Annotated in this window: 60 protein-coding genes (2 of these 60 running past the window's edge); 31 read left to right on the top strand and 29 right to left on the bottom strand. The window is 68.5% G+C overall.

What is annotated here, in order from left to right; translation table 11 throughout:
- From TMO_RS17355 to TMO_RS17345, 3 genes are all read left to right on the top strand, one after another.
- A protein-coding gene (locus TMO_RS17355; RefSeq protein ID WP_014746961.1) for a YifB family Mg chelatase-like AAA ATPase crosses the window boundary here: on the top strand, positions 1–574 show its end. It extends 1,040 nt beyond the left edge of the window; 574 of the gene's 1,614 nt are visible here — the last part of the coding sequence; its start codon lies off the left edge, out of view; the stop codon is at positions 572–574.
- An 18-nt stretch (positions 575–592) separates the two neighbouring features.
- On the top strand, positions 593–1,300 hold the full coding sequence (locus tag TMO_RS31290; RefSeq protein WP_014746960.1) for a helix-turn-helix domain-containing protein: 708 nt from the start codon (positions 593–595) through the stop codon (positions 1,298–1,300).
- 115 nt (positions 1,301–1,415) lie between these two features.
- Positions 1,416–2,177: an enoyl-CoA hydratase/isomerase family protein gene (locus TMO_RS17345; RefSeq protein WP_014746959.1), complete on the top strand. Its 762-nt coding sequence runs from the start codon at positions 1,416–1,418 to the stop codon at positions 2,175–2,177.
- A 47-nt stretch (positions 2,178–2,224) separates the two neighbouring features.
- On the opposite strand, the gene TMO_RS17340 is transcribed toward TMO_RS17345, so the two are convergent.
- Complete coding sequence (locus TMO_RS17340; protein ID WP_014746958.1) at positions 2,225–2,881, bottom strand: type 1 glutamine amidotransferase domain-containing protein; 657 nt, start codon at positions 2,879–2,881, stop codon at positions 2,225–2,227.
- Positions 2,882–3,004: 123 nt separating this feature from the next.
- Between TMO_RS17340 and TMO_RS17335 the strand changes: the two genes are divergently transcribed.
- On the top strand, positions 3,005–3,913 hold the full coding sequence (locus TMO_RS17335; protein WP_014746956.1) for a LysR family transcriptional regulator: 909 nt from the start codon (positions 3,005–3,007) through the stop codon (positions 3,911–3,913).
- Between the two features lie 6 nt (positions 3,914–3,919).
- On the opposite strand, the gene TMO_RS17330 is transcribed toward TMO_RS17335, so the two are convergent.
- The 6 genes from TMO_RS17330 to TMO_RS17305 all read right to left on the bottom strand — a co-directional run bounded on the left by TMO_RS17330 (position 3,920) and on the right by TMO_RS17305 (position 9,095).
- Positions 3,920–4,621: a response regulator transcription factor gene (locus TMO_RS17330; RefSeq protein ID WP_014746955.1), complete on the bottom strand. Its 702-nt coding sequence runs from the start codon at positions 4,619–4,621 to the stop codon at positions 3,920–3,922.
- A gap of 73 nt (positions 4,622–4,694) precedes the next feature.
- Positions 4,695–5,522, bottom strand: coding sequence for a class I SAM-dependent methyltransferase (locus TMO_RS17325; RefSeq protein WP_014746954.1), 828 nt, complete (start codon positions 5,520–5,522; stop codon positions 4,695–4,697).
- Positions 5,522–6,589: a glycosyltransferase family 4 protein gene (locus TMO_RS17320; RefSeq protein ID WP_014746953.1), complete on the bottom strand. Its 1,068-nt coding sequence runs from the start codon at positions 6,587–6,589 to the stop codon at positions 5,522–5,524. The genes TMO_RS17325 and TMO_RS17320 overlap by 1 nt, the downstream gene beginning before the upstream one ends.
- Before the next feature lie 14 nt (positions 6,590–6,603).
- Positions 6,604–7,023 (bottom strand): 6-pyruvoyl trahydropterin synthase family protein, encoded by a 420-nt coding sequence (locus TMO_RS17315; protein ID WP_014746952.1) that lies wholly within the window; start codon positions 7,021–7,023, stop codon positions 6,604–6,606.
- Positions 7,024–7,071: 48 nt separating this feature from the next.
- Positions 7,072–8,028, bottom strand: coding sequence for a zinc-dependent alcohol dehydrogenase (locus TMO_RS17310; RefSeq protein ID WP_014746951.1), 957 nt, complete (start codon positions 8,026–8,028; stop codon positions 7,072–7,074).
- Complete coding sequence (locus TMO_RS17305) at positions 8,025–9,095, bottom strand: RibD family protein (protein ID WP_014746950.1); 1,071 nt, start codon at positions 9,093–9,095, stop codon at positions 8,025–8,027. The genes TMO_RS17310 and TMO_RS17305 overlap by 4 nt, the downstream gene beginning before the upstream one ends.
- Positions 9,096–9,329: 234 nt before the next feature.
- Here TMO_RS17305 and TMO_RS32615 point away from each other — a divergent pair, with 234 nt between their 5' ends.
- The 5 genes from TMO_RS32615 to TMO_RS17280 all read left to right on the top strand — a co-directional run bounded on the left by TMO_RS32615 (position 9,330) and on the right by TMO_RS17280 (position 14,048).
- Complete coding sequence (locus TMO_RS32615; RefSeq protein WP_014746949.1) at positions 9,330–10,118, top strand: CDP-alcohol phosphatidyltransferase family protein; 789 nt, start codon at positions 9,330–9,332, stop codon at positions 10,116–10,118.
- A gap of 53 nt (positions 10,119–10,171) precedes the next feature.
- A complete protein-coding gene (locus tag TMO_RS17295) occupies positions 10,172–10,765 on the top strand; it encodes a YceI family protein (RefSeq protein ID WP_041606818.1) in 594 nt (197 codons plus the stop codon).
- Positions 10,766–10,827: 62 nt separating this feature from the next.
- The gene (gene ribA / locus TMO_RS17290; RefSeq protein ID WP_014746947.1) at positions 10,828–11,943 is read left to right on the top strand and encodes a GTP cyclohydrolase II; all 1,116 of its coding nucleotides are present in this window, start codon (positions 10,828–10,830) and stop codon (positions 11,941–11,943) included.
- Between the two features lie 250 nt (positions 11,944–12,193).
- Complete coding sequence (locus tag TMO_RS29665) at positions 12,194–13,441, top strand: hypothetical protein (RefSeq protein ID WP_014746946.1); 1,248 nt, start codon at positions 12,194–12,196, stop codon at positions 13,439–13,441.
- A gap of 94 nt (positions 13,442–13,535) precedes the next feature.
- Entirely contained in the window at positions 13,536–14,048 is a 513-nt protein-coding gene (locus TMO_RS17280) for a L,D-transpeptidase family protein (protein ID WP_051045411.1), read from the top strand.
- Between the two features lie 4 nt (positions 14,049–14,052).
- Here the strand turns inward: TMO_RS17280 and TMO_RS17275 are convergent, their stop codons facing one another.
- Entirely contained in the window at positions 14,053–14,739 is a 687-nt protein-coding gene (locus tag TMO_RS17275; RefSeq protein WP_014746944.1) for a YggS family pyridoxal phosphate-dependent enzyme, read from the bottom strand.
- 146 nt (positions 14,740–14,885) lie between these two features.
- Here TMO_RS17275 and TMO_RS17270 point away from each other — a divergent pair, with 146 nt between their 5' ends.
- Positions 14,886–15,485 (top strand): thiamine phosphate synthase, encoded by a 600-nt coding sequence (locus tag TMO_RS17270; protein WP_228382242.1) that lies wholly within the window; start codon positions 14,886–14,888, stop codon positions 15,483–15,485.
- Here TMO_RS17270 and TMO_RS17265 read toward each other — a convergent pair.
- The 5 genes from TMO_RS17265 to TMO_RS29655 all read right to left on the bottom strand — a co-directional run bounded on the left by TMO_RS17265 (position 15,425) and on the right by TMO_RS29655 (position 21,418).
- A complete protein-coding gene (locus TMO_RS17265) occupies positions 15,425–16,291 on the bottom strand; it encodes a class I SAM-dependent methyltransferase (RefSeq protein WP_014746943.1) in 867 nt (288 codons plus the stop codon). The genes TMO_RS17270 and TMO_RS17265 overlap by 61 nt on opposite strands.
- Positions 16,288–17,187, bottom strand: a complete 900-nt coding sequence (locus TMO_RS17260) for a sulfotransferase domain-containing protein (RefSeq protein WP_014746942.1) — start codon at positions 17,185–17,187, stop codon at positions 16,288–16,290. Before TMO_RS17260 ends, TMO_RS17265 begins: the two co-directional genes overlap by 4 nt.
- A gap of 190 nt (positions 17,188–17,377) precedes the next feature.
- A complete protein-coding gene (locus TMO_RS29660; RefSeq protein ID WP_014746941.1) occupies positions 17,378–18,475 on the bottom strand; it encodes a porin in 1,098 nt (365 codons plus the stop codon).
- Positions 18,476–18,915: 440 nt separating this feature from the next.
- A complete protein-coding gene (locus tag TMO_RS17250; protein WP_014746940.1) occupies positions 18,916–20,010 on the bottom strand; it encodes a porin in 1,095 nt (364 codons plus the stop codon).
- A 328-nt stretch (positions 20,011–20,338) separates the two neighbouring features.
- Positions 20,339–21,418, bottom strand: a complete 1,080-nt coding sequence (locus tag TMO_RS29655; RefSeq protein ID WP_014746939.1) for a porin — start codon at positions 21,416–21,418, stop codon at positions 20,339–20,341.
- 535 nt (positions 21,419–21,953) lie between these two features.
- Between TMO_RS29655 and TMO_RS17240 the strand changes: the two genes are divergently transcribed.
- The 4 genes from TMO_RS17240 (at position 21,954) to holA (ending at position 26,832) form a co-directional block, all read left to right on the top strand.
- Positions 21,954–22,502 carry a DUF3576 domain-containing protein gene (locus tag TMO_RS17240; RefSeq protein ID WP_014746938.1) on the top strand — a complete coding sequence of 183 codons (549 nt, stop codon included), beginning with the start codon at positions 21,954–21,956 and terminating at the stop codon, positions 22,500–22,502.
- Between the two features lie 129 nt (positions 22,503–22,631).
- The gene (gene leuS / locus TMO_RS17235; RefSeq protein ID WP_014746937.1) at positions 22,632–25,217 is read left to right on the top strand and encodes a leucine--tRNA ligase; all 2,586 of its coding nucleotides are present in this window, start codon (positions 22,632–22,634) and stop codon (positions 25,215–25,217) included.
- A complete protein-coding gene (lptE, locus tag TMO_RS17230; RefSeq protein WP_041605077.1) occupies positions 25,183–25,782 on the top strand; it encodes an LPS assembly lipoprotein LptE in 600 nt (199 codons plus the stop codon). The genes leuS and lptE overlap by 35 nt, the downstream gene beginning before the upstream one ends.
- Before the next feature lie 15 nt (positions 25,783–25,797).
- Positions 25,798–26,832, top strand: a complete 1,035-nt coding sequence (gene holA / locus TMO_RS17225; RefSeq protein ID WP_014746935.1) for a DNA polymerase III subunit delta — start codon at positions 25,798–25,800, stop codon at positions 26,830–26,832.
- 63 nt (positions 26,833–26,895) lie between these two features.
- Here the strand turns inward: holA and TMO_RS17220 are convergent, their stop codons facing one another.
- From TMO_RS17220 to TMO_RS17190, 7 genes are all read right to left on the bottom strand, one after another.
- Positions 26,896–27,828 (bottom strand): ParB/RepB/Spo0J family partition protein, encoded by a 933-nt coding sequence (locus TMO_RS17220; RefSeq protein ID WP_014746934.1) that lies wholly within the window; start codon positions 27,826–27,828, stop codon positions 26,896–26,898.
- Positions 27,825–28,649: a ParA family protein gene (locus TMO_RS17215; protein WP_014746933.1), complete on the bottom strand. Its 825-nt coding sequence runs from the start codon at positions 28,647–28,649 to the stop codon at positions 27,825–27,827. Before TMO_RS17215 ends, TMO_RS17220 begins: the two co-directional genes overlap by 4 nt.
- The gene (gene rsmG, locus TMO_RS17210; protein WP_014746932.1) at positions 28,621–29,349 is read right to left on the bottom strand and encodes a 16S rRNA (guanine(527)-N(7))-methyltransferase RsmG; all 729 of its coding nucleotides are present in this window, start codon (positions 29,347–29,349) and stop codon (positions 28,621–28,623) included. Before rsmG ends, TMO_RS17215 begins: the two co-directional genes overlap by 29 nt.
- A 5-nt stretch (positions 29,350–29,354) precedes the next feature.
- Positions 29,355–31,304 (bottom strand): tRNA uridine-5-carboxymethylaminomethyl(34) synthesis enzyme MnmG, encoded by a 1,950-nt coding sequence (mnmG, locus tag TMO_RS17205; RefSeq protein WP_014746931.1) that lies wholly within the window; start codon positions 31,302–31,304, stop codon positions 29,355–29,357.
- Positions 31,305–31,507: 203 nt separating this feature from the next.
- Positions 31,508–32,893 carry a tRNA uridine-5-carboxymethylaminomethyl(34) synthesis GTPase MnmE gene (mnmE, locus tag TMO_RS17200; RefSeq protein WP_014746930.1) on the bottom strand — a complete coding sequence of 462 codons (1,386 nt, stop codon included), beginning with the start codon at positions 32,891–32,893 and terminating at the stop codon, positions 31,508–31,510.
- A 156-nt stretch (positions 32,894–33,049) separates the two neighbouring features.
- On the bottom strand, positions 33,050–33,460 hold the full coding sequence (locus tag TMO_RS17195; RefSeq protein ID WP_014746929.1) for a (2Fe-2S) ferredoxin domain-containing protein: 411 nt from the start codon (positions 33,458–33,460) through the stop codon (positions 33,050–33,052).
- A 7-nt stretch (positions 33,461–33,467) separates the two neighbouring features.
- A complete protein-coding gene (locus TMO_RS17190) occupies positions 33,468–33,722 on the bottom strand; it encodes a DUF6489 family protein (RefSeq protein ID WP_014746928.1) in 255 nt (84 codons plus the stop codon).
- A gap of 130 nt (positions 33,723–33,852) precedes the next feature.
- Here TMO_RS17190 and TMO_RS17185 point away from each other — a divergent pair, with 130 nt between their 5' ends.
- The 4 genes from TMO_RS17185 (at position 33,853) to TMO_RS17170 (ending at position 38,457) form a co-directional block, all read left to right on the top strand.
- Positions 33,853–35,919, top strand: coding sequence for a thioredoxin domain-containing protein (locus tag TMO_RS17185; RefSeq protein WP_014746927.1), 2,067 nt, complete (start codon positions 33,853–33,855; stop codon positions 35,917–35,919).
- Positions 35,916–36,491, top strand: coding sequence for a methylated-DNA--[protein]-cysteine S-methyltransferase (locus TMO_RS17180; protein WP_014746926.1), 576 nt, complete (start codon positions 35,916–35,918; stop codon positions 36,489–36,491). The genes TMO_RS17185 and TMO_RS17180 overlap by 4 nt, the downstream gene beginning before the upstream one ends.
- Before the next feature lie 111 nt (positions 36,492–36,602).
- Positions 36,603–37,289 (top strand): dienelactone hydrolase family protein, encoded by a 687-nt coding sequence (locus tag TMO_RS17175; RefSeq protein ID WP_041605075.1) that lies wholly within the window; start codon positions 36,603–36,605, stop codon positions 37,287–37,289.
- Between the two features lie 193 nt (positions 37,290–37,482).
- Positions 37,483–38,457, top strand: a complete 975-nt coding sequence (locus TMO_RS17170; RefSeq protein ID WP_014746924.1) for a quinone oxidoreductase family protein — start codon at positions 37,483–37,485, stop codon at positions 38,455–38,457.
- A gap of 119 nt (positions 38,458–38,576) precedes the next feature.
- On the opposite strand, the gene rho is transcribed toward TMO_RS17170, so the two are convergent.
- A complete protein-coding gene (rho, locus tag TMO_RS17165; protein WP_014746923.1) occupies positions 38,577–39,836 on the bottom strand; it encodes a transcription termination factor Rho in 1,260 nt (419 codons plus the stop codon).
- Positions 39,837–40,066: 230 nt separating this feature from the next.
- On the opposite strand from rho, the gene TMO_RS31720 reads away from it, so the two are divergent.
- Positions 40,067–40,225 (top strand): hypothetical protein, encoded by a 159-nt coding sequence (locus TMO_RS31720; protein ID WP_187297794.1) that lies wholly within the window; start codon positions 40,067–40,069, stop codon positions 40,223–40,225.
- 295 nt (positions 40,226–40,520) lie between these two features.
- Here TMO_RS31720 and hemJ read toward each other — a convergent pair whose 3' ends face one another.
- The 3 genes from hemJ to hemE are packed head-to-tail and all read right to left on the bottom strand — an operon-like array spanning position 40,521 to position 43,160.
- On the bottom strand, positions 40,521–40,967 hold the full coding sequence (gene hemJ / locus TMO_RS17160) for a protoporphyrinogen oxidase HemJ (protein WP_014746922.1): 447 nt from the start codon (positions 40,965–40,967) through the stop codon (positions 40,521–40,523).
- A gap of 40 nt (positions 40,968–41,007) precedes the next feature.
- Positions 41,008–42,078: a ferrochelatase gene (hemH, locus tag TMO_RS17155; protein ID WP_145978166.1), complete on the bottom strand. Its 1,071-nt coding sequence runs from the start codon at positions 42,076–42,078 to the stop codon at positions 41,008–41,010.
- A gap of 29 nt (positions 42,079–42,107) precedes the next feature.
- Entirely contained in the window at positions 42,108–43,160 is a 1,053-nt protein-coding gene (hemE, locus tag TMO_RS17150) for a uroporphyrinogen decarboxylase (protein ID WP_014746920.1), read from the bottom strand.
- A 752-nt stretch (positions 43,161–43,912) separates the two neighbouring features.
- Here hemE and TMO_RS17145 point away from each other — a divergent pair.
- The 5 genes from TMO_RS17145 to dnaQ are packed head-to-tail and all read left to right on the top strand — an operon-like array spanning position 43,913 to position 47,811.
- On the top strand, positions 43,913–44,866 hold the full coding sequence (locus TMO_RS17145; protein ID WP_014746919.1) for a pyruvate, water dikinase regulatory protein: 954 nt from the start codon (positions 43,913–43,915) through the stop codon (positions 44,864–44,866).
- A 4-nt stretch (positions 44,867–44,870) separates the two neighbouring features.
- Positions 44,871–45,509 carry a Maf family protein gene (locus tag TMO_RS17140; RefSeq protein WP_014746918.1) on the top strand — a complete coding sequence of 213 codons (639 nt, stop codon included), beginning with the start codon at positions 44,871–44,873 and terminating at the stop codon, positions 45,507–45,509.
- A gap of 14 nt (positions 45,510–45,523) precedes the next feature.
- A complete protein-coding gene (locus tag TMO_RS17135; RefSeq protein WP_041606807.1) occupies positions 45,524–46,420 on the top strand; it encodes a shikimate dehydrogenase in 897 nt (298 codons plus the stop codon).
- Positions 46,414–47,082, top strand: a complete 669-nt coding sequence (gene coaE / locus TMO_RS17130; RefSeq protein WP_014746916.1) for a dephospho-CoA kinase — start codon at positions 46,414–46,416, stop codon at positions 47,080–47,082. The genes TMO_RS17135 and coaE overlap by 7 nt, the downstream gene beginning before the upstream one ends.
- Before the next feature lie 42 nt (positions 47,083–47,124).
- Positions 47,125–47,811: a DNA polymerase III subunit epsilon gene (gene dnaQ / locus TMO_RS17125; protein WP_014746915.1), complete on the top strand. Its 687-nt coding sequence runs from the start codon at positions 47,125–47,127 to the stop codon at positions 47,809–47,811.
- Between the two features lie 4 nt (positions 47,812–47,815).
- On the opposite strand, the gene blaOXA is transcribed toward dnaQ, so the two are convergent.
- The gene (blaOXA, locus tag TMO_RS17120; protein ID WP_041605074.1) at positions 47,816–48,670 is read right to left on the bottom strand and encodes a class D beta-lactamase; all 855 of its coding nucleotides are present in this window, start codon (positions 48,668–48,670) and stop codon (positions 47,816–47,818) included.
- Positions 48,671–48,756: 86 nt separating this feature from the next.
- A complete protein-coding gene (locus TMO_RS17115; RefSeq protein WP_014746913.1) occupies positions 48,757–49,641 on the bottom strand; it encodes an SDR family oxidoreductase in 885 nt (294 codons plus the stop codon).
- 106 nt (positions 49,642–49,747) lie between these two features.
- Here TMO_RS17115 and TMO_RS17110 point away from each other — a divergent pair, with 106 nt between their 5' ends.
- Entirely contained in the window at positions 49,748–50,647 is a 900-nt protein-coding gene (locus tag TMO_RS17110) for a LysR family transcriptional regulator (protein WP_041606805.1), read from the top strand.
- An 85-nt stretch (positions 50,648–50,732) separates the two neighbouring features.
- Here TMO_RS17110 and secB read toward each other — a convergent pair whose 3' ends face one another.
- Positions 50,733–51,215: a protein-export chaperone SecB gene (gene secB / locus TMO_RS17105; protein WP_014746911.1), complete on the bottom strand. Its 483-nt coding sequence runs from the start codon at positions 51,213–51,215 to the stop codon at positions 50,733–50,735.
- A 140-nt stretch (positions 51,216–51,355) separates the two neighbouring features.
- Positions 51,356–51,880 carry an FxsA family protein gene (locus tag TMO_RS17100; protein WP_014746910.1) on the bottom strand — a complete coding sequence of 175 codons (525 nt, stop codon included), beginning with the start codon at positions 51,878–51,880 and terminating at the stop codon, positions 51,356–51,358.
- A gap of 201 nt (positions 51,881–52,081) precedes the next feature.
- On the opposite strand from TMO_RS17100, the gene TMO_RS17095 reads away from it, so the two are divergent.
- The 3 genes from TMO_RS17095 to TMO_RS29650 all read left to right on the top strand — a co-directional run bounded on the left by TMO_RS17095 (position 52,082) and on the right by TMO_RS29650 (position 53,831).
- Complete coding sequence (locus tag TMO_RS17095; RefSeq protein WP_041605072.1) at positions 52,082–52,771, top strand: Tim44/TimA family putative adaptor protein; 690 nt, start codon at positions 52,082–52,084, stop codon at positions 52,769–52,771.
- Positions 52,768–53,079: a hypothetical protein gene (locus TMO_RS17090; RefSeq protein WP_014746908.1), complete on the top strand. Its 312-nt coding sequence runs from the start codon at positions 52,768–52,770 to the stop codon at positions 53,077–53,079. Before TMO_RS17095 ends, TMO_RS17090 begins: the two co-directional genes overlap by 4 nt.
- A gap of 86 nt (positions 53,080–53,165) precedes the next feature.
- On the top strand, positions 53,166–53,831 hold the full coding sequence (locus TMO_RS29650) for a cytochrome P450 (protein ID WP_145978165.1): 666 nt from the start codon (positions 53,166–53,168) through the stop codon (positions 53,829–53,831).
- On the opposite strand, the gene TMO_RS31280 is transcribed toward TMO_RS29650, so the two are convergent.
- Complete coding sequence (locus tag TMO_RS31280) at positions 53,818–54,060, bottom strand: hypothetical protein (protein ID WP_145978164.1); 243 nt, start codon at positions 54,058–54,060, stop codon at positions 53,818–53,820. The two genes, TMO_RS29650 and TMO_RS31280, sit on opposite strands and share 14 nt — an antisense overlap.
- Positions 54,061–54,171: 111 nt before the next feature.
- Here TMO_RS31280 and TMO_RS31275 point away from each other — a divergent pair, with 111 nt between their 5' ends.
- The 3 genes in view from TMO_RS31275 to TMO_RS17075 are tightly spaced (at most 37 nt apart) and all read left to right on the top strand, a layout consistent with a single transcriptional unit that may run on beyond the window.
- Positions 54,172–54,315: a lasso RiPP family leader peptide-containing protein gene (locus TMO_RS31275; protein WP_014746906.1), complete on the top strand. Its 144-nt coding sequence runs from the start codon at positions 54,172–54,174 to the stop codon at positions 54,313–54,315.
- Positions 54,316–54,352: 37 nt separating this feature from the next.
- A complete protein-coding gene (locus tag TMO_RS17080) occupies positions 54,353–54,628 on the top strand; it encodes a PqqD family peptide modification chaperone (RefSeq protein ID WP_014746905.1) in 276 nt (91 codons plus the stop codon).
- Positions 54,628–54,716, top strand: partial view of an asparagine synthase-related protein gene (locus TMO_RS17075; RefSeq protein WP_014746904.1) — the 5' end (the start) only. It continues 1,813 nt past the right edge of the window; the window shows 89 of its 1,902 coding nt (coding positions 1–89); it begins with the start codon at positions 54,628–54,630; its stop codon lies beyond the right edge, outside the window. Before TMO_RS17080 ends, TMO_RS17075 begins: the two co-directional genes overlap by 1 nt.

Raw genomic sequence — 54,716 nt, 5'->3', positions numbered from 1 at the left:
CTGCGGCCATGTCGCCGACCCGATGCTGGCCTGCAACCGCGCGCCGCGCTGCGCGGCCGACTATCAAAACCGCCTCTCGGGCCCGTTGCTCGACCGCTTCGACATGACGATCGAACTGGCACCGACGCCGCCGGCTGCAATCCTGGCTCATGGCCCGGGAGAGGCGAGCGCGCCGATACGAGCACGGGTACTGGCGGCACGCGCCCGTGCCGACGCACGTAACCGCGGGTTCGCCGGGCTGGACGAGGCTCCTGCCCATCTGCGCCGCCCGATGACCAATGCCGAGCTGGAGGGCACGGCCCTTGATCGGGCAGCGGCCCTCGACGGGCCGGCCCGGGAACTGATGTTGCGCGCATCGGAGCGGCTTCGCCTGTCGGCAAGGGGCGTGACCCGGGTTCTTCGGGTTGCGCTGACCATTGCCGATCTCGCCGGCCGCGAGCGGATCGGCCGCGCACAGTTGAGCGAGGCGCTGGCCTATCGCCGCCCGCCCGGCCCGGCAGCGGGCCTGCGCGCCGCAGGGCCGCCCCATGATCGTGGTGGTCCGCACGCCCGGCCCTCCCATCCCCCACAGTGACCGACGGACCCCTTGGCCATGACCGACGACAATCAGCATGACGCCCCCAAGCGCCAGACCAAGCCTGTGCAGAAGGGCACCGAACCCCAGAAGGGTACCGAGCCCCGGAAGGGCCTGACGGCACAGAAGGGCCCGGGCGGACCGGGGAGCCAGTTGATCGCAGAGGGCGGCGTGCCTGACTGGCCGCCAGCCGAATCCACTCCGATCGATCCGGAGACCCGCTCGGCCAGCGCCCAGGTGATCGACGCCCATGTGGGTGCGCGTCTGCTGGCCTTGCGCCAGATGCGTGAGATCAGCCAGCACCAGCTGGGCGAGGCTCTGGGTCTGACCTTCCAGCAGGTCCAGAAATACGAGCGCGGCCTGAACCGCATCAGCGCAGGCCGATTGTATATTGCCGCGACCTTTCTGGGGGTTCCCGTCGCCTACTTCTTCGATGGTCTGCCCACCGGTACCGATCTGGATGCCTGGTTAAGTGGTGATCAACTGGCCGAAGCGCCCGCAATGCTCTCGGCCAATACACCGGTCACCACCGAAGATCGTCAGCTTCAGGATCTGCTGGTCGCCTATGCCCGGATCGAAGACCCGATGCGGCGCCAGGCACTGGCTGCGGCGGTACAGAACATCGCCGATGCCTATGAGGGCATCACCCCCCGCGCCGAAGGCGACGCGCCGCTGCGGACGCCGCCTCGCCGCCGCCGCGGCCGGCCGCCCAAGAAGCGGGACTAAGGGCCTGACACGGGCGAGGATGGAAGCATTATCCTGAAAGCTTGATCCGGGGCGGGCTTCGATCAACCATGCGTCGATAAGCCCCATACCGTTCCAGCCCGAAAGGACCTGCCGGATGATCGAGACCGCCCGCCTGGAGATTGCGGGGCCGCGTGCCACCCTGACGCTGACCCGGCCGGCCAAGCGCAATGCGCTGCTGATGCGCGAGATCCCGGCGGTGATCGGGCTGATCGATCAGGCCGAGGCCACGCGCGGCGTGCGGGTGATGGTGGTGACGGGGGAGGGCGGGACCTTCTGTTCCGGCGTCGCCTTTGACGATCTGGCCGGGGTGGACTGGACCGACAACCCGCTGGAAAAGCTGTGCGAACGGGTGGCCCGGGTGGCGGTGCCGACGATCTGCGCGCTGAACGGCGGGGTCCATGGCGGCGGGGTGGATCTGGCGCTGGCCTGCGACATCCGCATCGGCACCCCCGCCAGCCGGGCGGTGGCGCCGCCGGCCCGGATCGGGGTGATGTATCACGTGACGGGGCTTGAGCGTTTCGTCGCCAGGCTGGGCATCACCGCCGCCAAACGCCTGCTGGCCCTGGCCGAGCCGATGGATGCCGACGAGCTGCTGCGCATCGGCTTTCTGGACCAGCTGACCGGCGGGGAAGAGGGGGCGCTGGCCGCCGCGGTCGATGCCCATGCCGCTCGCATCGCCGGGCTGGCCCCGCAGACGGTGCGCAATTTCAAGCGCCTGCTGGACGACATCGCCGCCGGCCGGCTGGACCGGGCGGCGGCGGTGGCGGAGATCGGCGCCAGCTTCACCTCTGCCGAAGCGCGGGAAGGCTATGCCGCGCTGACGGAGAAGCGGGCACCGGTCTATGACGATGTCTGACGGAAGCCGTATCTGACGGAAGCCGTATCTAAGGGACCGTCGGCGTCTTAAAGCGCGGCCAGCACCAGCCGCGCCACCTCGCCCGAGCTTTGCGGGTTCTGGCCGGTGATCAGCCGGCCGTCCTGCACGGCTTTCACCCCCCAGTCGGCGGTACCTTCATGCAGCGCGCCCAGCTGCTTCAGCCGGGTTTCGAGCAGGAAGGGCACGTTGTGGGTGCCGCCCACCGCCGCTTCCTCGCTGTCGGTGAAGGCGGCGAGCCGGCGGCCCTTGACGAAGGGCGTGCCGTCGGGACGGCGCATGTCGCCGAACACCGCCGGTGCATGGCAGACCGCGGCGACCAGCCGGCCGGCATCGGCAAAGGCGAAGAGCAGATCGTGCAGGCGGCGATTGAACGGCATGTCGAACATGGTGCCATGGCCGCCGGGCAGATAGACGGCATCGAAGCCGGTGGTATCGATGCGGTCATAGGCCGGCGTGTCCTTCAGCGCCGCAATCGCCGGCGCCCAGGCTGCCGCCTGATCGGGGGAGGGGGTGCTGTTCGGATCGACCGGCACGTCGCCGCCGGCGACCGAGGTGACCGTGACCTCGTGCCCGGCTTCGGTGAAGGCCATGAAAGGCACGGCATGTTCTTCCAGCCAGAGGCCGGTGGGCTTGCCGTCGAGCAGGCAGTCGTGGCTGGTGAGGATAAACAGGATGCGGCTCATGAGAAATCGGCCCTTCATCGATGGGGGTGATGATGTGTCCTGGTCGATCCTTCAGGTGGCGAGGCGGCCGGGCGGATTCAAATTCGCGGCACCGATGCCAGATATCAGCTAAAATGATATCTGATGATGTATGACCTGAACCTGATGCGGATCTTCGCCGCGCTGATCGACGAAGGCAGCGTGACCCGCGCCGCCCATCGCCTGGGCATGACCCAGCCGGCGGTGAGCGGGGCGCTGACCCGGCTGCGGGCGCTGATCGGCGACCCGCTGTTCGTGCGTGAGCGCTATGGCATGCGGCCGACCGAAAAGGCCCTGGCGCTGGCCCCGGCGATCACCAGGGCGCTGGCCGGGATCGACGATGCCGTGCTGGCGGCACAGGGCTTCGACCCCGCAACCGCGCGGCGCAGCTTCGTGATCTCGGCCAACAGCTATGCCGAATTCGTGCTGCTGCCGGCGCTGGTGGCGCGGGTTCAGGCAGAGGCGCCGGGGGTGCGGCTCCGCGTGCTGCCCTTCGGCGCGGATCTGGCCGAAACCGGGCTGCTGACGGGCGATACCGCCCTGGCGCTGGGCCGGATCGTCGATCCGCCGGACACGCTGGTGGTGCAGGAAATCCTGACCGACGGACTTTCCTGCGTGCTGCGCGCCGACCACCCCGATGCGGCAGGGGACAGGCTGGACCGCGCCGCCTTTGAACGGCTGCGCCATGTGAACCTGCTGCCGCCCGGCCGGCTGAAAGTGGGGCTGTTTCAGGTGCTGGAACGGCTGGGGCTGGAGCGCGAGGTCGCGGTCTCGGTGACCCATTTCCTCGCCATCCCGGAACTGGTCGCCGCCACCGATCTTTGCGCGACCCTGCCGACCGCGATCTGCCGCAGGCTGGCCGGCGACCCGCGGCTGAAGGTGCTGGAGCCGCCCGCGGATCTGGGCCGTTTCCCCGGCCACATGGCCTGGCATATCCGCCACCGCGAGGATGACGGCCATCGATGGCTGCGTCGGCTGGTGCGCGAGGTCGCGGCCGCGGCGGTCAGGACCTGAAGGATATCAGAGATTGAGCCGGTAGCCGCCGGCCTCGGTGATCAGCAGCCGGGCATTGGCCGGGTCGGGCTCTATCTTCTGGCGCAGGCGGTAGATATGGGTTTCCAGCGTATGGGTGGCGACCCCGGCATTATAGCCCCAGACCTCGTCGAGCAGCCGGTCGCGCGGCACCGGCTTGTCGCCCGCGCGGTAGAGATATTTCAGGATCTGGGCTTCCTTGTCGGTGAGCCTGATCTTGCGCTTGCCGTCTTCGGTGACCAGCATCTTCACCGCCGGGCGGAACTGATAGGGCCCGATCGCGAAGACCGCATCGTCGGATTGTTCGTGCTGACGCAGATGGGCACGCACCCGGGCCAGCAGCACCGCGAAGCGGAACGGCTTGGTGACATAGTCGTTCGCCCCGGCATCCAGGCCCAGGATGGTGTCGGCCTCGGTATCGGCACCGGTCAGCATCACGACCGGCGCCTTCAGCCCGGCGCGGCGCATCAGCCGGCAGACCTCGCGCCCGTCCAGATCGGGCAGGCCGATATCCAGAATGACCAGGTCATGGGGGGTGGATTTCAGCCCCGCCTTCACCTTCTCCAGCGCCTGGGCACCGCTCGCCGCCTCTTCGATGGCGAATTCCTCGTAGAGCGCCAGCTGCTCGGCAAGCGTCTGGCGCAGCAGGGGATCGTCGTCGATCAGCAGGATGCGCTTCTGGGCGGTCATGTGGGCGGCGCTTTCCGTGGATGGCGTCCCCCAAGGTTTTACGGGGGCCCTGCCGGGTCAGGCAAGTATTGGATCAGGCAAGCGAGGGCGGAATGCCCAGCAGATCCAGATGCCCGACCACCAGCCGCCCGGGGCCGGCGGCAGCGCGGCCGGCACGGAAATCGGCAACCAGCCCGGCCGGCGCCTCGCCGCCATCGACCAGATCGACCAGGGCCCCGGCGACGCCGTCGACCATCGCCTGATGCATCGCCGGATGGTCGGGGCCGATCACCCAGTCGGAGCGGGCGAGTGTCACCTCGAAACCATGACGCCGCAGCGCCTCGGCAAAATATGGCGCCGCGTCGGGCCCGAGCGCCGGGCCGCCCAGCCCCTTGTCGCGGCGCTGATGGCGCGCAAAACCCGCCACCGCATCGGCATCGGTTGCGGCGGCCGGATCCCAGCCCATCCGCCCGTCCCAGGTGAGGGCACCCAGAACCGGCACGCCGGCCCGGGCCAGGGCACCGGCCAGATCTTCCAGCCAGGCGCGCCCGGCCAGATCGATGAGGGCGGTGAAATGGACGAGATTTGCACCTTCCAGAACCGGGGCCAGATCGGCGGTGGCAAGATCCGCCTTCAGCCAGTTGACCGCGACACCCGCGGCTTCGGGCTGGACCGACAGCCGGGCGCGGCCGGCGGCGATCAGCACCGGGTCACGCTCTACCAGACACCAGGACTGGCGGAGCCGGGCCCCCAGCCTTGGCGCCAGATGCACCAGCCCGGCACCGGTGCCGGCCCCCAGATCGACCACCCTGATGTCGTGCCGGCCGGCGACATGGCGGGCGAGCCGTGCCTCAAGCGCCGTCGCCCGGGCGGCGGTGTCGAAACCGGCGCGCAGCGCCAGCCAGTCGGGATCGAACCCCATCAGACCTCCGATATCAGGGTGGCCAGCCGCCGGGCCTGATCGGGCCAGCGGGGCAGGCGGGCGCCGGCCTCTGCCGCGGCCCGGGCAAGCCGCCCGCGAAGCCCGGCATCCGCCATCAGCCGCCGCAGGGCTTCGGCCAGCGCATCGACATCGCCCGGCGGCACCAGAATCCCGGCGCTGTCGGGCACCAGCTCCGGCACCGCGCCGGCCCGGGCGGCCACAACCGGCAGGCCGGCGGCCAGGGCCTCGGCGAAGGCCATGCCATAGCCTTCAAAGCGCGAGGGCAGCACGAAAACATCGGCCGCGGCATAGCGCCGGGCAAGATCGGTGCCCGAGAGCACGCCATGCAGATGGATCCGGTCGCCCAGCCCGGCGGCCCGGATCGCCGCACGCACCCGAGCGGCATGGGGCAGGTCCAGTGTGTCGGGACCGACGAGATCCAGCCGCCACTCGTGATCGCGGCCGATCTTTCCGAGCGCCGCCACCAGATCCTCATGCGCCTTGCGGGGCGTGAGGCTCGCGACCGTCAGCAGGCGCAGCGCGCCGTCGGGGGCGGCCTGATGGGGAAGGGGTTCGATCGAGAGGCCGGGTTCGATCACCGTCACCGGCAGATCGGTCCAGCGCTCGTCGCGCAGCAGGGCCGCCGTGGCGGGACTGGTGGCGACCACCGCATCGACCCGGGCAAGTGCCGCGCGTTCCAGCCCGGCCAGATCGGCCGCGACCTGGGGTGCAAGACCGGTTTCGAGCGCACAGGGGTGATGGACCAGCGCGATCCGCCGCGGGCCGCCGCTGCCCGCGGGCGTGATCTCGCCGAGCAGCGGCGCCAGCCCCGGCAGGGCCAGGCCGTCGATCAGCAGCGCCCGCACCGGACCGGCGGCCAGCCGGTCGCGGAGCATGGCGAGCGCCGGGGGCCCGACTGGCGGCGGCCCGCCGGGCAGGGCCAGGGTTTCGACGACCACCCCAAGCCCGGCGGCCGCCGCCATGATCCGGCGGTCATAGACATAGCCCCCGGTGGCGAGGTCGACCGGCCCCGGCACCGCAAGCAGAAGATCGACAGGGTCCAGCATCCCGGCGGCAGCCTTCAGCCGGCGCGAGCAGCATCGCCGACCGGGCCCTCGAAGGCGGCCCAGGCGACATGGCTTTCATGCAGCACGATCCGGATCGCATCGATCCCGGAGGCAGAAGCCCCAAGATCGCCGGCATCGATCGCCGCCGCCATCCGGCCATGGATGTGGCGGGCCAGGAATTCGGTGGTGGTGTTCCGCCCGGCGAATTCCGGCAGATCGTCGAGATTGCGATAGGCCAGCGGCTCCAGCGCCGCCTTCAGCGCCTGATGGGCCAGGCCGATATCGACCACCAGCCCGTCATCGTCGAGCGCCCGCCGCTTGAATTCGACATCGACCACATAGGTCGCGCCATGCAGACGCTGGGCCGGGCCGAAGATCTCGCCACGGAAACTGTGGGCGATCATCACATGGTCGCGGACGCCGAGGGTGAACATCGGGTGCAGATCCTCAGATAAGGGGGCGGAGAGGGGAGAGAGCGTGGATCAATAGACGATACGCAGCACCGTGCCGCGCAGATCGGGATCCGGCCCGGAGAGATGGGTGGCGAGCCGGGCGGGGGCGGCGGCGAAGGCGACCTCGTCGACCACCAGCGCATCCAATGCGGCATCGTCGAGCAGGCGGAGCGCCAGGTCCAGCCGGTTGGCATGGCTCCAGCGTGCGCGCCGGCCGGCCGAGACCTGGCCGACCTGGGACGAGATCAGCTTCAGGCGCCGGGCGTGGAAGGCGCGGCCCAGATTGATCGGGGTCTCGCGGTCGCCATGCCAGCTGGCCTCCACCACCCGCGCCTCCATGCCGGCGAGATCGAGCGCCAGATCGAGCCCGGCGGCCGAGGCGCTGACATTGATCACCAGATCGCGATCCGGCGCGGCGGCATCGGGCGCGCGGAAGGGCAGGTCGAGCGCCGCGGCCGCCGCCGCCCGGCCGGGATCGCGGTCGATGATCTCGACCACCGCCCCGGGCAGCCGGTGGGCCAGACGGGCGATCAGCAGGCCGACCAGGCCGGCGCCGACCACCGTGATCCGGTCGCCCGGCCCGGCGCCGGCATCCCAGAGCACGTTGACCGCGGTTTCCATATTGGCGGCCAGCACCGCCCGGGCGGTGGGGACCGCGTCTGGCACCGGGCGGAGCATGGCAGCCGGGGCCAGAAACCGGTCCTGATGGGGGTGGAGCACGAAGACGCGATCGCCCTTCGGGTCCAGCCCGACCATGGCGTAGCCGTATTTCACCGGGAAGGGGAAGTCGCCTTCCTGAAGCGGCGCACGCATCCGCTCGTATTCGCTTTCCGGCACCAGACCGCCGGCGACCAGGCGTTCGGTGCCGCGGCTGACGGCGCTTTGCAGGGCGCGGACTTCGATCATGCCGGTGGTGTCGGTGGCAAGCGTGCCGGTGCGGATCTCGAAACGGCCGGGAGCGACCGTCCAGAGGGCGCGGGTCATCATCCGGGCTGACCTCCGGCACTGCGCGGGAGAAGATCCAGGCAGCATTCGACCAGAATGTCGGCGCCCATGATGAAATGGCGGACCGGCGGGCGGATGGCCTGGTCGAGATGATCGATTTCGGGCAGGCACAGCACCGGCCGGCCCGAGCCGAGCAGCACCGGCGCGATCGCCATCTGCAGCCGGTCGACCGCACCGGCCTGAATGAGCTTCGAGACCGTGACCCCGCCGCCTTCGACGAAGATCCGGCGGATGCCGCGGGCCCGCAGCTGCCGCAGCGCCTGATGCGGATCCAGCGTGCCGCAGGGCCGGCGCGGCACCGCCACCGGCTCGACCTGATCGGTCGCCGGCGGGGGAGGGACATCGGCGGCATGGAGAACCAGGGTACGGGCGGCCCCATCCCCGAACAGTTTGTGGTCAGCTTCGAGCCGCCCGCCGGCATCGATCACCACCCGGACCGGGTTGGGACCGGGCACCAGGCGCACGGTCAGGCGCGGGTCATCAGCCTCGACGGTGCCGGCGCCGACCAGCACCGCGTCGGAAAGCGCACGCATGCGATGGGCGTGCACAAGGTCTTCCTCGCCCGACAGCCATTGCGAACAGCCGCTGGTGGTGGCGATGCGGCCGTCCAGGCTCTGGGCCAGATGGGCCGAGACCCGCGGCCTGTCGGCCGGGGCAGGGCGGAGCACCGGAAGATAGAGATCGAGCAGCCGGGCGGCGGCCGGGTCCAGCTCGATCCGCGTCGCCCAGCGCATGGCGGGCTCGTCCGCATGATCGTCCAGCAGCACCGCATCGGCGGCAAGCGGCGTCGCCGCCGGCACCAGCCGGCCGTCGGGCCCAAGCGCCAGGCCCGCCGGCAGATCGGGCGCGGCGGCAAGGGCCAGCAGCCCGTCCCAGACCACGGCCGCATCCAGACGCACGGGATGGGGCCGGGCCGGCCGGCCGACAGGATGGTGGGGACGCAGCGCAGACAGACGGGTCGCGGCGGAACCAGCCCCGGCGGTGACGGTTCCGTTCTCCGTCACCGGATTTCGGGCGGCGGGGACGGCATCGGCGGGTGGCATGTCCATCCTGGTGGTCCTTCTCCCCTGCCCTGCCCTTCGGTGGGTGCCGGTCGGGACGATCGACAGGCGACAAGCGATCCGAAGGCGTGGCGGTTGCGTAAAGATACTGCAACTTACGCAAATGCCCGGCCGCCGGATCGGTTCCCGGCTCACCTCCCTGGCCCCGGTCGGCACCTTCCGCCGTCTTTCCCGGTGAACGCCCCATACAACCGGGGCGCTTCCGTCTCCATATGGTGATGCATGGCGAGGAAACGAGAGGCCGCCGCCCTGGCGCGGCTCAGACTTGATGCAGGGCTGCATGCGATCGGTGCGACCGGGCTGGTCGCGGCCGCAGGCGTCGTCGCCGCCGCGCGGGCGGGCGATGCGCTGGGCCCGGCCTATCCGCTGAAGGCGGTGGCCTGGCTCGCCTTCGCACTGGCCATCGCGGGCCCCGCGCTGGCCCAGCATCTGCCGCAGGCCCGAGTGGGCCCGGCCAACCGGGTGACCCTGCTGCGCGCAGGCCTGGTGGCGCTGGTCGCCGCCACGATCGGCGAGCCGCTGATGGCGGTGGATCATGGCGCAGCCGCCGGGCCGGTCGCCTGGATGCTGTTCCTGACCGCGGCGATCTGCCTGGCGCTGGACGGCGTCGACGGCTGGATCGCCCGCAGGCGCGGCGTAGCCAGCCCCTTCGGCGCCCGGTTCGACATGGAACTGGATGCGCTGTTCGTGGCGGTGCTGTCCTGGGCGACGCTGGATGCGGGACGGGCGGGCCCCTGGGTGCTGGCGGCGGGGGCGCTGCGCTATCTGTGGGTGGCGGCGGCCTGGGCCTGGCCACCCCTGAAAGCCCCCCTGCCCCCCAGCAACCGCCGCCGGGCCGCCTGCGCCTTCGGTGTTGCGGCGCTGGTCGGCGCGCTGAACCCGATCTCCGCCACCGCCGGCACGGTCTCGGCCGCGATCGCGGTCGCCGTGCTGGGCTGGTCCTTCGCCGTCGACCTTCTGGCCGTGATCAGGCTGCACCGCAGCCGCACCCCTCGCGAGGAGACCCCCTGATGACGATGCGCAGAGCCTGGGCCGCCGCAGGGCTGCTCGCCCTCCCCGCCCTGATGGCACCCCCCGCCCTGATGGCGACCTCGGTCGTGACGGCGCAGCCGGCGCTGGCAGCACCCGAGACCTACACCCTGGATCCCGAACATGCGGTGGTGGGCTTCCTGGTCATGCATGCAGGCTATGCCAACGTGCTGGGCCGGTTTCGCGAAGTCGAGGGCGAAATCAGCTTCGACGAGGCGGCGAAACGGCTCGACGGCGGCGAGATCCGGGTGAAGACCGCCAGCGTCTTCACCGATCACGACAAGCGGGACGAGCACTTGCGCGGGCCCGATTTCCTGAATGCCGAGGAATTCCCCGACATGGTCTTCCGCCTGGACGGCGCCGAGCCTGCGGGCGAGCGGACCGGGCGCATCACCGGCACACTGGAGTTGCTGGGTGTGCGAAAACCCATGACTCTGGACGTGACGTGGAACAAGAGTGCCGAATATCCGTTCGGGACTGGCGTATTCGGTACGCGCCCCTATGTTATCGGGGTTTCTGCGCGTGGTACCATTCGCCGCAGCGACTTCGGCATGACCTATGGCCTGGACGGCGACCTCGTCGGTGACGAGATCTCCCTGATCCTTGAAATGGAGGCACGCCGGCAGTGAACGCGACATCCGGCTCCGACGGTGTCCCCCCCGCGGACAGGTCCAATGACGAGGACGATCAGATGAGTGAGGCGACGGAGCGGCGACTGCAGCGTGCCCAGGCCGAATTGCGCGCCGGCGGCGCCGTGCTGCTGCGCGACGATCAGGCCGATGTGCTGGCGCTCTCTCCCGAACGCGCCTCGCCCGATCGCCTCGCCGCCCTCGCCATCCTGACCGGCGCCCCCGCCGACCTGCTGATTTCCCGCCGCCGCGCGGCGCTGGCCGGGCTGGTCGCGCCGATCGAGGCGGATGATCCGCGCGGCGTGGAGCCGGTGGCGGCACCCATCCGCGACATCAGCGACCCGGCCTGGCGGCTGGCGGCCGACCCGACCCGCAGCGACGACGGCACGGCCGCACGCGAACGTGCTCTTGGCCGGCTGCGCCCGGCCGGACGGGCCTCGGCCGCGGCCATCGCGCTTGCCAAACGGGCCGGCCTGCTGCCGGCGCTGGTGTCCGTTGAACTGCCCTCAGGCCGGCTACCCGGCGGGGCCTCGGCGCTCGATCCCGTCATCATCGAGGCGAAGCTGCTGAAGGAAGGCCAGATCGCGGCCGGCCGGCTGAAGCGTGTGGCCGAGGCCCGGGTGCCGCTGGCCGATGCCGAGAATTGCCGGATCATCGCCTTCCGCCCATCCGACGGCGGGCCGGAACATCTGGCGATCGTGGTGGGCGAGCCTGCGGCGGATGCGCCGATCCTGGCCCGGCTGCATTCCGAATGCTTCACCGGCGACCTGCTCGGCTCTCTGCGCTGCGATTGCGGCGAACAGCTGAAGGGGGCAATCCGGACCATGGCCGCCGCCGGCGGCGGCGTGGTGCTGTACATGGCCCAGGAGGGCCGCGGCATCGGGCTGATCAACAAGCTGCGGGCCTATGACCTGCAGGATCGCGGCCTGGATACGGTGGATGCCAATCTGGCGCTGGGCTTTGAGGCCGACGAGCGCGATTTCCGCCCGGCGGCCGAAATGCTGCGGGCGCTTGGCCATCAGCGCATCCGGCTGCTGACCAACAACCCGGCCAAGGTGCAGGCGCTGGGCGCCCATGGCATCGAGGTGGTGGAGCGGGTGCCCCATGCCTTCCCCGCCAACGGCCACAATGCCGGCTATCTGTCGACCAAGGCTCGCCGGGCCGGGCACATGCTGTAGCCGCGCGGCAAGGGCTGCCGCCCGGCAAATGCTGCCGGGCCGGCCGGCACCGCCGACACAACCGGACCGCGCCGCGATCGCCCCCAGCCGGGCGTCGCGGCGTTTTTTCGTCGACAGCGCCGTGATTTGCACCGGATCACGGTTGGCACGATGCTTGAATATTAAGACCCCGACGGCGCCGGTCCGCGCGCCATGACTGCCCGCCCAGACCGTCTGCCCGGCAGACGGGGGCGCCCCCGGGGTTTCTGCCATGTTCGTCGACGCTTCCCGCGGTTACCGCTACGACACGCCCGCCTGGGCCGGCGGGGAACCTGCGCGCACGTCTTCGACCGACACCACGCAGACCGACAGCGCGCGGGCCGACCGCAGCACCACTGCCGACAAGACCGCCCAGGCGGAACCGGTGGGGTTCTGGGGCGAGGACGGCTTCAGCTTCGGCGACCTGCTCGACATCGTGAACCCGCTGCAGCAGCTGCCGGTGGTGGGGACGGTCTATCGGGCCCTGACCGGCGATACAATCTCGCCCGGTGCACGGATGATCGGCGGCATCGCCTTCGGCGGCCCGATCGGTGCCATCGGCGCGATGATGGAAAACGCCACCATGGACGCCTCGGGCCATACCGCCGGCGATCGGGCGCTGGCCGCTCTGATCGGCGAGGACGAGGACACCGGCGGCACGGCGCTGGCCGCGGCCGATGCCGCATCGGGCCGGGTGGAAAGCGCCGCCGATGACGGGGCGCGGATCGCCGCCTCGCAGACCGCCTCGCTCGCCGCCCCGGCGGGCCGGCCGGTGGGGGCGAAGGATGTCCCGGCCGAAGACGGCGATCAGGGGATGAGCGAGGCCCAGTTCGCCGCCCTGCTGGGGGCTTTCGGGGCCGCCGCCCCGGCGGCCGCGAACGGCAACCGGCCGGCCGGCGGCGCGACCCCGGATGCGCAGACCACGGGGGCGCAGGCCTCGATCGCCGCCACCGCCGACCGGGCGCCGCGGACCCGCAGCACCACCCCGGCCGAGGAACGCCTGGCGGCGAACGACCTCTCCATCGCCCGCGGCCGCAATGGCCGGCCGAGCGAGCGCGAGATCGAGGCCATGCTGCGCCAGAGCGTACCGGCGGGCAGTGCCGGCAGCACGCCGCTCGCCGATCTGCCGGCCGGAAGCGCCGGCGGCAATACCGAGATGGGCCGGATCATCCCGGCCGCCGCCTTCATGGGCGTTGACGGCCCGACCGCCCGCAAGCCGGCCCCGCCGGTATCGGCCCCGGGTGCCGCAGCCTATGCCGCACGCACCGCGCCGCCCCGCCCGCGGGAGCCGCAGGACGAGCCCATGGCGACCGATGCCGCCCGGGCCGCCCAGCTGCAGGACATGAACGCGGCGGCGCCTGAGACCGGCCCTATCCCGCTCGACGATTTCGCCGCCCGGATGAACCAGGCGCTGGATCGCTACCAGGCCCAGATGCGCGCCGGCCAGTCCAAGGCCGCAACGGTCTCGCGGAATCTGTAGCCAACCCCTCGCCGGGCGATCAGCGCCGTGACAAATCCGCGTCGGCAGCCGGCTGGTCTTCACGGGTCCGACAGGGCCGTGGCAGACTGAGACCATGTTGGTTCGATACGATCCCCTACTCGCCCGGTTCCGCTTCTGGTGGCGGGACGAGCGCCTGCCGGTGGCCATCGGCCGCAACGGCATCACCGTCGCCAAACGCGAAGGCGACGGGGCAACCCCGATCGGCACCCTGCCGATCCGGCGGGTGCTCTATCGTGCCGACCGGGTCGAGGCGCCGCGCACCCGCCTGCCCGTCCAGGCGATCCGCCCCGAAGACGGCTGGTGCGACGACCCGGAAAACCCCTGGTACAACAAGCCCGTCGACCTGCCCTTCCCCGCCCGCCATGAACGGCTGTGGCGCGACGACCATGTCTACGACCTGATCGCGGTGCTGGGCTGGAACGACGCCCCGGTGGTGCCGGGGCGTGGCAGCGCCATCTTTCTGCATGTCGCTCGTCCGGATTTCTCCGGCACCGAAGGCTGCGTGGCCCTGGCGATGGAAGATCTGGTGCGGGTGCTGGCGGATGCCGGCCCCGGCGACACCCTGACCATCAGCGCGAGATTCTAGAGGATCACCCCGCCAGAGGGGCAGAATAGTCGCGATGCCCGAAGATGGCGGTGCCGACGCGGACATGGGTGGCGCCCAGGCGGATGGCCATGGGGTAGTCGCCGCTCATCCCCATGCTGAGCAGCTTAAGACCATGGGCCGCCGCCATGTCGGCCAGCAGGGCGAAATGCGGTGCCGGCTGGTCGTCGACCGGCGGGATGCACATCAGCCCGTCGACGGTGAGCCCCAGATCCTCACGGCATTCCCGCAGAAACCCATCCAGATCGGCGGGCAGCACGCCCGCCTTCTGCGGCTCTTCACCCGTGTTCACCTGCACCAGCAGCCGGGGCAGCCGGCCGGCCCTGGCCCCTTCTTCGGCCAGCATCCGGGCAAGCTTCGGGCGGTCGACGCTCTGGATGACATCGAACAGCGCCAGCGCCTCGCGCAGCTTGTTGGTCTGCAGCGGACCGATCAGGTGCAGTTCCAGATCGGGGAAACGCTCGCGCAGGGCCGGCCATTTGCCGGCGGCTTCCTGCACCCGGTTTTCCCCAAAAACCCGCTGGCCGGCCTCGATCGCCGGCAGGATGGCCGGCGCGTCATGGGTTTTGGAGACCGCCACCAGGGTCACCGCCGCGGGGTCGCGGCCGGCATCATGGGCGGCGCGGTCGATCTCCGCCCGGACCTGGGCGAGGTTTGCCTTGACGTCGGTCATGGGGCTCGGGCTCCCTCGGAACGGATCACCGGCGGGGCAGCACCCCGCCTCCACCCTTCGGATCGGGCAGATGCGATATGGGGCGCCATCATAGCCGAGGCGGCGGGCTTCTCAACTCTCAGCGGCGGGACCCGCGCGGGATCGCGGTGCTGATCACCGACCGGAACCGGCAAGGGCCGCCCCGCCCCGCCCTGCTCGCTGGCCTTAAGCGCGGCGATCTGGTGATCTTCCGTGACTACGACGCCCCCGACCGGCCGGCTCTCGGCCTGCTGTGGCGACGGCTGACCCGGGCGCGGGGCATCGGGCTGCTGGTCGCGGGCGATCGCAGCCTGGCCCTTGCACTGGACGCCGACGGGCAGCACCTGCCCGGCCACCGGCTGCGCCGGCCCGAAATCCGCCGCCTGCCGCGCCTGTTGCCGGCCAGCGCCGCCGTCCATGACCGCCGGGATCTTGTCCGAGCCAGGCGGCGGGGCGCAAAACTGCTGCTGATCTCCCCCGTGCTGCCGACCCGCAGCCATCCTGGGGCCAGGGTCCTGGGGCCGCTCCGCTTTCGGGCGCTGGCCCGCCTGACCGACCGGCCGGTGGTGGCGCTGGGCGGCATGGACCGCAGCCGGTTGCGGCAGCTGCATCCCTGCCGCAACCTTGCGGGCTTTGCCGCCATCGACGCCTTCACCCCAGCCGCATCTCAATCCGGCGGCGCCACCGCCGCATCGACCAGCTTTTCCAGCCAGAGGCTGGATTCATAGGCGCCTTCCAGCAGCGGCAGCCCGCCGGCAATGCCGTTCTGCACCCGCCCGGTCATCCGGGTTGCGACATAGCGGCTGGCGAAGAGCGGCTTATAGCCGCCGGTGAACAGCAGGGCGGCGACCGCCGGCTGCTCGTTATAGCCACGCCAGGCCCAGCTCTGCGGATAGCCGTCGGGCAGGAAGATGTCATGGAAATGGACCAGCACGCCCTTGGGCAGCATCGGCAGGATGCGGTTCAGCACCACGTCGACATCGCTGCCCGGCATCAGGATATGGCTGCTGTCCACGACCAGCATGTCGCCGGCCTCAAGCGCCGCGAATTCCTTCAGCGGCACGCTCTGCATCGGCTTGCGGATCAGCCGGATGCCCAGCTCGTCGATCGCGGCCCGGGGTTCGGGGTCGATCGCGGTCATCTCGGCACCGTGGCCGTCATCCTTCAGCGCCTGGGCGATGAAGCGGGTGGAATGGCCGGACCCGATCTCGATGATCCGCCGCGGCCGGGCCGCACGCACCATGGTATAGGCGGCCAGCGCATCCAGACGCGGGAACCAGTCCTGCGACCAGCGCGGCGCCGGCGGCCGGGCCCCGGCCAGCCGGGCCAGATCGTCGCGATAATCGGCCGCGGCATCCAGTACCGCGCCGAAGACCGGCTCCATCGCCTGAAACAGCGCCTCGGCCGCCGGATGCGGCCCCTTGGGCTTCACCGCTTCCACCTGTTCGGCATAGCGGTAAGGGATGAAATAGCCGCGCTTGCCGAAGCCGAGCGCGGTGGACAATGCGAAACGCCTGGCGCGCTGCTCGCTCATCTGGGCCCCTCGCCGGTAGCGACTGCCGGCTGCGGCAGGGCCGCACCGGGAACCGCATCGGCATAATCTGCGGGAATGTAGCCGAACCGCGCCATCTGTTCGTGATGATCGGCGATGATCCGGCGGATCTGATCGGGCGTCAGCCGTTCCCGCCATTTGCCGGCACTGCCGGAGCGGAAGAAGGCCTTGGAATTGACCGAGCGCTCGCGGAAGCCGTGACGCTCCTCCATCTGCTTCAGAATCTTGAAGGAGGAGAAGCGGATCGCCCGTTCCAGCCGCTCCCGCGGGGGTTTCAGCCCCAGGAAATCGGTCAGCTTGCGGAAGGTCTGCAGCGGCCGGTCGGTCATGTCTTCATAGCGCATGACATGCAGGCCCGGGCTCGCCACCTGGGTCCAGCTCTTCACATGCAGGGACCAGGTGCTCAGCACCTCGAAGACGTTGCGGTCGTCATTGGCGGTGACGGCACCCTCGGTCGCCATCATGCCGATCGCCCCGTCGATATCGAGACCGAAATGGTCGGCCACGGACGAGACCACATCCAGCGGATTGCGCACGATATAGATGGCGCCGGCGGTGTGGTTCAGGCTGATCAGCGGATAGCCGCCGCGCTCCGCCAGGATGTTGTGGGTCTTGGCGAAGACGTTGTCGGGGAAGGCCTGCGTCATGTCACGATGGACCAGCGGACGGATCTTCATGATCTCCTGCTCGGTCGCCTGCGACAGGGGCTTGTCCAGATAGCGCAGATACCATTCGGGCTTGCTCTCGCCCAGGCAGAAATCGGCAAAACGATCGGGATGGACCGGGGCCTTGGCGTCACGCAGCAGGTTGTGCAGGAACGCCCGCGTCCAGGTATTGCCCGATTTCGGATAGGAAGCGAGCCAGATAATCGCACCCATGACGGCGGGACTCCCTTGAAGGCTGCCGGCAGACCGTGCCGGCCGGGCATCGAGCCCCAATCCATAGCCGAAAACCGCGCCGGACAAAAGAAAGCCGCGCCCGAAGCACAGGATGCACACGGAAAAGGGCGGGTCCGAAGACCCGCCCTTCCCGTCTCATCCGGCCCGAAGGCCGCCCGAGCGACACCGATCAGAAGCTGAGAGCGGTACCGATCAGGAACGAGGTGCCATCCTGACGACCCGAGGCCAGGTCGCTGTCGGCATCGAGGAACTGCACGCCGGCATTCAGGCTGATGCCCGGGCCCATGGCGTACTGACCACCGATCTCGTACATCTTCAGCTCGTCGTCGCCACGGCCACCGTCAAATTCACGCTGGCTGTTGGCATAGGCGGCGCCGACCTTGTACGGGCCGAAGGCATAGACCAGGCCGACGTCCCAGCCCTTGATGTCGTTGTTGCCGTCGAGGCCGCGGTTGTCGTTGATATACGAACCACCGAAGGTGAAGCCCGAGAAGCCGACATTCAGGCCCAGGCTCCAGACCTGCAGGTCGTCAGCGCCGACCGCATCAGCCTCGAGGCTGCCCTTGAGGTAGCCACCGGACACGGCCAGATCGACCGGGCCCAGCTTGTTGACGTAGTTCAGACCGACTTCGACGATCTGCTCCTGACGGCCCGGGACGTTGTCAGTCAGGTTGCCGTACGAGCCCGACGAACCGCCGGTGCCGCCGGCCAGGCTCGGGGTGTACGACAGACCGAGCTGGAAGCCGGCCATGCGCGGGGTGAAGTAGGTCAGCTTGTTGGCGTCCGAGGTGTTGTTGATCAGGGTGCTCGGAGCCTGCCCGACGCGGCCGGCAAGGTTGGTGCCGGTCGAGAAGTTGAAGAAGTTCGGCGACGACACGCCGTGACCGGCGATCGCCGACGGCGCGGCATAGTGCATCAGATACGGGGCCGAGTTCTCGGCGCCCAGCAGCACGCGGCCCCACGAGCCGTCGAAGTAGACATAGTGCTCGTCGATCTGGTCGCCGGTGGTGTAGCCCTCGAGCTGCACCTGCACACCGACCTTCAGGCCGTTGTCGAGGACGGTCTCACCCAGGAAGTGGATTTCGCCTTCCTGAACCATCTCGTCGGAGCGGTACTCGACGCCGTTGACCTCGTCCTGGTCGGTGATCTTGAAGAACGACTGATAGTAGCCGCCCAGACCCAGCTTGATCTTCTCCGCCGCCGAAGCCTGGCCGGCGACGAGGCCGACGGCGACGAGCGCCGTGGTGCCGATGAGAATCTTCTTCATGCTCTCCCTCACTCTCGATCGAGGTCGCCCGGGTCTGTTGCCCGAACGATACACCGACGGGGCCCGTGCTCCCGAAGGCTGATGCTTGACGGACGTGATCTTCGTCACCCGCTCCCGGGGTTTTCGTGATCATCGTCACATGAGACGCACCAAATAAACGCGGGCCGGCGAGGGTCGTCAAGAAACCGGGATCGCCGCTGTGTCGGTTGACGCGCACTGTGTCACCAATGCCACATGGCGCAGGCGCGAACGGTATACCGTTGCAGCGCGGCATTCCGTGCCGGATTCCGCGGGATCCTGCGGTCCTTCCCGGGTGTGCAGCGCAACCATCTCAGGCCATCTCCGCAGGAACATGCGGACAAGAAAAAAGGGGACGGGCCGAAGCCCATCCCCTCTTTCACGTCCGGCCGGTGACCCGGCCAATCGGCTTGCCTGGTCGATCAGAACGACAGGGCGGTACCGATCATGAACGCATTCGCCTCGTTGCGGTTGGCCGCGATATCCGAGTCGAAGTCGATGTAGTAGTAGCCAGCCATCAGGTTGACACCCGGGCCCAGGGCGTAGGTACCACCGACCTCGAGCATCTGCAGCTCGTCCTTGTCGTTGGCGGTCGCCGCGATGACACTGCCATTGCTCTGGCTGCCATAGGCGTAGGCAACACCAACCTTGTAGGGGCCGAAGCCGTAGGTCAGGCCGACGTTCCACTGCTCCAGGTCGTCGTTCAGCTCGAGGCCCTGGTTGCTGGTCATGTAGGCACCACCGAAGGTGAAGCCGGCATAACCGACATTCGCACCCAGGCTCCAGGCCTCGAGATCGTCGAAGCCGGCACCGTCAGCTTCGAGCGAGCCACCGGTGTAGCCGGCAGACGCCGCGAAGTTCACGGCACCGAAGGTGTTGACGTAGTTCAGGCCAACCTCGACCAGCTGCTCCTGGCGGCCGACGACGTTGTCGCTCAGGTTGCCATAGGCGCCCGACGAACCGCCGCGGCCACCCGCGAGGCTCGGGGTGTACGACAGGCCGAGCTGGAAGCCCGAGAAGCGCGGGGTGAAGTAGGTCAGCTTGTTGGCGTCGCTGGTCGCGTTCAGGAAGGTCGCGTTCGACCCCAGAGCAGCGGTGCCCGGACGGCTGGCATGGAAGAAGTTCGGGCTGTCGACGCCATGACCCACCACGGCCGACGGGGCCGAGTAGTGCATCAGGTACGGAGCCGAGTTCTCGGCGCCGAGGACGACGCGACCGAAGCCACCCTCGAAGTAGACATAGTGCTCGTCGACCTGATCCGAGGTGGTGTAGGCCTCGAGCTGGACGTTGACACCAACCTTGATGCCGTTGTCGAGCGTGGTCTCACCCAGGAAGTGGATCTCGCCTTCCTGCTTCATATTGTCGGTGCGGGTGTTCTCCACGTCCTCGTCGATCAGGACGAAGGCGCTCTGGTAGTAGCCACCCAGGCCCAGCTTGATCTTCTCAGCGGCCGACGCCGGCGCGGCGAGCAGGCCGGCGGCAACGATGGCCGACGTGCCAAGCAGAATCTTCTTCATCGGTCAGTTCCCCTAGAACCGGTGGAGCCAGGCTTGAGGCCGGCCATCTGGCGAACTGCCATCAGACCAACACAAAAAGCCCGGCGCGGCATCGAGCGCCAGGTGATACGACCCGTAAATAGGGTGCCGTCGAAGCCGTATCCGAAGCGCTGTGCGTCGCCATGTTCCATCCCGCGCATGCGGTGGTCAAGCGAGGTGCACCCCTGCCGTCGCGCTTCCCGCCACACTGTGGCTGTGAAGCAACAACTCCGGGCAGGGCCGGATCAGCCGTCAGACGGTTATGTGAGGGGTGGACGCCGCGGAAACCGCGGCGCCCACGACTGCCCGATCAGAACTCGAGCGAGGTACCGACCATGAAGGCGTCCGAGGTGTTCCGGTTCGCCGCCAGGTCCGAGTCGAAATCGTAGCGGAAGTAGCCGGCCATCAGGCTGACGCCCGGACCCATCTCGTAGGTGCCACCGATCTCCAGAGTGGACAGCTCGTCCTTCACGCCGGCACCGCTGGTCTGGCTGCCATAGCCATAGCCCGCGCCGACGGTGTAGGGGCCGAAGCCGTAGGTCAGCCCCACATTCCACTGCTCCATGTCGTCTTCGAGCTGCAGGCCCATATTGTTCTTCTGGTAGCCACCGCCGAAGGTGAAGCCGGCATAGCCCAGCTGCGCACCCACCGTGAAGGCTTCCTGATCATCGAAGCCTGCCGCATCGACTTCCTGCTGGCCCGTCAGGTAGCCCACCGCGAAGGCGACGTCGATGCCGCCGAAGCTGTTCACGTAGTTGGCACCGATCTCGACGATCTTCTCCTGCTGGCCCGGAGTGTTGTCCGGCAGGTTGCCATAGGAGTTCGACGAGCCGCCCGTGCCGGCCGCGAGGCTGGGCGTGTACGACAGACCCAGCTGGAAGCCCGAGAAGCGCGGGGTGAAGTAGGTCAGCTTGTTGGCGTCGCCGGTGGTGTTCAGGAAGGTGTAGTTCGACGCCAGCACGTTGGTGCCGGGCTGCGAGGCATGGAAGAAGTTCGGGCTGTCGACGCCATGGCCGGCGATGGCGGTCGGGGCCGAATAGTGCATCAGATAGGCGGCCGAGTCGGCGGCGCCCAGCTGCACGCGACCGAAGCCGCCCTCGAAATAGACGAAGTGCTCGTCGATCTGGTCGTCGGTGGTATAGCCCTCGAGCTGCACGTTCACGCCGACGGTCACGCCGTTGTCGAGCGTGGTCTCACCGAGGAAGTGGATCTCACCTTCCTGCTTCATGCTGTCGGTGCGAGTGTCCGCCACATCTTCGTCGATCAGCACGAAGACGCTCTGATAATAGCCGCCGAGGCCAAGCTTGATCTTCTCGGCCGCCGAAGCGGGAGCGGCAAAAGCGGCGGCAGCGGCGACGATGGCAGTGCTGCCGAGCAGGATCTTCTTCATCGGGTCGGGTCCCCTGGTGAGAACGTTCAGAATCTTCAGTCCGGCCGGGTGCCGGGACGTCCGGGATGCAGTCTGATCGGCCGGCCCGCTTCGGGTTCCGACCTGGTGGTCATTGGCCTGATGCTGGCCGGAAGCTCTTCGCGGTTGACGGTCTTGGCCGTCTCCCGGACGCCGGGCGTGCGGGGAATTCGCCCATGCGGCAAGTTCATGTTCTTCTGCAGCGCACGCGCCGTCAACGCAGCGCAACAGGGCCGGTCAGTGATTTCCGTCACAATGTAGCAGGATTGCAACAGGGATGACACAGGGGGGTCATGGGCCCCCTCCCCCGTCCGCGGGGGCCCCCACGGGCCCGCGGACGACCTGTTATCGGCTTCGGTTGAGGCAGGAAGCGGCTTGCCATATAGTTCAGCCGACCGAAGCCATCCGACGGAGCGCAAATGCCTCTCTCGGACAGATTTCGGCGACGCCCTGTCGGGACCAGAGACAACGCCGGCGGGACCACGTCGGACAATAGCCAGAGAGGTTTGGAACGGCCATGGCAGTCACGGGCAAGGATCTGTTGCGGTACGCGACGCTCGCAGGCGCGCTCGCGCTGCTCGCGGGCTGCAGCGGCGTGGAGACCGAAGCCAGCTATCCGCGCTCGATCCCCGGCGGAACCGGCGGCACCTACGAGACCCAGCGCCAGACCATCTTCGGCGACGGCGGTCTCAACATCTTCGATAACGAGAAGAGCCGCGACGGCACCGGCGGCGCCTCGCCGATCGGCGTGAACAGCTTCCTGTGGCGGGCCTCGCTCGACACCATCAGCTTCATGCCGCTGGCCTCCGCAGATCCCTTCGGCGGCGTGCTGATCACCGACTGGTACAGCGCCCCCGAGACGCCGGGTGAGCGGATGAAGCTCACCGTCTATATCCTCGACCGCCAGCTCCGGGCCGACGGCATCCGCGTGGCCGCCTTCAAGCAGCGCCGCGACGAGGCCGGCACCTGGGTCGACGTGCCCGTCGAGCCCGCGGTCGCGACCCGTATCGAGGACGCCATCCTCACCCGCGCCCGCCAGCTGCGCGTTTCAAGCACGGCCAGCTGACGGCGTCACAAGTCCGGCGACGGGGCCAGCCCTGCCGCCATCGTCTCAAACCGGGTGACCGGCAGCGGCATGCCCCCTGACAACAGGGAGCGGTGCCGGTTGCGGTCATCCGCACTTCGTACCGGAAAAATGGCCCGCTACAACCCCAAGGCGATCGAGCCCAAGTGGCAGCAGGTGTGGGACGAGAACGGCACCTTCACGACCGATGAAGCGTCGTCGAAGCCGAAATACTATGTGCTCGAGATGTTCCCCTACCCCTCCGGCCGCATCCATATCGGCCATGTCCGCGTTTATACGCTGGGGGACGTGACGGCACGCTACCGCCGCGCCAAGGGGTATAACGTGCTGCATCCGATGGGCTGGGACGCCTTCGGCATGCCGGCCGAGAACGCCGCCATCGAGCGCGGCATCCATCCGGGCAAATGGACCTACGACAACATCGCGGCCATGCGTGGCCAGCTGAAGTCGATGGGCCTGTCCTATGACTGGAACCGGGAGATCTTCACCTGCGCGCCGGATTATTACGTCCACGAGCAGCGCATGTTCCTGAAGTTCCTGGAAGCCGGCCTCGCTTATCGCAAGGAAAGCTGGGTCAACTGGGACCCCGTCGACCAGACGGTGCTGGCCAATGAACAGGTGATCGAGGGCCGCGGCTGGCGCTCGGGCGCCCTGGTGGAACGGCGCAAGCTGTCGCAGTGGTTCCTGAAGATCACCGCCTTCGGCGACGATCTGCTGGACAGCCTGTCGACGCTGGACCGCTGGCCCGACCGGGTGAAGACCATGCAGGAGCGCTGGATCGGCCGTTCCGAAGGTGCCCGGTTGAGCTTCCGCCTTGAGGGCGCGCCCGAGGGGCTGGACGGGCTGGAGGTCTTCACCACCCGCCCCGATACGCTGTTCGGCGCCGCCTTCTGCGGCATCGCCCCCAACCACCCGCTGGCCGAGGCGCTGGCGGCATCCGACCCCGAGCTTGCCGCCTTCATCGAAGAGTGCAACCGCACCGGCACCAGCGAAGAGGTGCTGGAGAAGGCCGAGAAGAAGGGCTACCGGCTGCCGGTCGATGCCGAACATCCCTTCGTGCCGGGGCTGAAGCTGCCGGTCTATGTGGCGAATTTCGTGCTGATGGAATACGGCTCGGGCGCGATCTTCGGCTGCCCGGCGCATGACCAGCGCGACCTGGATTTCGCCCGCAAATACGACCTGCCGGTGAAGCCGGTAGTCCGGCCGGCAGGCCTGGACGACGCGTCCCCGCTGGAGATCGGCAGCGAAGCGCTGACCGGCGACGGCGTGATCGTCAATTCGGGCTTCCTGGACGGGCTGTCGGTCGCGGATGCCAAGCGCCGCGCGATCGAAGAGCTTGAGAAGATCGGCATCGGCAAGGGTGAGACCACCTTCCGCCTGCGCGACTGGGGCGTGTCGCGCCAGCGCTATTGGGGCTGCCCGATCCCGGTGATCCACTGCCCGGATTGCGGCGTGGTGCCGGTGCCGGAAGACCAGCTGCCGGTCACCCTGCCCGAGGATGTGGTGTTCGACGGCCAGGGCAACCCGCTGGACCGCCACCCCAGCTGGGCGCATGTCGATTGCCCGAGCTGCGGCAGGCCCGCCCGGCGCGAGACCGACACCTTCGATACCTTCTTCGAGAGCAGCTGGTATTTCGCCCGCTATACCGGCCTGACCACCGACCGGCCCTTCCCGCGCGAAGCGGCCGACAAGTGGATGCCGGTGGACCAGTATATCGGCGGCATCGAACATGCCGTGCTGCACCTGCTCTATTCCCGCTTCTTCACCCGCGCCATGCGCGAGGTCGGGCTGCTGGACGTGAAAGAGCCCTTCGCCGGGCTGCTGACCCAGGGCATGGTGGTGCACGAGACCTACAAGGACGATCAGGGCCGCTGGGTCTTCCCCGAAGAGGTGACCAAAGACGCCGACGGCCAGCTGGTCCATGTGGAAACCGGCCGACCCGTTACCCGCGGCCGCATCGAGAAGATGAGCAAGTCCAAGCGCAACGTCGTCGACCCGATGGCGATCATCGAGGCCTATGGCGCCGATACCGCGCGGCTGTTCATGCTCTCCGACAGCCCACCGGAACGCGATCTGGAATGGACCGATGCCGGCGCCGAAGGTGCCCATCGTTATCTGGCACGGCTGTACCGGCTGGTCGATGAGTGGGCGGCCGCCCTGCCCGCCCCCGGCACCGATATCGGCGCTGACCTGGCGGCGGCCGAGGGCGCGGCGCTGGAGATCCGCCGCAAGCTGCACCGGACGATCCGCGACCTGTCGGAAGATCTGGAGCGCTTCCACTTCAACAAGGGTGTGGCGCGGCTGCGCGAGCTTTCGAACGCGCTGTTCGACTTCACCCCGGCTTCGCCCGCCGATGCCGCCGTCGCCCGCGAGGCGGTGGATGCCATCATCCGGTTGATCGGACCGATGACCCCACATCTGGGCGAGGAGCTGTGGCGGATGGCCGGCCATGACGGCCTGCTGGCCGAACAGCCCTGGCCCGATTTCGACCCGACGCTGGTGACGGTGGACACCATCACCCTGCCGGTGCAGGTCAACGGCAAGGTGCGCAGCAAGCTGGATGTCGCGCCGGATCTGGATCAGGATGCGGCTGTGGAACGTGCCCTCGCCGACCACAAGGTCAAGACCGCTCTCGACGGCCGCACCCCGCGGAAGGTGATCTATGTCCCGAACCGCATTCTCAACCTCATCGGCTGATCGCATCAGCCCGACCGGGCCCGCCAGCCGCCGCAGCCGGCGGCTGGTGCTGGCGGCGGCCATGGCCGCGGCGGCGCTGACGCTGTCGGCCTGCGGCTTCCGGCCGCTCTATGGCGACACCGCCGCCAACCGCCCCGCGGTCACCGAACAGCTGGCCGCGGTGGCGGTCGGACCGGTGCCCGACCGGGCTGGCCAGATCTACCGGAACAGCCTGGAACGCCTGCTTGCCGGGGAGGGCCGCGGTCATCCCGGGCGCTACCGGCTGGATAGCGCCATCAAGATCACCGAGACCGGGCTTGCCATCAACGAAGACGCCACCGCCAGCCGCTACAATGTGCGGATCGTGGTGAGCTATCGCCTGATGGCGCCCCATGCGGGCGAGAACAACGCCGACAGGCTGCTGGCCGACGGCACGGTCACCCAGATCAACGGCTATGACCAGATCTCTGCCCCCTATGCGACGCTGGTATCGCGGCAGGATGCGATCGAACGCGCGCTGAAGGAAGCCGCGCGCGAGGTCCATACCCGGCTGTCGATCTATTTCGACCAGCATGGCGAGGTTTAAGGCGGCGGCGAGCGGATGGTGAAGGTCGCCCCCCGTGATGCGGACACCAAAAGCAGCCGGCCCGATGCCGCCTGGCGGGCGGTTCTGGTCTATGGTCCCGATCGCGGGCTGGTGAAGGAACGGGCCGACCGGCTGGTGCGTGCGGTCGTGCCGGACCCCACCGATCCGTTCCGGATCGCCACCCTCGACGGCAAGACCCTGTCGGATGATCCGGCCCGGCTGGCGGACGAAGCGGCCGCCATCGCCTTCGGCGGCGGCCGGCGGGTGGTCCGCCTCAGGGATATCGGCGATGCCCAGGCGCTGGCGCTGGCCGGTTTTCTGGGCGATCCGGCCGGCGATGCGCTGATCGTGGTCGACGGCGGCGAGTTGGGACCGGGATCCAAGCTTCGCAAACTGTTCGAAACCGCCACCAATGCGGCCGCCATCGCCTGCTATGCCGATGAAGGCCGTGATCTGGCCGAGGTGATCCGCAATCACCTGTCGGAAGCAGGGCTTCAGGCCGATGCCGATGCGCTGATGGCGCTGGCCGGCTCTCTGGGGGCCGACCGGGCGATGACCCGGATGGAGCTGGACAAACTGGCCCTCTACGCCCATGGCCGCGGCCGGGTCACGCTCGAGGATGTCGAAGCGGTGATCGGCGATGCCCGGACCGTGGCGCTGGACGATGTGGCGCTGGCGGCGGCCGGCGGCGATGCCGCGGCGCTGGACCAGGCGCTCGACCGCGCCTTTGCCGAAGGCACCTCCGCCATCGCCCTGCTGCGCGCCGTTTCCCGCCATTTCGGCCGGCTGCTTCAGGCCCGCGCCGACATCGATGCCGGTATGGATCCGGATGCGGCGATGAAATCGCTGAAGCCTCCGGTGTTCTTCAAGCAGACCGGCAGTTTCAGGGCCGCCCTGGCGGTGTGGCCGACCGCAGCGCTCGCCCGGGCCCTGGGCCGGCTGGCCGATGCCGAGGCGCGGGCCAAGCAGGGACTGCCCCAGGAGACCCTGGTCGGCCAGGCATTGCTGGGTATTGCCGCCGAAGCCGGGCAGCGTAAACGCCGCCGCTGAGGCCTGAAAACCCGCCTCCACAATCGATAATTTTTGACCGGAAATCGGTCCGCGATCGGGGTGTCAGCCGCGCCCGCCCAACCGGGCCAGCAGGTCGTCGAGATCTTCGAGCGAGCCATAGGCAATGGTCATCGATCCCGCCGTCGGCGAGATGGGGTTGATCGAGACCTTCAGGCCCAGGCTCTCGCTCAGATCCTCTTCCAGGCGCAGTGTGTCGCTGTCCTTGGCCGAGCTGCCGGCGGCATCGGCACGGCGCGGCCGGCCGCCCACGGGCTTGCGCTGTGCGCCCTCCCGATTAGCCCGCTTCTCGGCCTCGCCCCGGGCGAGGGTCTCGGCCTCACGCACCGTCAGCCCGCGATCGACGATGCGCTTCGCCAGGGCCGAGGGGTCGTCGGCAGTGGCGATCGCCCGGGCATGCCCCATGGACAGCCGGCCGTCGTCGAGCATCTCCTTGACCGCATCGGGCAGGTTCAGCAGGCGGAGCATGTTGGCGACATGGGCGCGGCTCTTGCCGATCACCCGGCCGAGTTCTTCCTGGGTATAGGAGAACTCGCCCATCAGCCGGCGATAGCCGTCGGCCTCTTCCAGCGGCGTCAGATCCTGGCGCTGGATGTTCTCGACCAGGGCGATCTCCAGCGCATCATGATCCGCCATATGGCGGACGATGACCGGAACCTCGTGCAGCCGGGCAAGCTGCGCCGCCCGCCAGCGCCGTTCGCCGGCGACGATCTCGAAACCGCCGTCATCGACCGGACGGACCAGGATCGGCTGGACCACGCCACGTTCGCGCAGGCTGGCGGCCAGCTGCGACAGGGCCTCTTCGTCGAAATGCCGGCGGGGCTGATAGCGGCCGGGACGCAGTCGCTCGACCGGCATCATCCGGACGTCGGCCGTTGCGGCCGCAGGGGCCGCATCCTCGATCGCCGTATCCCCGAGCAGCGCAGACAGGCCACGCGCCAGGCCGCGCTTGCGGCCGCCGGTCTCTTCCGCACTCACGCGGCCACCCCCCGTTCGCGCTTCAGCACTTCACCTGCCAGATGGATATAGGCTTTCGCCCCGGCGCAGCGGTGATCATAGAGCAGCACCGGCTTGCCATGGCTGGGCGCTTCCGACACGCGGACATTGCGCGGGATCACGGTCTTGTAGACCTTGTCGCCGAAGAAGTTGCGCACATCCGCTGCGACCTGGTTGGACAGGTTGTTGCGGTTGTCGAACATGGTCAGCACCACGCCCTGGATGTCGAGCCGCGGGTTGAGCGAGCGACGCACCCGGTCGACCGTCCGCACCAACTGGCTGACACCTTCCAGGGCGAAGAACTCACACTGCAGCGGCACCAGCACCGCATCGGCGGCGACCAGGGAATTCAGGGTCAGAATGCCGAGCGAGGGCGGGCAGTCGATGAAGATGTAGTCGTACTGCGGTAGTCCCTCGGCACCCAGCGCCATGCGCAGCCGGCGCTCGCGGGCCGGGCGCTCGATCAGCTCGATTTCGGCGCCGGTCAGATCGACCACCGCCGGCACCACCGCCAGCCCGGGCACATCGGTTTCGACGATCGCCTCGGCAAGGCTCGCCTCGCCCATCAGCACATCATAGCTCGACGGATCCCGCTGGCCGGCATTGATGCCCAGCCCGGTCGATGCATTGCCCTGCGGATCGAGATCGATCACCAGAACCCGCTTGCGCGCCGCAGCCAGCGCAGTCGCCAGGTTGATCGCGGTCGTGGTCTTACCGACGCCGCCCTTCTGGTTTGCGATGGCCAGCACGCGACCGGTGCCCTGAGGCGCCGCATCAGCGGGATTGGTCACGGTCTTGGACACGAGACAGCCCCTTCGCTTCAAGGATGACGCCACCCTCGTCGGTCATACTTCTATGGCATACCACCTGCATTGTCCAGCGGGTGCGGGCGGCTGCAATCTCGGCCTCGGCCTGGGCGCCTTTCAGGAACCAGAATACGGCATCCGGGCGGGCAAGCGGAATGGCCATCTCAAGAAGCTTGTCCAATGGGGCGAGCGCGCGGGCGGAGACCAGGTCGGCGCCCAGGGCTTGCAGGCGTTCGATCCGTTCGGCATGGACGGTGACGATGATGCCCATCGCCCGGGCGGTCTCCCGCAGGAAGATCGCCTTGCGGGTGTCGCTTTCGACCAGATGAACGTCGAGATCGGTCAGCGCCGCCAACACCAGCCCGGGAAAGCCCGCGCCGGAGCCCAGATCGACCAGACGCCGACCCGCTGCCGGGCCGATCAGCGGCAGAAGCTGGGCCGAATCGAGCATGTGCCGCCGCCACAGTTCGGGCAGGGTCGCGGGGCCCACCAGATTGATCGCCCCTTGCCAGCGGATGAGCCTTTCGGCGTAAATCTCCAGCCGGTCGAGGGTTTCACGTGGAACCCCGGCGAGCAGCGCATCGATCCGCGGCCGGATGATGTCGTGGTCGGCGCCGGCGGGGCCGGCCGGCTCGGCCAGGCGCGGCTGAGCCGGCGGCCTGGGGCTGAAGCGGGGGGGATCGGGCTTGCGTGCCATCTGCCCTATTCCGCCGCCAGTGCCGCGCCGCGCCGGATGGCGCCGATCACCAGGCTGAGCGCCGCCGGGGTGACCCCGGGGATCGCCTGGGCGGCGGCGATGGTCGCCGGGCGGCTGCGGTTCAGCTTTTCCTGCATCTCGGCCGACAGGCCGCCGACCCGGCCATAATCGAACCCATCGGGAATGGCGAGCCCGCCTTCCCGGCGCCAGGCCGAGACATCCGCCTCCTGCCGGCCGAGATAGCCGTCATAACGGGCCTCGATCTCGATCTGCTCGTAGACATCGGCCCGGATCCGAGCCAGCTCGGGCCAGATCGCGGTCATCACGGGACGGGTCGCCTCGGCATGCACCAGCAGCTGGTGCAGCGTGCGCGGCCGGCCGTCGCGGTTGGCGGGGATGCCGTGACTGCGGGCCTGTTCGGGGGTGAGGGTCAGGCTGCGAGCCAGCCCGCGGGCCTCGTCGAGGGCGGCCAGCTTGGCCTCGTGGGCGACACGGCGTTCGGCCCCCACCAAGCCCAGGGCCATCGCCTCGGCGGTCAGCCGCAGATCGGCATTGTCTGCCCTGAGCAGCAGCCGGTATTCGGCGCGCGAGGTGAACATGCGATAGGGCTCGTCGGCGCCACGGGTGGTGAGGTCGTCGATCATCACACCGGTGAGCGAGCGGCCGCGATCGGGCAACAGCCGGGTCCCCTGGCGACGATCGCCCCCCGCCTCACCCGCCGCCAGCGCGGCATTGGCGCCGGCCAGCACCCCCTGCGCCGCCGCCTCTTCATAGCCGGTGGTGCCGTTGATCTGACCGGCCATGTAAAGCCCGGGCATCACCCGACTCTCCAGCGTCGGCAGCAGCGACCGCGGGTCGACGAAATCATATTCGATGGCATAGCCGGGGCGGATGATCGACACCCGCTCCAGCCCCGGGATATGGCGGAGCATCCGGGCCTGGGCCTCGGCCGACAGGCTGGTGGAGATGCCGTTGGGATAGACGGTGTGATCGTCCAGCCCCTCGGGCTCAAGGAAAATCTGATGGCTGTCGCGGTCGGCGAAGCGCACGACCTTGTCTTCGATCGACGGGCAGTAGCGGGGGCCGCGGCCGGCGATGCGGCCGGAATAGACAGCACTCTCGTGCAGATGATCGCGAATCACCTGATGGGCCGCCGGCGTGGTTGCGGTGATATGGCAGGCGATCTGCGGCACGGTGATCCGGTCGGTCAGCACCGAGAACGGCTTGGGCGGCGTGTCGCCATGCTGCTCCGCCAGCGCAGCCCAATCGATGGTCCGGCCGTCGAGCCGGGGCGGCGTACCGGTCTTCAGCCGACCCATCGGCAGGCCCAGGGCTTCGAGACGCGCCCCGAGCGCCGCGGCCGGCGCCTCCCCCACCCGGCCGGCGGGGATGCGCTGATCGCCGATATGGATCATGCCGCGCAGGAAGGTGCCGGTGGTCAGCACCACTGCAGCCGCCCGGATCCGGCGGCCATCGGCCAGCACCACACCGGCGACCCGCGGGCCCGTACCCTCCTCCGCCACGATCAGATCATCGACCGCGCCTTCGACGACGCGGAGCCCGGCGGTGCCGGCGACGAGGTCCTGCATCGCCGCGGCATAGAGCCGACGATCGGCCTGGGCGCGCGGCCCGTGGACCGCAGGGCCGCGGCTGGCATTCAGCACCCGGAACTGGATGCCCGACCGATCGATCGCCCGGGCCATCAGCCCGTCGAGGGCATCGACCTCTCGCACCAGCGTACCCTTGCCGATGCCACCGATTGCCGGATTGCACGACATGGCGCCGATGGTCGCAAAGGCATGGGTGACGAGGACGGTCCGCGCCCCCACCCGCGCCGCGGCGGCAGCCGCCTCCACACCGGCATGGCCGCCGCCGATGACGATGACATCGACCGCCGACGGATCGACGACGGCCTCTGGCGTGGCCGGGATGGAACGGGGCAGATCGCTGGGCATCGTGGTCTCGTCTGGTCGTCGGGTGAGGTGGTCGGATGATGGCGGGCGGGCTGGTAATGGCGGGCGGGCCTGGGACCCGCCGGCGGTACCGCGCGTTTCACGTGGAACATCCGCCGCCAACCCCCTGTGCCACACACGAAAAGCCGGGGCAGTTCAGACATGGTCTGAAGGGGCGGATACCGCGCGGGCTCGCCCTTCAGATATCATTTCCCGATGCAGAACTCACGGAAGATCGCATCCAGAAGGTGTTCGACATCGATCCGGCCGGTGATCCGGCCCAGCGCATCGCAGGCCCGGCGGAGGTCTTCGGCCACCAGCTCCAGCATCGGCAGCGGATGGGTGAGCCCGGCCGCAGCGGCATCGAGCGCCACCGCCGCCTGATCGAGCGCCGCCCGGTGGCGGGCCCGGGTGATCATCGCCCCTTCCCCGCCGCCGGTGAGCCCGGCGGCAAGCCCGGCCAGAGCGGCGGCCAGATCGCCCATGCCGGCGCCGGTGACGCAGGAGACCAGCACCATCGGATGGTCCCCGCCCATCTCTGCTCGAAGCCGGTCGGCGGCATCGCCCGCCAGACGGTCCCGGCGGGTGAAGACGATCGGATCGCCCGGCAGCACCCCTGCTTCGGCCATCGCTTCGGCCGGATCGGTGGTCTCGGGATCGATCACCACCAGGCGCAGATCCGCCTCGGCCGCCCGGGCCCGGGCGCGACGCACACCCTCCTGCTCGACCGGGTCGTCGGTATCACGCAGTCCGGCGGTATCGATCAGGGTCAGCGCCACCCCGTCGAGGTCGAGCGCCACCTCGATCGCATCGCGGGTGGTGCCGGGGCGATCGGTCACGATCGCGATCTCGCGGCCGGCCAGCGCATTCACCAGGCTCGACTTGCCGGCATTGGGGCGACCGACCACGGCCACGACCACGCCTTCGCGCAGCCGCTCCCCCGATCGGCCATCGGCCAGACAGGCACGAAACTCGGTCGCGATCGCCTCAAGCTCGGGTGCCACCGTCAGGGCGATGCCGTCGGGCACCTCTTCGTCGGGGAAGTCGATCTCGGCTTCGATCATGGCGGCGGCGCGGATCAGACGCGCCCGCCACTCCTCCACCTGCCGCCCCAGCCGACCGCCCAGCTGGGCCAGGGCCTGCGCCGCCTGGCCGGCGGTATCGGCGGCGATCAGATCGGCGACGGCTTCGGCCGCGGTCAGATCCATCCGGCCGGAGAGCACCGCCCGGCGGGTGAACTCCCCCGCCTCCGCCGGACGCAGACCCGGCAGCCGGCCCAGCACCTCGATCACCGCCGCCACCACCGCCGGGCCGCCATGCAGCTGCAGCTCGGCCGCGTCCTCGCCGGTATAGCTGGCGGGGGCGGTGAAGCGCAGCACCAGCGCCTCGTCGATCACCCGGCCCGAAACCGGATCGGCGATCCGGCGGAGGCTGGCCAGGCGGGGTTCGGGCAGCGCGCGCCCGGGCGTCAGTGCCACCAGCGCAGCATCGGTGTCGGGGCCGGACAGGCGGATGATCGCCACGGCACCACGGCCGGGCGGGGTCGCCCGGGCGAAGATGGTCCGGGGGCGCGAGGTCGCCGATGTCGTCATGGGAATTCAGGGTCCGATCAGGCAGGCGCAGGACAAGAAAGGCCGGCATCCCGTCCTTCGGGATGCCGGCCCATCATAGCCCGATGGCCCTGCATGAACAGCGGCCCGAACAGTCGGAGCGGGCCGTATGGTCAGCAGGCCGAACGGCCGGGACCGTCAGCCGCCGCTCGCCGCCGCACGGGCGGCCTTTTCGGCGGCGCGCCGCTCGGCGATGTCGGCCTTGGCGATCTCGTCATCGCCCGGCTTCAGCATCAGCCGATCGACCCGGCCGCCTTCGGCGACATGGGTGGTCAGGATCTCGTCGATATCGTCGGTGCTGCGATAGCCGTACCAGACGCCTTCGGGATAGATCACCAGCGTCGGGCCCAGTTCGCAGCGGTCCAGACAGCCGGAATTGTTCACCCGCACGCCCTTGAGCCCCATCTCCTTGGCGCGGGCCTTCATGTAGTTGCGCAGCTTCGTTGCCCCGCCGGCCTCGCAGCAGCCGCGGGGATGGCCCTCGGGCCGCTCGTTGGTGCACACGAAGATGTGCCGCTCGTAATAGAGCGGCGGATCGTTGCGGACCACACTCACCTCAGCCGTCCTTCTTCACGCCCCCGGTGGTGCCGGCGGTGGCGAGCCCCGACCAGAATTTCTGCATCTGGTCCCAACCCTGCCCGCCCGGCATCCAGCTCCGGATGATGTTGTCGCCATCCATGGTCTTCATGGCCTGAGCCATCTGCTTCTGCATCTCGGTCAGGAACATGTTGTGCAGCGGCGTCAGATCCGGGAGGCCAACGGCGCGGCGGGCCTCTTCGGGGGTGCAATCGAGGTCGATGGAGATCTTCATCGGGCAGATTCCCTGATCTTTGCTTTGGCTCGTCTGCGCTTGCCGATGGTCGCCACTGACGCCACGTACCCTGGACAGTCCGCGATCCCCGCACCGATTGCAAGCGCCAACACACTCTCGGGTTTAAAAGATGTCCGGAAACTCACTCCACAGGGAAGTCAGCCCGTACCTCCTTCAGCATAAGGACAATCCGGTAGACTGGCTGCCCTGGGGCCCGGAGGCCTTCGCGCGCGCCAGGGCGGAGAACCGGCCGATCCTGCTGTCGATCGGCTACGCCGCCTGCCATTGGTGCCATGTGATGGCCCATGAGAGCTTCGAGAACCCCGAGACCGCCGCCGTTATGAACCGGCTGTTCGTCAACGTGAAGGTCGATCGCGAAGAACGACCCGATGTCGACGACGTATACATGGCCGCTCTTCAGGCTCTCGGCCAGCCGGGGGGCTGGCCACTCACCATGTTCCTCACGCCCGATGGTGCGCCCTTCTGGGGCGGCACCTATTTCCCGCCCGAACCTCGCCACGGTCTTCCCGCCTTCCGCGACATGCTCGAGCAGATCGCGACAATATATCACGATCAGGCGGAAGACGTCCGCCACAACGCGTCGGCGATCGGTGCCCGTGTGGGCCGGCTCGCGGCCCGCCGTCCGGGGCCCGTGCCATCGGCCGATACCGTGGCCGGCGCGGCCGCCCGGATCGCCGGGGTGTTCGACATGGAGCGCGGCGGCGTGCGCGGCGCGCCCAAATTCCCGAACCCGCCGCTGCTGGCCCTGTTCGACGCCCTGGCGAGCCCGGGCGGCCCGGCTATCGGGCGAGAGACTGGGACGGACGCCGCCCGTGCGGCCCTGGACCGGACGCTGCGCCGCATGGCTGCGGGCGGCATTCATGACCATCTGGGCGGCGGCTTCGCCCGCTATTCGGTCGATGCCGACTGGCTGGTCCCCCATTTCGAGAAGATGCTGATCGACAACGCCCAGCTGCTGCCGCTTTACGCCCGCGCCTGGACCCGGGCCGGCAGCGCACCCCATGCCGCGGTCTTCGCGCAGGCCGCCCAGGGGATCATGGCCTGGCTGGCGCGCGAGATGGAGACAGGTGACGGCGCCTTCGCCAGCAGCCTGGATGCCGACAGCGAGGGCGAAGAAGGCCTCTATTACCTCTGGACGGCCGAAGAGATCGCGGCGGTTCTGGGCGCGGACGATGCCGCCCTCTTCGGCCGGGTCTACGACATCCGGCCGGGCGGCAATTTCGAGGGCCGCGCCATCCCCAACCGGCTGGCCCATCCCGACCCGCTGAGCGGAGAGGACGAGGCGCGGCTTGAGGCGATGGCGGCACGGCTGCACGACCGGCGCTGGTCGCGCAGCCATCCGGGCCGCGACGACAAGGTGCTGGCCGACTGGAACGGGCTGATGATCGCGGGCCTCGCCGAAGCCGGTATGATCTTCGACCGGCCGGACCAGGTGGCCCGGGCCGCCCGCGCCTTCGACGCTGTGCTGGCGAGCCATGACCGCAACGGCCGTCTGGGCCATGCGGCGCGGGACGGCCGGCTGGTCTGGCCGGGGCTGCTGGACGATCACGCCGCTATGATCCTGGCGGCACTGGCGCTGGACCAGGCAGAGGGCGGCACGGCACGCCTGGCCCGGGCGGAAGGCTGGGCGGAGGTGGTGATGCGGCATCACATGGCCGAGGGCGGCGGCTGGCACATGACCGCAGACGATGCCGAGGTGCTGCCGGTGCGCAGCCGCCCCGGCACCGATGCCGCCCAGCCCTCGGGCAACGGGCTGATGGCGCAGGCCCTGGCGCGGCTGGCGCTCGCCACCGGCAACCCCGCCTATGCCGAGGCGGCCCGCGCGACCATCGCGGCCTTCGGCGCCGAGGTCGACGGCAACCCCTTCGGGGTGGCATCGTTGATGGTCGCGGCCCTGCTGCTCGAGACCGCGGACCAGGTGGTGGTGGTGGGCCCCGCCGGCGACGAGGCGACCCGCGCGCTGCTCAGGGCGGCTGCGGCCAGCGGCAGGCCCCTGCTCGATCTGCGCCGGATCGAGCCCGGTACCCCCCTGCCCGCCGGCCATCCCTCCCATGGCAAGGGCATGGCAGACGGGCGGCCCACGGCCTATCATTGCCGGGGCCCGCGCTGCGGGCTGCCGCTGCACGACCCCGCGGCACTGGCCGCCGCCCTTGCTCCGGAGCCTGTCCGATCATGACATCCACGCAGCCGGGTGCCCGCATCCGCGACGCCATCCTGCGCACGACCGGCCCCCGCGCCGCCGCAACGCGGCTGATGGCCGACACCCCGCTGGGGCCGATCCGCCTGGCCGCCGACGGCGAGGCGCTGCTGGCGCTGGACTGGATCGACCCGGCCGATGTTGCAGAGGCCATGCTGGCCGCCGAGGCCGGCTCGCAGACGGCCCGGATTCTGGACGAGACCGAGGCCCAGCTCCGGCGGTATTTCGCGGGTGAACTGGACCGATTCGATCTGCCGCTCGCCCCCGCCGGCACGGAATTCAGGCGCGCGGTCTGGACCGCGATGCTGGAGATTCCATATGGTGAGACGGAAACCTATGGCGACATGGCCCGCCGGGTGGGGTCGGTGGCCCGCGCCGTGGGCGGGGCCTGTGGCGCCAATCCGATCCCGATCGTCATCCCCTGCCACCGGGTGGTGGGGGGTGGACATTCAATCGGAGGTTTCTCTGCGCGGGGTGGCGTTGACACCAAACGGTTTCTGCTTCACCTTGAGCGGGCCCGGACGCCGGAACGGCAGCCGCGGCTTCTGTGACGCCTCGTGTTCCGCACACCGGAAAGCGGGCTGCGCCCCACGGAAACCTGGCGCCGGGCCGTTCATTCCGCATCCCGACCAGACAAGCAAAGGGGCCGAACAGTGGGCAGCATGGTGCAGATCACCGCCAGGGACGGCGGTACGTTTGACGCATATCTGGCGACGGCGCAGGGCGGCAGCGGCCCGGCGCTGGTTCTGATTCAGGAGATTTTCGGCGTCAATCACCTGATGCGCTATCAGGCGGACTGCTTCGCCGCCAAGGGCTTCACCGTCATCGTCCCCGACCTGTTCTGGCGGCAGGAGCCGGGCGTGATGATCACCGATCAGAGCGAGGCCGACTGGCAGAAGGCCTTCCAGCTGTTCCAGGGCTTTGACGCGGACAAGGGCGTCGACGACATCGCCGCGACGGTGGACTATATCCGCGGCCAGAGCAGCACCGGCAAGGTGGGCGCCATCGGCTGGTGCCTGGGCGGCCGCCTGGCCTTCCTGACCGCGGCCCGCACCAATATCGATGCGGCGGTCAGCTATTACGGCGTAGCGCTGGACGACAATCTGGGCGAGGCGACGTCGATCGGCGGCAAGCTGCTGATGCATGTGGCCGCCAAGGACGATTTCGTGCCGCCGGAGTCGCAGGAGAAGATCAAGTCGGCGCTGGCCGACAACCCGAAGGTGGAGCTGCATGTCTATGAGGGCTGCAACCACGCCTTCGCCCGCCCGGGCGGTGCCAATTTCGTGCAGGACGCGGCGCTGAAGGCCGATGACCGCACCCTCACCTTCCTGAAGAGCACGATCGCCTGACAGACGACGGCATGACGCAGACAGAGGGGGACGGTCCTGACGGGCTGTCCCCCTTTCTTTTGTCGTGGCGGAAACAGGCCGTTCCGGCGGCGGATCCGGCAGGGGCATTGCACGATCGCCCGGCCTCGCCGATCATCGGGAACCGAAACACCCCTGCGTCCCCAGAGACGTGCCCATATGGAGGAGACACCCGATGGTGAAGGCGATCCGGATCGAACGGACCGGCGGCCCCGAGGTGATGGCGTTTGTCGAGGTCGAGGTCGGTGAGCCCGGGCCCGGCCAGATCCGCATCCGTCACACGGCAATCGGCCTGAACTTCATCGACGTCTATTTCCGCACCGGTCTCTACCCCGCCCCCCTGCCCGCGATCCTGGGCATGGAAGGCGCCGGCGTGGTGGTCGCGGTGGGCGACGGCGTCGACGACCTGAAGCCCGGCGACCGGGTCGCCTATGCCAGCGGCCCGATGGGCAGCTATTCGGAAGAGCGGCTGATGCCGGCCGACCGGATGGTGCCGGTGCCCGATGCCATCGACGACCAGACCACCGCCTCGATGATGCTGAAGGGCATGACCGCGCAGTATCTGCTGCGCCGCACCTTCCCGGTCCAGGCCGGCCAGACGATCCTGATCCACGCCGCCGCCGGCGGCGTCGGCCTGATCGCCTGCCAGTGGGCCAAGGCGCTGGGCGCCACCGTCATCGGCACCGTCGGTTCGCCCGAAAAGGCCGAACTGGCCCGCGCCCATGGCTGCGACCACCCGATCCTCTATCGCGAGGAAGACCTGGTGGCGCGGGTGAAGGAGCTGACCGGCGGCAAGGGCGTGCCGGTGGTCTATGACTCGGTCGGCAAGGACACCTTCATGGCCTCGCTCGACTGCCTGCAGCCGCGCGGCTATATGGTGAGCTTCGGCCAGTCCTCGGGCCCGGTCGGCCCGGTGGATCTGGTGGTGCTGAACCAGCGTGGCGGCCTTTATGTCACCCGCCCCTCCCTCTTCCACTACACCTCGACCAAGGAAGAGCTGCGCGCCACGGCGAAAGATCTGTTCGATGTGGTCGGCTCGGGCAAGGTGAAGGTCGGTGCCGCCCGCACCTACCCGCTGGCGGAGGCTGCCCAGGCCCATCGCGATCTGGAAGCCCGCGCCACCACCGGTGCAACCGTGCTGCTGCCTTGAGCGCTCGACGAATCCAGGCGACCGCACGGTTCCACGTGGAACGCCGTATGGAAAAGGCCGCCGCCCCAGGGATGGGACGGCGGCCTTTCTCATATGCGTTCCACGTGGAACAGCAGCGGTCAGCTGTTCATGGAATCGAAGAAGTCCGCATTGCTCTTGGTGTGCTTGAGCTTGTCGAGCAGGAAGTCCATGGCGTCGATCGTGCCCATGGGCATCAGCACGCGGCGCAGCACCCACATCTTGGAGAGCGTGCCGCGATCGACCAGCAGCTCTTCCTTGCGGGTACCGGACTTGCCGATATCGATCGCCGGGAAGGTGCGCTTGTCGGCCAGCTTGCGGTCCAGGATCAGCTCGGAATTGCCGGTGCCCTTGAACTCTTCGAAGATGACTTCGTCCATGCGCGAGCCGGTGTCGATCAGCGCGGTGGCGATGATGGTCAGCGAGCCGCCCTCTTCGATGTTGCGGGCAGCACCGAAGAAACGCTTCGGGCGCTGCAGGGCATTGGCATCGACACCGCCGGTCAGCACCTTGCCGGAGGACGGCACCACGGTGTTGTAGGCGCGCGCCAGGCGGGTGACCGAGTCGAGCAGGATCACGACGTCGCGCTTGTGCTCCACCAGCCGCTTGGCCTTTTCGATCACCATCTCGGCGACCTGGACATGACGCGAGGCCGGCTCGTCGAAGGTGGAGCTGATCACCTCCCCCTTCACCGAACGGATCATGTCGGTGACTTCTTCCGGGCGCTCGTCGATCAGCAGAACGATCAGATAGCACTCGGGGTGGTTGGTGGCGATCGCATGGGCGATGTTCTGAAGCAGCACCGTCTTGCCGGTGCGCGGCGGCGCCACGATCAGCGCGCGCTGGCCCTTGCCGAAGGGCGCCACCAGGTCGATCACCCGGCTGGCGGTGGTGGTCTTCTTCGACGGGTCCGAGAGTTCCAGGTTCAGCCGCTTGTTGGGATAAAGCGGCGTCAGATCATCGAAATTGATCTTGTGCCGGGCATTGTCCGGCGCGTCGAAATTGATGCTGTTGATCTTGAGCAGCGCGAAATAGCGCTCGCCCTCTTTGGGGGCCCGGATCTGGCCATCGACGGTATCACCGGTCTTCAGGCCGAAACGGCGGATCTGCTGGGGGCTGACATAGATGTCGTCCGGCCCCGCCAGATAGTTGCTCTCGGGCGCCCGCAGGAAGCCGAAACCGTCCTGGAGCACTTCGAGCACGCCGCCGCCATGGATGGCGACGTTCTGTTCGGCAGACTGCTTCAGGATCGCGAACAGCAGATCCTGTTTCCGCAGCGTGCCGGCGTTCTCGACGCCCAGGGTCTCGGCGTACTGGAGCAGCTCCGCCGGGGTTTTCGTCTTCAGTTCCTGAAGGTTCATGCGATGGATTTCCGATCGGGGGTCGACGGACGGGGGACGCCGGAATGGCGGGATCCCGTTCAACGACGAAGCCGGGGCGACGCCTGGCTCAACCTGTTTTACGCAAGCCCGGCAGACAGGCTGCGTGCGTGTGTGTCGAATGGTCGGGCCGAACCACCCGGACAGTCCGGTCATCCAGAACGGGCCGGCAGGGCGCCGGCCGGACACAAACCATGTGAGCGGAGACGTCGATGATCATCGACGTCGATCACGAACCGGTAACGGCCCGGTTCGGTTCCGGAAACGGATGTGGTCCTGAAGGGGTTCGATCGACGAGGAGAGGACTGAAAGACCGCGTCGGCGCAAAGAGCCTGGCGATCCGGACCGGTACCCGCAACTGCGATCCCTGAATGCCCACCGCCCGGCCAATGCGGCGGCTCGGGTGGTGACGGGTGAAGCATGTCGCCCGGCGACGTCCGTCTGTCCGTTCCGTCCCGGCATGCCGCAGGCATGGGACGAACGTCACGATACCGGCTTCACCGGCACGTCAACCGTGCCGATGCCTAATCAGTTAGCGCGTCACATGGCCGCTGTCAAACCCGATACGCCGGAAATCGATACGACCTTGGTCGATTTCCGGCCGAATCGCGCAATTGTCACGCTCTCTGCCCCGCCATGGGGACCCACCAGGCCCCTCTGGTCGGATCAGAAGGGCTTCACGATCACCAGGATCACGATGCCGATCATCAGCACCGTCGGCACCTCGTTCATCCAGCGATAGAAGCGCGCCGAATGGCGGTTGCGATCCTCCGCAAAGGCGCGGCGCCAGGCGCTGAAGGCGCCATGCATGCCCGACATGATCAGCACCAGGGCGATCTTGGCATGCAGCCAGCCTTCCGACAGAGAGACCGCCCCGGTGGTCAGGATCAGAATGCCGAACAGCCAGGTGGCGATCATCGCCGGATTGATGATCGCCTTCAGCAGCCGGCGCTCCATCACCTTGAAGCGCTCGGACAGTTCGGACCCCGGGGCGGCATCGGCGTGATAGACGAACAGCCGCGGCAGATAGAACATGCCGGCCATCCAGGCGATCACCGAGATCACATGCAGGGCCTTGAACCAGGGATAGGCGCCGGCGAATGCGTCGATCATGGGATGGGTGCCTCGTCTCGGATGGCTGGTTGCGGTCGCGTCAGGTATTGGCGCGACAGGCGCAGCAGCCGAATTTTGCGGGACAGGACGGCCCTGCCCGATCGGGCGCCACCCCCTCGCGCCCCGCCGCCTGCATCACCAGATCGCCCAGCCCGCGGATGAAGGCCGGATGGGTGGTGGGTGTGGGCGCCCGCAGATAGGGCGCGACGCCGGATTTTTCGGCGAGGTGGCGGTATTCGACGTCGAGCTCGACCAGGGTCTCGACATGTTCCGAGACGAAGGCGATCGGCACCAGGATCAGGCCGCAACCGTCCCGCCCTGCCCGTTCAACCTCGGCATCGGTCGAGGGGCCGATCCATTCCAGCGGCCCCACCCGGCTTTGATAGCAGACCTGCCAGTCGATGGTGTCGAGCGGCCGGCCGAGCATCGCCGCCACCCGGTCCATCACCGCGGCACAGCTCTGTTCCACCTGCCACTGATAGGGGTCGCCCCGCTCGATGATCTTCTTCGGCAGACCATGGGCCGAAAGCAGGATGCGCATGGGCCGGCCCGGTGCCTCGGCCTCGGCCTGATGCCAGCGCTCCACGATCAGGCTCGCATGCGCCTCGACCAGGCCGGGCTCGACCGGCCAGCAGCAGACGGTTGAGGTCGGTACCCTGAGCCCGGCCTTCCGGGCGGCGCGATGCCAGTCCTTGAGCGACGAGGCGCTGGTCGAGGTGGAAAACTGCGGATAGAGCGGCAGGGCGATGATCCGATCGGGCGCCCAGGCCTTCACCTCGGCCACCACCTCGGGCGCAAAGGGATGCCAGTAGCGCATCACCGGCCAGGCCCGAACGGTCAGCCCGCGACCCTCAAGCTCGGCTTCCAGGGCCCGGGCCTGGCTCAGGGTCTCCGGCAGAAGCGGCGAGCCGCCGCCCATCAGGGCATAATTTTCCCGCGCAAAGGGCGCACGGCGGGTGCTGATCAGTTTCGCGATCGCCCAGCGTAGCGGCAGGGGCAGCGAGATGATCGCCGGGTCGAAGAACAGGTTGAACAGGAACGGCTGAACGGCATCCGGCCCGTCAGGCCCGCCGAGATTGAACAACAGGACAGCGATTCGTCCCGTTTCCATATTGTCACGTTCCTTAATCATAACCTGTATCAGACTCTCGCGGCATCAGCCTCGCGCACTGCTGCGATCACCTGGGCGACATGGCCGGGATCGGTCGGCGGCAGGACGCCATGGCCGAGATTGAAGACGAAACCGCCCATCGGAGCCAGCCGGTCACATATCTTCCGCACCCTGCGGGTGAGATCCGGCCCGCCCGCGACCAGACGGCCGGGATCGAGATTGCCCTGAACCGCGACATGCGGCCGGAGACGGGTGGCGATCGCCTCCACGCTCCAGGTCGGATCGACGCTGACCGCATCGACACCGGCATTCCGGACGAAATGCTCATATAGCGTGCCGGCCCGGTTCGGAAAGCCGATGATCGGCAGATCCGGATGCGCGGCACGGATCCGGCTGGCGATGCTGCGGATGGGCGTGACCGTCCAGCGATCGAATCCGTCTTCGTCCAGCGCCCCGGCCCAGCTGTCGAAAATCTGCACCGCCTCGGCACCGGCGGCGATCTGGGCCTCCAGATGACGGACGGTCGCATCGACGATCAGATCGATCAGCACCTGGAAGCCGTCCGGGTCACCATAGGCCCAGCGCTTGGTGTTGAGGAAATCCTTGCTGGAGCCGCCTTCGACCATATAGGTCGCGATGGTCCAGGGGGCGCCGGCAAAACCGATCAGCGCCCGGCCCTCGGGCAGCGCCGCCTTCACTCGTGCGGCGGTTTCGTAGACCGGCGCCAGGAAAGAGGTGACCCGTTCGGGATCGAGCGCGGCCAGGCCCGCGGCATCACGGATCGGATCGAGCCGCGGCCCCTCGCCTTCGGCGAACCAGACCGTCTGACCCAGCCCGTGGGGCACGACCAGGATGTCCGAAAACAGGATCGCCGCATCCAGATCGAAGCGGCGCAGCGGCTGAAGGGTCACTTCGGTCGCAAGATCCGGGCTGTAGCAGAGATCGAGGAACCCCTTCGAGCGCGCCCGAAGCTCGCGATATTCCGGCAGGTAGCGGCCGGCCTGACGCATCAGCCAGATCGGGGTCCGATCCGGATGCCCGCCTTTGAGGGCGGCGAGCAGCGGCTTGGTGGTCTCGGTCATCGATGCGGTCCTCGGATCTCTGGCAGGCAGACGGCCGCGTCGGCAAAGGACGGTCGGCCAGCCCTGCCGCCGGTCGCGCGGATCATGCCCGTTCGGGAGGCTTGATTCCAGCGGAGTCCGTGGGCGATTTTCGTTTTCGGCTGCGACCGAACGTCTCTGCCGTTGCCGGATCGGCATGGCGTTGCCGAAACGGCAACACCTGATGATGGCAAAAGCCAGCCGTTCGGCTGCGCAACCCCGTTGCGCTCCGGCTTTCGTTCGAACCATGCGAACCGCATGTTCCGGCCCCAGACTGCAGTTCTCTCGCCCTGTGGACAAGGCCCCATCTGCAGAAAGGAAGGGATTCGGGATGGAAAGGTTGTAGAGGATAGAGGGTAGCTGTGGATATCGGGGATCCCCACCCATTCACAAACCATCCACAGAAAAGCCCCCATGTGGACGATCCGGCGGCACCCTCCGGAGGCCCGGGTGGATAACTCCGGAGTCGCGCGCGGAGTCTCGGGGGATAATGTCGTGGATAACGTGGAAAACTCTGCCGTCCCCGGCGGCCGTCCTCGCTCTGCCGTCCCCATGCCTGAGGGGCTGCCCACATGGAGACGGCTCGGCGGATGACAGATGAAGAGCGGTGACGCAATATGAGCGCCCGACGCCAGACCCCGTTCGGCCCCCGTGATTCCGGGTTATCCACAGCCGTGAACGGGACATGAACAGGGCACGAACATCGCCCCCGACGACGCTTGCTGGAGATCCGGATGGCCGAAAACGAGCCGACCGCGGCGCCGCCGCTCCCCACCCCCGCAGCCCCCGCGCTTACCCCCTCTGCCGACGGGGCAGCGGGTGCCGCGCCGGCATTGCGCGGCGGCGGGCATGGTGCAGATCTGCATCGCGAACAGGTTTTGTTCGATCTGCATCTGGTGTCGGATTCAAGCGGCGAGACCGTGAACACGGTCGCCCGTGCCGTGCTGGCCCAGTTCGACGGGGTGGATGCGCGCGAGCATGTCTGGTCGCTGGTCCGCTCTCCGGCGCAGCTGGAAAAGGTGATCCAGTCGATCGAGGCCCATCCGGGCCTGGTCATGTATACGCTGGCGCTCAGCGAATTGCGCGAGCGGCTGGAAGAGGCCTGCCGACGGCTGAAGGTCCCCTGCGTGCCGGTGCTGGACCAGATCACCGACATCGTCAGCGGCTATCTGGGGGTGTCGGTCTCCCGCCGGCCCGGGCGGCGGCATATGCTCGATCAGGAATATTTCGCCCGGATCGATGCGATGCATTTCGCGCTGATCCATGATGACGGCCAGTCGCTCTGGGATATCGACGATGCCGATGTGATCCTTGTCGGCGTGTCGCGCAGCTCCAAGACGCCGACCGCGATCTATCTGGCCAATCGTGGGGTGAAGGCCGCCAATGTGCCGCTGGTACCCGGCCAGCCCCTGCCGGACGAGGTGGAAAGCGCCACCCGGCCGTTCATCGTGGGGCTGACCACCAGCCCCGAACGGCTGGTGCAGATCCGCCGCAACCGGCTGCTGAGCCTGAACCAGCCCGATGACGGGGAATATATCGACATCGATGCGGTGCGCACCGAGGTGATCGCCGCCCGCCGGCTGTTCGAGCGCAAGGGCTGGCCGGTGATCGACGTGACCCGCCGGTCGATCGAGGAAACCGCGGCCGCGATCTATCAGATGTATCTGCGCCATCTGGGGGAGAGTTGATCCGATGACCCCTGTTTCGATCCGTGACGACGCCGATACGGCAGCGGAACCACGGCTGATTCTGGCCTCCCAGAGTGCCGCCCGCGCGCAGTTGCTGAAGGGCGCCGGGCTCGATTTCCTGGCCCTCCCCGCCCGCATCGACGAGACGGCGGTGAAGGAGGCGATGGCCGCCGAGGGTGCGCCGGCCGAGGATGTGGCGGTGATGCTGGCCGAGATGAAGGCCCGCCGGATCTCGGGCCGCGCCGGCCGGGTGCCGGTGCTGGGCTGCGACCAGATGCTGGTCGCCGACGGCCGCTGGTTCGACAAGCCTGCCGATCGCGACGAGGCCCGCGCGACGCTGGAGGCCCTGTCGGGTCGGCGTCACGAGCTGATCTCGGCCGCGGTAGTCACCATCGACGGCGCCCGGGTCTGGCATGCAATCGGCCGCGCCCGGCTGACCATGCGCCCGCTGTCGCCCGCCTTTATCGACCGGTATCTGGACCGTGCCGGAGAGGCGGTGCTGGGCTCGGTCGGCGCCTATCAGCTGGAGGGGTTGGGCGCGCAGCTGTTCTCGAAGGTCGAGGGCGACTATTTCACCATACTGGGCCTGCCGCTGATCGAGCTGCTGGACTTCCTGCGCCTGCGCGGCGTGATCCCGAGCTGATGGACGGGCGCACGATGACCGAACCCCTGCATCCCGTCTGGATCAGCGGCGCCGCACGGCTGGCCGGCGTGATCGGATACCCCGTCACCCATTCGCGGTCGCCGCGCCTGCACGGCTTCTGGCTGGCACGCCACCGGATCGACGGCGCCTATCTGCCGCTGGCGATCCGGCCCGGGGATCTGGCCGAGACCCTGCCGGCCCTGCCCCGCATGGGCTTTCGCGGCGTCAATCTGACCCTGCCGCACAAGGAACTGGTGCTGCCGCTCTGCGACGAGGTCGAACCGGTGGCCCGTGCGATCGGCGCGGTCAATACCCTGGTCTTCGGCGAGGACCACCGGATCATCGGCACCAATACCGACGCCTGGGGGTTCGGTGCCGCACTGGCGGCCGGGGCGCCGGCACGCGATGCGGCGGCACCGGCCCTGGTGCTGGGGGCGGGGGGGGCCGCGCGCGCCGTGGTCTATGCGCTCGCCGAGGCCGGCGCCGGCCGGATCCTGATCGCCAACCGCACGGCCGAAAGGGCCGCGGCCCTGATCCGCGATCTGGCGCCACATTGCCCGGCGACGGTGCTGGAGGCGGTGGATTGGGCGGCGAGATCGGATCTGCTTGCCGGGTGCGGCACGCTGGTCAACACCACCAGCCTGGGGCTGCACGGCCAGCCGCCGCTCGAGATCGATCTCGCGCGGGCGGATGACCGGCTGGTGGTGTCGGATATCGTCTACGATCCGCTGGAAACGCCGGTCCTGAAGGCTGCGCGTGCCCGCGGGCTGGTCGCGGTCGACGGGCTGGGCATGCTGCTGCACCAGGCGGTGCCGGGCTTCGAGCGCTGGTTCGGGGTGCGGCCCGTGGTCGATGCAGCGCTGCGCCGGCATGTCGCCGCCGATCTGATCGGAGCGGAGGCCCCATGCTGATCATCGGCCTGACCGGTTCCATCGGCATGGGCAAGTCGACGACCTCTAAGATGTTCCGGCGGCTGCGCGTGCCGGTCTTCGACGCCGATGCGACCGTCCATGCCCTGCTCGCCCCCGGCGGCCGCGCCTTCCGGCCGGTGATCGAGCGCTTCCCCGAGGCGCTGAAGGACGGGCGCATCGACCGGGTGGCGCTGGGCGCCCGGGTCTTCGGCCGCAAGGCGGAGCTGCGCGCGCTGGAGCGGATCATCCATCCGCTGGTGCGCGACGAACAGCGCCGCTTCATCGCAACCCATGCCCGCCGGCGCGCACCGATGGTGGTGCTGGACATCCCGCTGCTGTTCGAAGGCGGCGGCGATGCCCATGTCGATGCCGTGCTGGTGGTGAGCGCACCCAACTGGGTGCAGGCCCGCCGGGTGCTGGCCCGTCCGGGGATGACGCGGGCCAAGTTTCGCGACATTCTGTCGAAACAGGTGCCGGATGCCGAAAAGCGTCGCGGCGCCGACGCTGTGATCCAGACCGGGCTGGGCCATGGCCATGCCTTCCGGTCGCTGAAACTGGCGCTGGACGGGTTCGGCCGTCATCGCCACCGGATGTGGAAGCACCACTGGCACCGGCCACGGATCCGGCGGCCCACGGGGCCGCGCCGGCGCCCTGGCGGCTGAGATCGTCTTTATCCGCGTCTGCCGAACGAGGAGACGAGAAGCGTGCGTGAGATCGCCTTCGACACCGAAACCACCGGCTTCGACCCCGCCACCGGCGACCGGCTGGTCGAAATCGGCTGCGTCGAGATCCTGGATCAGGCGCGCACCGGTGCCGAATTCCATGTCTATATCAACCCCGAGCGCGACGTGCCCGAGGCGGCGGTGGCGGTGCACGGGCTGACGGCCGAGCGCCTGAAGACCGAGCCGGTCTTCGCCGAGGTCGCCGACCGCTTTCTGGACTTCGTGGGCGATGCGCCGCTGGTGGCGCATAACGCCGCCTTCGACATGCGCTTCATCAATGCCGAGCTGACCAGGCTGGGGCGCCAGCCCATCCCGATGTCGCGGTCGATCGACACCGTGCAGATGGCCCGCATCCGCTTTCCGGGCGCGCCGGCCAGCCTGGACGCGCTTTGCCGCCGGTTCGGGGTCGACAACAGCAACCGCCTGCTGCACGGCGCGCTGCTCGACGCCCAGCTGCTGGCCGAGGTCTATCTGCACCTTCTGGGCGACCGCCAGCGCGGTTTCGACCTGGCCGCCGACCGTCGGGGCGGGCCGGGCGAGACCGACGGCCGCCGCCGCACGGTCGCCCGGCCGCCCCGGGTCCACACCCCCACCCCGGCCGAGCTGGAGGCCCATCAGGCCTTCATCCTGAAGGAGGTCAAGGCGGCGATCTGGCTGGCGGAGGATTGAGGCGTCAGCGCAGCAGCCCATCGGTGCTGAAAAGATCGGCGAACAGAGTGTCGCGGGCATGCGGGCCCGGGGGATCCCCCGACGGAAAGCTGCGCGTGTCCAGGATCAACCGGGTGAAGATCACCCGTCGTGCGGTGTTGCCCGTGCTCTGTTCCGCCCAGCCGACAAACCAGCCATATGCCCCGCGCGATCCGTCCGCTCCCGATCCGTCCGCGCTCGGGCCGTCCGCAACCGGGCGCTTTGCGGCACCGGTCTTGCCCCAGACGCGCCAGCCCTTCGGTTGTGGTGACTGCTCCAGGATCTCTCGGGTCAGCGCCACCGTCCGCGCCGAGACCGGCAGCCGGCCCGCGGTCAAGCGGGTCAGGAAATCGATCTGCCCTTCGGGCGAGATGCGAAGCGACGAGCCGATCCAGGACCGGGTGAGGCCGTTATCCGCCCCGGCGTCGCCCGAGACATCGGCATTGCCGTAACCGAAATCGCGGGTCAGTCCGGCAAAACGCTCCGCCCCCAGCCGGGTGGTGATGACCTGCGAGTACCAGACCACCGAGTCCGTCATCCAGCGTCTGGGATCCGTGTCCTGCCGCCAGGATGCCCGCCAGGCCGGATAGCCCTTGTGCCAGGACAGGACCGGGTGGTGGGCGTCGGTGAGGATGCCGGTTTCGAAGCCCATCAGGGCGAGCGCGATCTTAAAGGTCGAAGCTGGGGTGACCGATACTGCGCAGGCCTTCCCCTCGCGTAGCAGCACACGGCCGTCGGCGGCATCAGTGACGAGGGTGCAGAGCGTGACGGGCGCCGCCTCTGCCTGGACAGGCAGCAGAAGGGCCAGGGCCAGGACGATGCGGCGGAGAGGGCAGGACATTCCGGTGCCTTTCTGAAGCGCAGCCTCCATGAAAGAGGGGGCGTCGGAGCGGTTCGTCAAGGCGCCGGGAAGGAAGAGCGTCGCGCTCAGGCCAACGCGGCCGGGGGCTTGGGAACCAGGCCCGCCGCGAAATCGCGATAGCTGTGGAGCGGACGGCCGAGCATGGCGGTCAGGCGCGCGACGTCGCCGGGTTCGGGGATCATGCCGTCGCTGACATAGCGTTCGGCCATCAGGCGCATTTCGTACGCCGTCCATTTCGGCAGGAAGCCCGCCATGGTCTGCTCGAAACCGCTGGGATCGTCGCCGCCATAGACGATGGGGCGGCCGAGGAGACCGGCCCAGATCTCTGCCAGTTGCGGCCCGGTCAGCGTGTCGGGGCCGGTGACGTTGATCGTCTCGATCGGCAGCCCGTCCGGCGCCCGGTCGCGGCGCATCAGTTCGATCGCGGCCAGCTCGGCGATGTCGCGGGTGTCGACCATGGCGACCCCCCTGCTGCCGATCGGCATCGGATATACGCCGTGGTCCAGGATGACGTCCCGGATCATCACCTCGTTGTCGATGAAATAGGTCGGGCGCAAGATCGTGGCGCCGAAGCCCATCTGGGCGAGCATCCGCTCGGCGCCGTATTTGACCGCGAAATGCGGCACGTTGACGGCGCGGTCGGCGTCGAAGACCGACAGGTAGACGACCCGCTCGACCCCGGCCTCGCGTGCCAGGTTCAGGGTGATGAGGGCCTGGGTGAACTCGTCTCCGGTGACCGCGTTGAGAAGAAAGAGCGTACGCACGCCCGAGAAGGCGCTGCGCATGGCGTCGATGTCGAGCAGATCGCCCTGTGCGACGTCGACACCGGCGGGGAAAGCGGCCTTTGCGGGATCACGGGTCAGCACGCGCAGATCCGCATCGCGCCGGACGAGCTGGTCGACGAGATGGCGGCCGATACGGCCGGTCGCGCCTGTCACGAGAATGGTCATCGGGAACTCCCTGGTTCGGTTTGCCATCGGACGCCCTATTCATCGATGATCCGGGATCATGCCGATAGCCGCGCAATCTGGACATATCGTCTCAATGGTGGAACACATGGATCTGCTTGCCCTCGCCGACTTCAACCTGGTGGCCCGCCATGGCGGCTTCGGGCGCGCCTCTCGTGCCGCCGGCCGGCCCAAGGCCACGTTGTCGCGGCGGGTGGCCGAGCTGGAGGCGGCGCTCGATCTGCGACTGTTCGAGCGCGGGGGCCGCAGCCTGCGGCTGACCGAAGACGGGCGTGCGCTGTACGAGCGGACCGCTCGGCTGCTGACCGAGCTGAACGAGACCGCCCAGGCGATCGCATCGGGAGGCCACAGCCCCCGCGGGCGCCTGCGGATCAGCGCGCCGCTGCTGTTTGCGCAGACCGCCATGGGCCGGCTGGCCGCGCGGTTTTCCCGGCGCCACCCCGAGGTGCGGCTGGAGGTCACCACCGAAGACCGGGCCGTCGACATGGTCGAGGAAGGCTATGATCTGGTCATCCGGGTCAATCCGGCGACAGATGACAACCTGGTGGGGCGGCCGTTTCTGCGCGACCGGCTGGTGGTGGTGGCGAGCACCGCGCTGCCGCTGCCCGACGACGGCACGCCCTGCCCCGCAGTCGTGCGCGGCCCGATCGAGCCGCCGGCAGCCTGGCCGGTGACGACGCCGGCCGGCAGATCACAGATTCGGGCGGCGCCGGTGCTCAGCCTGTCGTCGATGATCATGGTGCGCGATGCGGTGCTGGCGGGTGCGGGCATCGCATGCCTCCCGATCTCGCTGGTCAGCCGTGATCTGGCATCGGGCCGTCTGCGATGGCTTGGCGATGTCGATGGGCCGGAGATCGTGCTGTGGACGCTCTATCCGACCCGCCGGCTGCTGAACGCCCGCGTCTCGGCCTTTCTCGATTTTCTGCGAGAGGCCTTCCCGACCGGCGCGCCGGAAGAACTGGCGGCGTTTCTGGCCGATCGGCCTTAAACGAAACGCCGCCGCCCCTGATCAGGGCGGCGGCGTTTCATGCAGGTAGCGGCGGAGCGGCCGGCGGTGCCGGCGCTCACGCGTTTCACTGCGGCTGGGCGCGGCGCTGCTGCTCGGCCTGGAACAGCTGCACGAAATCGATCGGGTCCAGCATCAGCGGCGGGAAGCCGCCGTCGCGGGTGGCATCGGCGATGATGCGGCGCGCGAAGGGGAAGAGCTGGCGCGGACCTTCGATCAGCAGGAAGGGCTGGATCTGCTCCTGCGGGAAGTTCTCGAGCATGAACACGCCGCCATAGGACAGCTCGCAGAGGAAGGTGGTGTTTTCCTCGTGCTTCGCCGAGGCGGACAGCTTCAGCTCGACCTCGTAATTGTCGTCGCCGAGCGGCTGGGCGCCGACATTCACCGAAACCTGGATGTTCGGCCGGGTCTGGGCCGAGGCGATCAGGGAGCGCGGCGCGTTCGGGTTCTCGAACGACAGGTCCTTGATGTACTGGATGGCGAGGCGGAAGCGCGGCGAAGCCTCGGCGCCGGCTGCGCCGTTGCCCTCGGGCGTCTGGGTGTCGGCCATGGGGTGCTGGTCTCCGGGTGACGCAGGTGTTGATCTGGGGCCGACCGGATCGCCGGCCATGTCGGGCGTAACATGTGCGCCCGCGCGGTGCAAGTGCAGCGCCGGGGACGGTGACTGGTGGTCGATCGCCGTCCTCTCCGTCAGCGTCCGATCAGCGGCGGCTCGTCGTCTTCTGGCCTGCGGCGACCATCCGCCGGGCCGGGACGATCTGCGGGCGCGGAGTACTCGCCCTCGATGATCACGCTGCCGTCACGGCTGCGCCACTGGCTGCCCGGCTGGCCAGGCCCCGGACGGCCGGTCATCACGAACCGGGTGCGGGCCAGGATCTGGCGCTGCATCAGCCGGCGAAAGGCCGGCACCAGCAGCAGGGCGCCGATCGCATCGGTGAAGAAGCCGGGCACCATCAGCAGCACGGCCGCCAGCCCCAGGAACAGGCCGTCGAAAACCTGATCGACCGGCGCCTCGTTGCGGTTGAGCCGGGCCCGGGCCTCGGTCAGGGCCTTCAGACCCTGATGGCGCAGCATGGCGGCACCCGCCACCGCGGTCAGCACGCAGAGCGCCACCGTCGGCAGGGCGCCGATCTCGCTGCCCACCTGGATGAACAGGAAGACCTCGATCAGCGGCACGAAGAGGATTGCGAGAAGCAGAGAGACTGCGGCGACCATGCTTGCCCTTTCCTGAACCGACCCTTATGTAAGGGTGGAGGCGGCGCCGTCCAACCCTCGTCGCGTTCGTGCGACCCCATTTCCGCACCCATGCCATCGGGTGCCGGGATCCGCGGGTGCGAATGCCGGCCGGACGCGGCCGACCGATCGTGTTCCGCCGCCGAAATCCTTCGTGCGGACGTCTCCGACGGCCAGGTCCTGATGTCCATGGAATATCTCGACATCCTCTTCTTCGCCCTCGTCGCCGTGTTCGTGGCGCTGCGCCTGCGTGGCGTTCTGGGCACACGCACCGGCCACGAACGGCCGCCGGAAGAGACGCGCAACCCGCTCTCCCCCCGCAGCGGCGACCCCAAGGCCGCCGAGGCCGGCGCCCAGCAGCCGGGGCCCGCCCGGGTGCTGCCCTTCCCGATGTCCGAGAAGGTGATGTCGCTGATCGACCAGCCGGCGCTGGAAGGGGTGGAATATATCCGCCGCGCCGATCGCAACTTCGATCCCAAGGGGTTCCTGGAGGGCGCCCAGCAGGCTTTCGAGATGATCCTCGACGCCTTCGCCCGGGGCGATCGCCAGACGCTGGCCATGCTGCTGTCGCCGCAGGTGCTGGCCGGCTTCAATCAGGCGATCGAAGCGCGTGAGCAGGCGGGCGAGACCCACAGCACCCGCATCGTGTCGGTGCGCGAGCCGCGCATCGCCGAGGCCCGGCTGGTCGGCAGCATGGCGCAGGTGACGGTGCGCTTCTCCACCACCCAGATCAACCAGACGCTGGACGCCGAGGGGCGCGTGGTCGCCGGCGGCGCCGAGGAGATCGACCTGATCGACCTCTGGACCTTCGAGCGCGATACCCGGTCGAGCGATCCCAACTGGATCCTGACCGCGACCCGCAGCGGCGAATGACCGCACTGCCGGTTTTCGATGACGAAGCAGGCAGTTTTATCATTACCCGGTATGCCGACGTACGGGCGGCACTGGCACACCCCGATCTGGTGGTGCGCAAGCCGCTCTCAGAGACGGGCGGTGAAGCGGCCGGACGTCGTGCACGGCGGATGAGCGATCTGACGGGCCTGCTGACGAAACATCTCGCCAGCCGCGAGATCGCAGGACTTGAAGAGGTCGCATCCGCCTTTGTCGACGGCGTACTGGAACGGGCCACCGCCCGGGGCAAGCTGGAGGTCGTTGCCGATCTTGCCCACCCCTGGCGCTGACCATCATCTTTCGGGTATTGGGCATTGCCGGGGAGAGGTTCGAGGATCTGCATCCCCTGCTGGCGGCCATCACACGCGGCCATGACATGGCACCGACCGAGGCCGACCGGATGCGCGGTCGTTTCGCCCAACAGACGATGGGCCGGTGGCTGGCACCGAGGGTCCTCGCGGCACCCGAAGGTTCGCTTGCTGCGGCCGTTCGCGACATTGCCGCCGGCCGGAACGACGACGGCCGGATGGTCGTCGGATGGGCTGCCATGCTGGTCTATTCGGGCAGCACGACCATTCGCGATTTTCTGGTGAATGTCGTGGCCCTTCTGGTGGATCGTCCGGATGTGGCGGCCAGGCTGGCGGCTGAGCCGGCGATTCTCGGCACGATGGTCGAGGAGTGTCTGCGTCTGGAAGGGCCGGTGCGCGGTACCGGCCGGGTCGCGGCGGCGGATGTCGTGATCGGAGAGACCGGTATTCCCGCGGGGTCAGTGCTGCATCTGATGTTCGATCACGCAAATCGTGACCCGGAACGTTTTTCCGATCCGGATGTCTTCGATCCCGTGCGATCCCCAAATCCGCATCTGTCCTTCGGCCATGGCAACACCTTCTGCCTGGGCGCGCACCTGGCCAGGCTGGAGACCCGGGCACTGATCCTGCGGATCCTGCCGCATCTGCACCGTCTGCGCCGGACCCATCCCCCGATCTGGACCTCTGTCCGGCTCCTGCGGGAACAGGCGCGACTTACCCTTAGCTGTCACTGACCGGAGATTTTGAGCGGGCGTGACTGTGCAGGCGGCGCAATGTCCAATCCTGCTGCCAGGCACGGGCAAGGGCTACGGCATCGGTTTCATAACCAAGGCTGAAGGCCAGAGCGACCAGAGGTTTTAGTGCGTCGTTCTTTTGGGAGATCAATGAGACTTGCGCTCTGATTTCGGGTTGATCTCGTGCCAACCGCAGAAAGCCAAGCGCGGCCCGGTATTGTTGATCCATGTATTCACCTCCTCGTGATCATCGGGATCATCCATCTGTCAGTTGCTATCCATGAGTCTTTTTAGTATCTTTTCACGAGCAAAATATCCAGGCTCTGATTGGAGTGAAAATATGATCGAATACAAGCCGGCGAAGATGGACGAGCAGGACGAGCGGGCGCGGTATGAGGCACCGGAACTCGTTCTGGTGGGTAATGTTGGTGACTTGACGAATTCCGGCGGCAGCGGCCCGGGCAGTGACAATAACTATTCCTGATATTTTCCATCGTAGCCGGCCTGGAGTCGAGCATTCGATGACTGAAGACTTGATCTTTCGCCGCCCTGATGCCGTGTGGTCAGATCTGGATGGCCAGGTGGCTGTGCTCGATATGGCATCTGGTCAGTATTATGAGGTACGTGGCGTCGGCGGCGCTATCTGGCGCTATATCGATGAGCCGCGCAGCTTGTCGCAGATCGTCGAGCATGTGATGGCCGGCTTCGATGTGGAGCGTGCTGCCTGTGAAACAGATGTCAGGCGGTTCATCGACAGCCTGCAGGCAGCCGGTCTCCTCGCTGACGGCGGAGACTGATGCGGGACTTTGCCGGCCTGCTTGCGGGACCAGACAGCATCCTTCCCGCTGACTGGCTGCGGACGCTGGACCAGCGCGTCGGCACAGG

The sequence above is a fragment of the Tistrella mobilis KA081020-065 genome, assembly GCF_000264455.2.
GTDB classification, from domain to species: domain Bacteria; phylum Pseudomonadota; class Alphaproteobacteria; order Tistrellales; family Tistrellaceae; genus Tistrella; species Tistrella mobilis.
The sequence above is the reverse complement of the archived record's forward strand: the minus strand, read 5'-3'. Positions and strand labels throughout refer to the sequence as shown.

Coding starts and splice junctions, on each gene's coding strand:
- TMO_RS31290 (WP_014746960.1), top strand. CDS start 593: ATGACCGACGACAATCAGCATGACGCCCCCAAGCGCCAGACCAAGCCT.
- TMO_RS17335 (WP_014746956.1), top strand. CDS start 3,005: ATGATGTATGACCTGAACCTGATGCGGATCTTCGCCGCGCTGATCGAC.
- TMO_RS17330 (WP_014746955.1), bottom strand. CDS start 4,621: ATGACCGCCCAGAAGCGCATCCTGCTGATCGACGACGATCCCCTGCTG.
- TMO_RS17310 (WP_014746951.1), bottom strand. CDS start 8,028: ATGATGACCCGCGCCCTCTGGACGGTCGCTCCCGGCCGTTTCGAGATC.
- hemJ (WP_014746922.1), bottom strand. CDS start 40,967: ATGATCGACGCATTCGCCGGCGCCTATCCCTGGTTCAAGGCCCTGCAT.
- TMO_RS17250 (WP_014746940.1), bottom strand. CDS start 20,010: ATGAAGAAGATTCTGCTTGGCACGTCGGCCATCGTTGCCGCCGGCCTG.
- TMO_RS17145 (WP_014746919.1), top strand. CDS start 43,913: ATGGCCGAAAACGAGCCGACCGCGGCGCCGCCGCTCCCCACCCCCGCA.
- hemH (WP_145978166.1), bottom strand. CDS start 42,078: ATGGAAACGGGACGAATCGCTGTCCTGTTGTTCAATCTCGGCGGGCCT.
- rsmG (WP_014746932.1), bottom strand. CDS start 29,349: ATGGCACGCAAGCCCGATCCCCCCCGCTTCAGCCCCAGGCCGCCGGCT.
- TMO_RS29655 (WP_014746939.1), bottom strand. CDS start 21,418: ATGAAGAAGATCCTGCTCGGCAGCACTGCCATCGTCGCCGCTGCCGCC.
- TMO_RS17090 (WP_014746908.1), top strand. CDS start 52,768: ATGACCGCACTGCCGGTTTTCGATGACGAAGCAGGCAGTTTTATCATT.
- TMO_RS17325 (WP_014746954.1), bottom strand. CDS start 5,522: ATGGGGTTCGATCCCGACTGGCTGGCGCTGCGCGCCGGTTTCGACACC.
- mnmE (WP_014746930.1), bottom strand. CDS start 32,893: ATGACGACATCGGCGACCTCGCGCCCCCGGACCATCTTCGCCCGGGCG.
- TMO_RS32615 (WP_014746949.1), top strand. CDS start 9,330: ATGGCGAGGAAACGAGAGGCCGCCGCCCTGGCGCGGCTCAGACTTGAT.
- TMO_RS31720 (WP_187297794.1), top strand. CDS start 40,067: ATGATCATCGACGTCGATCACGAACCGGTAACGGCCCGGTTCGGTTCC.
- TMO_RS17175 (WP_041605075.1), top strand. CDS start 36,603: ATGGTGCAGATCACCGCCAGGGACGGCGGTACGTTTGACGCATATCTG.
- TMO_RS29650 (WP_145978165.1), top strand. CDS start 53,166: ATGGCACCGACCGAGGCCGACCGGATGCGCGGTCGTTTCGCCCAACAG.
- TMO_RS17240 (WP_014746938.1), top strand. CDS start 21,954: ATGGCAGTCACGGGCAAGGATCTGTTGCGGTACGCGACGCTCGCAGGC.
- lptE (WP_041605077.1), top strand. CDS start 25,183: ATGTCCCGAACCGCATTCTCAACCTCATCGGCTGATCGCATCAGCCCG.
- mnmG (WP_014746931.1), bottom strand. CDS start 31,304: ATGCCCAGCGATCTGCCCCGTTCCATCCCGGCCACGCCAGAGGCCGTC.
- TMO_RS17180 (WP_014746926.1), top strand. CDS start 35,916: ATGACATCCACGCAGCCGGGTGCCCGCATCCGCGACGCCATCCTGCGC.
- TMO_RS31280 (WP_145978164.1), bottom strand. CDS start 54,060: ATGGATCAACAATACCGGGCCGCGCTTGGCTTTCTGCGGTTGGCACGA.
- TMO_RS17345 (WP_014746959.1), top strand. CDS start 1,416: ATGATCGAGACCGCCCGCCTGGAGATTGCGGGGCCGCGTGCCACCCTG.
- TMO_RS17305 (WP_014746950.1), bottom strand. CDS start 9,095: ATGGACATGCCACCCGCCGATGCCGTCCCCGCCGCCCGAAATCCGGTG.
- TMO_RS17140 (WP_014746918.1), top strand. CDS start 44,871: ATGACCCCTGTTTCGATCCGTGACGACGCCGATACGGCAGCGGAACCA.
- TMO_RS17115 (WP_014746913.1), bottom strand. CDS start 49,641: ATGACCATTCTCGTGACAGGCGCGACCGGCCGTATCGGCCGCCATCTC.
- TMO_RS17170 (WP_014746924.1), top strand. CDS start 37,483: ATGGTGAAGGCGATCCGGATCGAACGGACCGGCGGCCCCGAGGTGATG.
- coaE (WP_014746916.1), top strand. CDS start 46,414: ATGCTGATCATCGGCCTGACCGGTTCCATCGGCATGGGCAAGTCGACG.
- TMO_RS17295 (WP_041606818.1), top strand. CDS start 10,172: ATGGCACCCCCCGCCCTGATGGCGACCTCGGTCGTGACGGCGCAGCCG.
- TMO_RS17080 (WP_014746905.1), top strand. CDS start 54,353: ATGACTGAAGACTTGATCTTTCGCCGCCCTGATGCCGTGTGGTCAGAT.
- TMO_RS31275 (WP_014746906.1), top strand. CDS start 54,172: ATGATCGAATACAAGCCGGCGAAGATGGACGAGCAGGACGAGCGGGCG.
- TMO_RS17315 (WP_014746952.1), bottom strand. CDS start 7,023: ATGTTCACCCTCGGCGTCCGCGACCATGTGATGATCGCCCACAGTTTC.
- leuS (WP_014746937.1), top strand. CDS start 22,632: ATGGCCCGCTACAACCCCAAGGCGATCGAGCCCAAGTGGCAGCAGGTG.
- TMO_RS17100 (WP_014746910.1), bottom strand. CDS start 51,880: ATGGTCGCCGCAGTCTCTCTGCTTCTCGCAATCCTCTTCGTGCCGCTG.
- TMO_RS17110 (WP_041606805.1), top strand. CDS start 49,748: ATGGATCTGCTTGCCCTCGCCGACTTCAACCTGGTGGCCCGCCATGGC.
- ribA (WP_014746947.1), top strand. CDS start 10,828: ATGAGTGAGGCGACGGAGCGGCGACTGCAGCGTGCCCAGGCCGAATTG.
- TMO_RS17280 (WP_051045411.1), top strand. CDS start 13,536: ATGTTGGTTCGATACGATCCCCTACTCGCCCGGTTCCGCTTCTGGTGG.
- holA (WP_014746935.1), top strand. CDS start 25,798: ATGGTGAAGGTCGCCCCCCGTGATGCGGACACCAAAAGCAGCCGGCCC.
- TMO_RS17260 (WP_014746942.1), bottom strand. CDS start 17,187: ATGGGTGCGATTATCTGGCTCGCTTCCTATCCGAAATCGGGCAATACC.
- TMO_RS29665 (WP_014746946.1), top strand. CDS start 12,194: ATGTTCGTCGACGCTTCCCGCGGTTACCGCTACGACACGCCCGCCTGG.
- TMO_RS17135 (WP_041606807.1), top strand. CDS start 45,524: ATGACCGAACCCCTGCATCCCGTCTGGATCAGCGGCGCCGCACGGCTG.
- TMO_RS17095 (WP_041605072.1), top strand. CDS start 52,082: ATGTCCATGGAATATCTCGACATCCTCTTCTTCGCCCTCGTCGCCGTG.
- TMO_RS17320 (WP_014746953.1), bottom strand. CDS start 6,589: ATGCTGGACCCTGTCGATCTTCTGCTTGCGGTGCCGGGGCCGGTCGAC.
- TMO_RS17265 (WP_014746943.1), bottom strand. CDS start 16,291: ATGAGCGAGCAGCGCGCCAGGCGTTTCGCATTGTCCACCGCGCTCGGC.
- secB (WP_014746911.1), bottom strand. CDS start 51,215: ATGGCCGACACCCAGACGCCCGAGGGCAACGGCGCAGCCGGCGCCGAG.
- blaOXA (WP_041605074.1), bottom strand. CDS start 48,670: ATGTCCTGCCCTCTCCGCCGCATCGTCCTGGCCCTGGCCCTTCTGCTG.
- rho (WP_014746923.1), bottom strand. CDS start 39,836: ATGAACCTTCAGGAACTGAAGACGAAAACCCCGGCGGAGCTGCTCCAG.
- TMO_RS29660 (WP_014746941.1), bottom strand. CDS start 18,475: ATGAAGAAGATTCTCATCGGCACCACGGCGCTCGTCGCCGTCGGCCTC.
- hemE (WP_014746920.1), bottom strand. CDS start 43,160: ATGACCGAGACCACCAAGCCGCTGCTCGCCGCCCTCAAAGGCGGGCAT.
- TMO_RS17340 (WP_014746958.1), bottom strand. CDS start 2,881: ATGAGCCGCATCCTGTTTATCCTCACCAGCCACGACTGCCTGCTCGAC.
- TMO_RS17275 (WP_014746944.1), bottom strand. CDS start 14,739: ATGACCGACGTCAAGGCAAACCTCGCCCAGGTCCGGGCGGAGATCGAC.
- TMO_RS17185 (WP_014746927.1), top strand. CDS start 33,853: ATGTCCGGAAACTCACTCCACAGGGAAGTCAGCCCGTACCTCCTTCAG.
- TMO_RS17190 (WP_014746928.1), bottom strand. CDS start 33,722: ATGAAGATCTCCATCGACCTCGATTGCACCCCCGAAGAGGCCCGCCGC.